Here is a 57,671-nt window from a genome sequence, read left to right on the forward strand (position 1 = left end):
CGTCGTTGGCCTTGGACCAGAGGTCGATCACCTTGTTGTACTTCTCGCCCTGGGTTACCAGGCCGGAAGCATACTGGCTTTCGATCTCTTTCACTTCGGCGGTAGCGGCATCGATGATGCGCGCCTTCTCATCCGGAATGACGAAGTCGTTCACACCAATCGATACGCCGGAGATCGTCGAGTAGGCGAAACCGGTGTACATCAGCTGGTCAGCGAAAATGACGGTGTCCTTCAGACCAACCACGCGGTAGCACTGGTTGATCAGCTTGGAGATCGCCTTCTTCTTCATCGGCTGGTTGACCACGTCATACGACAGGCCGGCCGGAACCACCTGGAACAGCAACGCACGGCCGACAGTGGTGTCGACAATACGGGTGTTCTTCACGCTATTGCCGTCACGATCGTTAACGGTTTCGTTGATACGAACCTTGATCTTGGCGTGCAGGGCAGCCTCGCCGGCGCGGAATACGCGGTCGACTTCCTGCAGATCAGCGAACACGCGGCCTTCGCCTTTGGCGTTGATCGCTTCACGGGTCATGTAGTACAGACCCAGTACCACGTCCTGCGACGGAACGATGATTGGCTCACCGCTGGCTGGCGACAGGATGTTGTTGGTCGACATCATCAACGCACGGGCTTCGAGCTGGGCTTCCAGGGTCAGCGGTACGTGAACGGCCATCTGGTCGCCGTCGAAGTCGGCGTTGTACGCAGCACAGACCAGCGGGTGCAGCTGAATAGCCTTACCTTCGATCAGTACTGGTTCAAATGCCTGGATACCCAGACGGTGAAGCGTAGGTGCACGGTTGAGCAGCACGGGGTGTTCGCGAATCACTTCGGCGAGAACGTCCCACACCTCTGGCAGCTCGCGCTCGACCATCTTCTTGGCAGCTTTGATGGTCGTGGCCAGGCCACGCATTTCCAGCTTGCCGAAGATGAACGGCTTGAACAGTTCCAGTGCCATCTTTTTCGGCAGACCGCACTGGTGCAGACGCAGGGTCGGACCTACGGTAATTACCGAACGACCGGAGTAGTCAACACGCTTACCGAGCAGGTTCTGACGGAAACGACCCTGCTTACCCTTGATCATGTCAGCCAGGGATTTCAGAGGACGCTTGTTGGAACCGGTGATTGCACGACCGCGACGACCGTTGTCGAGCAGGGCATCGACCGCTTCCTGCAGCATGCGCTTTTCGTTGCGCACGATGATGTCAGGAGCCGACAGGTCCAGCAGACGCTTCAGACGGTTGTTACGGTTGATCACGCGACGATACAGATCGTTAAGATCGGACGTCGCGAAACGGCCACCGTCCAGCGGAACCAGCGGACGCAGGTCTGGCGGCAGAACCGGCAGAACGGTCAACACCATCCACTCAGGCAGGTTGCCGGAGCCCTGGAAGGCTTCCATCAACTTCAGACGCTTGGACAGCTTCTTGATCTTGGTTTCGGAGTTGGTTTGCGGAATTTCTTCGCGCAGACGGCCAATCTCGTGCTCCAGATCAATCGCGTGCAGCAGTTCGCGGACAGCCTCGGCACCCATGCGGGCATCGAAGTCGTCACCGAACTCTTCGAGGGCTTCGAAGTACTGCTCGTCGTTCAGCAACTGACCCTTTTCCAGGGTGGTCATGCCTGGGTCGATAACGACATAGCTCTCGAAGTAGAGAACACGCTCGATATCACGGAGGGTCATGTCCATCAGCAGGCCGATACGGGACGGCAGCGACTTCAGGAACCAGATGTGGGCAACCGGCGAGGCCAGTTCGATGTGAGCCATACGCTCACGACGGACTTTGGCCAGCGCGACTTCAACGCCGCACTTCTCACAGATCACACCGCGATGCTTGAGGCGCTTGTACTTGCCGCACAGGCACTCGTAGTCCTTGACCGGGCCAAAGATCTTGGCGCAGAACAGGCCGTCACGCTCAGGTTTGAACGTACGGTAGTTGATGGTCTCCGGTTTTTTAACTTCACCGAACGACCACGAACGGATCATCTCAGGCGATGCCAAACCGATACGGATGGCGTCGAACTCTTCGACTTGACCCTGGTTTTTCAACAGATTCAGTAGGTCTTTCAAGGCCTTTCCTCCTGGCGGAGCAAGGAGCAGGCAGTAGCGCCCTGCTCCCATTCACGTCACGTGTTATTCGGTTTCCAGATCGATATCGATACCGAGAGAACGGATCTCTTTGATCAACACGTTGAAGGACTCGGGCATGCCCGGCTCCATACGGTGATCGCCGTCCACGATGTTCTTGTACATCTTGGTCCGACCGTTCACGTCGTCCGACTTCACTGTGAGCATTTCTTGCAGAGTGTAAGCGGCGCCGTATGCTTCCAGCGCCCAGACTTCCATCTCCCCGAAACGCTGACCACCGAACTGCGCCTTACCACCCAGCGGCTGCTGGGTAACCAGGCTGTAGGAACCCGTGGAACGCGCGTGCATCTTGTCGTCCACCAGGTGGTTCAGTTTCAGCATGTACATGTAGCCAACGGTTACAGCGCGCTCGAACTTGTTGCCGGTACGGCCGTCGAACAGCTGCATCTGGCCGCTGTCAGGCATATCTGCCAGACGCAGCATCGCCTTGATCTCACGCTCTTTGGCCCCGTCAAACACCGGAGTCGCCATAGGCACGCCGTTGCGCAGGTTCTTCGCTAGGTCGAGGATTTCCTGGTCAGAGAAGCTGTCCAGGTTTTCCTGACGGCCACCGATCTCGTTGTAGATCTCGGCCAGGAACTTGCGCAGCTCGATGACTTTGCGCTGCTCTTCGAGCATACGGTTGATCTTCTCACCCAGACCCTTGGCTGCGAGGCCCAGGTGGGTTTCAAGGATCTGACCGACGTTCATACGCGAAGGTACACCCAACGGGTTCAGGACGATATCGACCGGAGTACCGTTGGCGTCGTGCGGCATGTCTTCGACTGGCATGATCACCGAGACAACACCCTTGTTACCGTGACGACCGGCCATCTTGTCACCCGGCTGGATGCGACGGCGGATAGCCAGGTAAACCTTGACGATCTTCAGTACGCCTGGAGCCAGGTCATCGCCTTGCTGCAGCTTGCGTTTCTTGTCTTCGAACTTGTCGTCCAGCAGACGACGACGATCAACGATGTAAGCCTGAGCTTTTTCGAGCTGCTCGTTCAGAGCATCTTCGGTCATGCGCAGCTTGAACCACTGGCCGTGCTCAAGACCGTTGAGGATCTCGTCGGTGATCTCCTGGCCTTTCTTCAGGCCAGCGCCGCCTTCCACAGTCTTGCCAACCAGAGCCGAACGCAGACGTTCGAAGGTTGCACCTTCAACGATGCGGAACTCTTCATTGAGGTCCTTGCGGATCTCGTCCAGCTGGGATTTCTCGATCGACAGGGCACGGGAGTCGCGCTCGACGCCATCACGAGTGAAGACCTGTACGTCGATGACAGTACCCTTGGTGCCGGTTGGCACGCGCAGGGAGGTGTCTTTGACGTCGCTGGCCTTCTCACCGAAGATTGCACGCAGCAGCTTCTCTTCCGGGGTCAGCTGGGTTTCGCCCTTCGGCGTGACCTTGCCCACCAGGATGTCGCCAGCAGCCACTTCGGCGCCGACGTAAACGATACCGGCTTCGTCCAGTTTGTTCAGTGCAGCTTCACCCACGTTCGGGATGTCTGCAGTGATTTCCTCTGGGCCCAGCTTGGTATCACGCGCCACACAGGTCAGTTCCTGGATGTGGATCGTGGTGAAGCGGTCTTCCTGAACCACACGCTCGGACAGGCAGATGGAGTCTTCGAAGTTGAAGCCGTTCCATGCCATGAACGCGATGCGCATGTTTTGACCGAGCGCCAGTTCACCCATGTCGGTGGACGGACCGTCGGCCATGATGTCACCACGACTGACCACATCACCACGGCTCACCAGCGGACGCTGGTTGATGCAGGTGTTCTGGTTGGAACGGGTGTACTTGGTCAGGTTGTAGATATCCACACCCGCTTCGCCGGTTTCGACTTCATCGTCGGCAACCCGGACCACGATACGGCTGGCATCCACGGAGTCGATCACGCCGCCACGACGAGCCACGACGCAAACGCCGGAGTCGCGAGCCACGTTACGCTCCATACCGGTACCGACCAGCGGCTTGTCGGCACGCAGGGTTGGGACCGCTTGACGCTGCATGTTCGAGCCCATCAACGCACGGTTGGCGTCGTCGTGCTCAAGGAACGGAATCAGCGAGGCTGCAACCGAGACTACCTGCTTGGGCGATACGTCCATCAGGGTTACGTCGGCAGGTGCCTTGACGGTGAACTCGTTCAGGTGACGAACGGCTACCAGCTCGTCGATCAGTTCCTGCTTGTCGTTCATCGCGGCCGAAGCCTGGGCGATGACATGGTCAGCTTCTTCGATTGCCGACAGGAACACGATGTCGTTGCTGACAACGCCGTCTTTCACTACACGGTACGGGCTTTCCAGGAAGCCGTACTGGTTGGTACGGGCATAGGCCGCCAGAGAGTTGATCAGGCCGATGTTCGGACCTTCAGGCGTCTCGATCGGGCACACACGGCCGTAGTGAGTCGGGTGTACGTCACGAACTTCGAAGCCTGCGCGCTCACGAGTCAGACCGCCAGGGCCGAGTGCGGAAACACGGCGCTTGTGGGTGATCTCGGACAGCGGGTTGTTCTGGTCCATGAACTGCGACAGCTGGCTGGAACCGAAGAACTCTTTCACCGCCGCCGCAACCGGCTTGGCGTTGATCAGGTCCTGCGGCATCAAGCCTTCGCTTTCTGCCATCGACAGACGTTCCTTGACCGCACGCTCAACGCGCACCAGGCCAACACGGAACTGGTTCTCGGCCATTTCACCAACGCAACGAACGCGACGGTTACCCAGGTGGTCGATGTCATCGACGATACCTTTGCCGTTACGGATATCGACCAGGGTCTTGAGAACCTCGACGATATCTTCCTTGCACAGCACGCCCGAACCTTCGATCTCGGTACGACCGATACGACGGTTGAACTTCATGCGACCCACTGCCGACAAGTCGTAGCGCTCAGCACTGAAGAACAGGTTGTTGAACAGGGTCTCGGCGGCATCCTTGGTTGGCGGCTCGCCAGGACGCATCATGCGGTAGATCTCGACCAGAGCTTCCAACTGGTTGCTGGTGGAGTCGATCTTCAGCGTGTCGGAGATGAACGGACCGCAGTCGATGTCGTTGGTGTACAACGTTTCGATGCGCACGACCTGACCTTTAGCGATCTTGGCCAGCAGGTCGGTGGTCAGTTCGGTGTTGCACTCGGCGATGATCTCGCCAGTCGCCGGATGCACGATAACCTTGGCGGTGGTGCGACCCAGGAGATATTCCAGAGGCACTTCCAGCTCTTTGATACCGGCTTTTTCCAGCTGGTTGATGTGACGGGCAGTGATACGGCGACCCTGCTCGACAATAACCTTGCCGCTGTCGTCCTTGATATCAAGAACGGCGATTTCACCACGTAGACGCTGCGGTACCAGCTCCAGGTTCAGGCTCTGGTCGCGGATATGGAAAACGTTGGTGGTGTAGAAGGCATCCAGCACCTGTTCGGTGGTGTAGCCCAGCGCGCGCAGCAGTACGGACGCCGGCAGTTTGCGGCGACGGTCGATACGCACGAATACGCAGTCTTTCGGGTCGAACTCGAAGTCCAGCCAGGAACCGCGGTATGGAATGATGCGAGCGGAATACAGCAGCTTGCCGGAGCTGTGAGTCTTGCCACGGTCGTGGTCGAAGAACACACCAGGCGAACGGTGCAGCTGGGACACGATGACGCGCTCGGTACCGTTGATTACGAAGGTACCGTTTTCAGTCATCAGGGGGATTTCACCCATGTAGACTTCTTGCTCTTTGATGTCCTTGATCGCTTTGTTCGACGATTCTTTGTCGAAAATGATCAGACGAACCTTGACCCGCAGAGGTACTGCGTAAGTCACGCCACGCAGCACGCACTCCTTGACATCAAATGCCGGTTCGCCCAAGCGATAACCTACATACTCCAGGGCAGCATTGCCGGAGTAGCTGATGATCGGGAAAACGGATTTGAAGGCTGCATGCAGACCGACGTCGCGGAACTGATCTTTGGTCGCTCCCGCCTGCAGGAATTCACGATACGAATCCAGCTGGATTGCCAGGAGATACGGCACATCCATTACGTCCGGCAACTTGCTAAAGTCCTTGCGGATACGTTTTTTCTCAGTGTATGAGTAAGCCATCAGCGTTCCCCAGCTTGGTCACCTGCCTGTTTGGCTCCTTCGACGGAAGCAGCCAGAAAATCGTGCAAACCCTCTTGGTTTGCGCCACCGTCTCGGTGGTATTGCACGTTGTAGAACGTTGGCCTAGCCACACGTCTATAACGGAAAAAGGCCGGTGGCATAAGCCACCAGCCATCAGCCTTCTGCTTGACGCTTGGGCTGGACGCTCAAGGTCGATGCTTATTTCAGCTCGACTTTAGCGCCTGCTTCTTCCAGAGTAGCCTTGGCTTTCTCAGCCGACGCCTTGTCAACGCCTTCCAGAACGGTAGCTGGAGCGCCGTCAACGGCAGCTTTAGCTTCTTTCAGGCCCAGACCGGTCAGCTCACGAACAGCCTTGATCACGTTAACTTTCTTCTCGCCAGCTTCGGCCAGGATAACGTTGAACTCGGTTTGCTCTTCAACAACGGCAGCAGCGCCACCGGCAGCTGGGCCAGCCGAAGCGGCAGCAGCAGTAACACCGAACTTCTCTTCGAAGGCTTTGATCAGTTCTACGACTTGCAGAACGGACATCTCGGCAACGGCGTTAAGGATATCTTCTTGAGAGATGGACATGACTCAATTTCCTGAATTGGGGGACGGCCTGTGCGACCATCGAAATAAACAAAAACGCGTTAGAAGGGCTCAGCCTCAGGCTGCAGCAGCTTCTTTCTGGTCGCGAACAGCCGCCAGAGTACGAGCCAGCTTGCTGGTAGCGCCTTGGATCACGCTCATCAGCTGCGAAATGGCTTCGTCGCGGGTCGGCAAGCTTGCCAGTACGTCGATCTGATTAGCTGCGAGGAACTTGCCCTCGAACGCAGCTGCCTTGATCTCGAACTTGTCCTGACCTTTGGCAAACTCTTTGAACAGACGAGCAGCAGCGCCCGGGTGTTCGTTGGAGAAAGCGATCAAGGTCGGGCCGGTGAACACATCGTTGAGGACACTGTATTCAGTGTCAGCAACGGCGCGCTTGAGCAGGGTGTTACGTACGACACGTACATAAACGCCAGCTTCACGAGCCTCTTTACGGAGTCCGGTCATAGCGCCTACAGTCACACCACGGGCATCAGCCACGACAGCGGACAGGGCAACTTTGGCAGCCTCGTTGACTTCAGCGACGATGGCCTTCTTGTCTTCGAGTTTAATTGCCACGGGTTTAACTCCTGCTTGTTACCGTTTCATCCAGCCGGAGCCGGATGTCGTTTTGGTGTCTGATTCGGTAAGGAACCGGGAGCACCATCTGCGTAGGCTTGTGGTTTAAGACTTGCGTCGCCTACGGTCTTGGACAGCCCCCGCCAGGCAGGGACCCCAATTTTTGAGTGGCGCGGCATGCCGCGCCACTGCACATTACGCGTCCAGCGAGCTCTGATCGATAACCAGACCTGGGCCCATGGTGGTGCTCAGGGTTACGCGCTTGACGTAGATACCTTTCGAGGAAGCTGGCTTGATACGCTTCAGATCAGCGATCAGGGCTTCAACGTTTTCCTTCAGCTTGACGGCATCGAAGCCGATCTTGCCAACGGAAGTGTGGATGATGCCGTTTTTGTCGGTGCGGTAACGAACCTGACCAGCCTTGGCGTTTTTCACGGCGTTGGCTACGTCTGGAGTTACAGTACCGACTTTCGGGTTAGGCATCAGGCCGCGAGGACCCAGAACCTGACCCAACTGACCGACAACGCGCATGGCATCCGGAGAAGCGATGACTACGTCGTAGTTCAGGTCGCCGGCTTTCATTTCGGCAGCCAGATCGTCCATACCTACACGGTCAGCGCCGGCAGCCAGAGCGGCTTCAGCAGCTGGACCCTGGGTGAACACGGCAACACGAACAGTCTTACCGGTGCCGTGCGGCAGAACGGTAGCGCTACGAACGACCTGGTCGGATTTACGAGGATCGACGCCCAGGTTAACAGCAACGTCGAACGACTCGCTGAACTTGACGGTCGACAGCTCGGCCAGCAGGCTTGCTGCGTCCACGAAGTTGTAGACTTTGCCAGCTTCGAGCTTGCTGGCGATTGCCTTTTGACGCTTGGTCAACTTAGCCATTACACACCCTCCACGTTAAGGCCCATGCTGCGAGCAGAACCGGCGATGGTACGCACGGCTGCATCGAGGTCAGCGGCTGTCAGATCAGCGCTCTTGGTTTTAGCGATCTCTTCCAGCTGAGCACGGGTAACAGTGCCAACCTTAACAGTGTTAGGACGAGCAGAACCGCTGGCCAGGCCTGCTGCTTTTTTCAGCAGAACCGAAGCCGGGGTGCTCTTGGTTTCGAAAGTGAAGCTACGGTCGCTGTAGACGGTGATGATCACAGGAGTCGGCAGACCAGCTTCCAGGCCCTGAGTACGGGCGTTGAACGCTTTGCAGAATTCCATGATGTTCACACCGTGCTGACCCAGAGCAGGACCAACGGGTGGGCTTGGGTTAGCCTGACCGGCTTTCACTTGCAACTTGATGTACGCGTTAATCTTCTTGGCCATGAGGCACTCCAGTTACGGGTTCTAGCGCCAGTTAAGGCTCCCCGATGCATTGCACATATATCCCGGTGACGAAAAAACCCCACAGCCTTTGGCTGCGGGGTTGGGATTTCAGCTCGCTCAGACCTTCTCGACCTGGCTGAACTCCAGCTCTACCGGAGTAGAGCGACCGAAAATGAGCACAGCCACCTGAATGCGGCTCTTTTCGTAGTTAACTTCTTCAACCGAACCATTGAAGTCCGCGAATGGACCGTCAATAACACGGACAACCTCGCCCGGCTCGAACAAGGTCTTCGGCTTGGGCTTATCGCTGCCATCAGCAACGCGACGCAGAATTGCCTCTGCTTCTTTATCAGTAATCGGCGCAGGCTTGTCGGCAGTACCGCCGATGAAGCCCATCACACGCGGGGTATCCTTGACCAAGTGCCAGGTACCCTCGTTCATTTCCATCTGCACCAGCACATAGCCAGGGAAGAATTTACGCTCACTCTTGCGCTTCTGGCCGTTACGCATTTCCACTACTTCTTCAGTAGGGACCAGAATCTCGCCGAAGCCATCTTCCATACCTGCCAGCTTCACACGCTCGATCAGCGAGCGCATGACATGCTTCTCGTAACCCGAGTAAGCATGCACTACATACCAACGCTTAGCCACGAGACACCCTTAGCCAACTATCAAGGAAACAAGCCAACCGAGCAGGGAATCAAGCCCCCACAACAGCAGCGCCATAACCAGAACCACCGCCACGACGATCAGCGTAGTCTGGCCGGTCTCTTGACGAGTCGGCCATACGACCTTACGAATCTCTGCACGCGCTTCTTTGGCAAGCGTAAAGAAAGCTTTGCCCTTGCCGGTCTGCAGCGCAACGAACGCGGCAGCAGCTGCAATCACAAGGAGAACGAGAACGCGATACAGGATCGGCTGGGCCGAGTAATACTGATTACCGACAACACCCACGACCACCAGAACGACTACCAGGAGCCACTTCAGCAGGTCAAAGCGGGAGTCTGATGCTTCAGCCTTGAGATTCATCTACGGAGATCCTGTGAAAAGAAAGCCAGATATCGAAAGAATCTGGCAGGTCAGGAGGGAATCGAACCCCCAACCTACGGTTTTGGAGACCGTCGCTCTGCCAATTGAGCTACTGACCTAAAAACAAAATCAGGCCGACCATTATGCTGACCCGACTAGATTTTATCAACACCTCTTTTCATTCACCCAAAAGCAGAAGATACCAATGAGCCATGAAAAGAATTCAAGCGAAGGCCGAGACCGACACACCGGCTTAAAACAAAGGCAGATATTTGCATATCTGCCTTTGATAATGGAGCTCTTGAGCGGATTTGAACCGCTGACCTCACCCTTACCAAGGGTGTGCTCTACCAACTGAGCTACAAGAGCGAAACCTTACGCACAAACTGCAAAATCTGGAGCGGGTAGCGGGAATCGAACCCGCATCATCAGCTTGGAAGGCTGAGGTTCTACCACTAAACTATACCCGCAGAACTTGCAATTCTTGCTAAATATGGTGGAGGGGGAAGGATTCGAACCTTCGAAGTCGTAGACGTCAGATTTACAGTCTGATCCCTTTGGCCGCTCGGGAACCCCTCCTGAGCTGGGCGGCATTATCAACCTCTGCCACCCTCTTGTCAACCACTTTCTTCAATTAAATCTTGGAGTTACGTGAGTTGATCAATCTTGCTCCTTAACTTGGCCTTCAGCCTCGCTGTGGAGCGGGCGCCATTCTATGCAAACTAATTAAGGTCTGCAACCCCTTCACATAAAATAATCCGATTTTTTAACTGCGGAAAATCCTGAGTGAGTTGAGCCACCAACTCTTCACCGACCAGCCGACGACTCTCAGGCATGACGGCAAGCCAATAACGATTGGCGCCCGCCACTTGCTGCACATGATACTGCGTACGAATATCGAGACTCTTCAGACGCTGCTCTACCGCTTTCACATCGTCAGCCTTGGCAAACCCACCCAGGTATTGGCATTCAGGCCTGCTCTCACGCCCCTCCCCTACACCCGACTCACTGAGCAGCCGGATATCCTGCTGAGCAGAACGGTTAAGCGATAGCGGAATCACTTCCTTGGCACGCAGGGGAGCTTCCTGCTGATGCCAGAGGTAGTAGAAGACGTTCAGCATCAAGAGCAAAAGAAAAAGCCAACGCATGAAAACCTCAGCGAAGTGGACAGGCCAGGGCAAGGCCGATGAAAACCAGATCAGGAACAACTCGAGCGCCAGGAATCACATCCTCGACCAACCCCGCGTCGCCGCCAGTGATAAACACATCGAAATGCTCACCCCAGTATGACCTCGCCATCTCCAACTGAGCCTGAACAAAACCGCGCAGCATTAGAGAGCAACCGCGCTCGACAGCCTCTGCGGTAGAGTGCCCCGGCCCCAAACCGACAAGCGCTCTTTCAGCGGCCGCATCATCATAACGAATACGCCTGGTGTGAGTGCGCAGCTGGTTGCGCATCAGCGGGATACCAGGGCAAATGAAGCCCCCCAGATGCAAACCTGTCAAATCGACGAAATCAGAAGTGACAGCAGTGCCAAGATCGATGACCAGACACGCTCTGCGGGCTAAATGGTAGCCCGCCACCAAGGCCAACCAGCGATCAAGCCCCAGGCGCTCATACTCATCATAACCATTCGATACCCCCGCCAGAGTCCGGGCAGGCTCGACACACACCGGCCTCATACCGTAACAACTGCGCAGCATCTCCATCAGCTTGTGGGTCTCGTCCGGGGTGCGCACACTCACCAGGCGGCAGTGAGCAAGTTCCAGCCCCGGCAAGAGCCCCAACTGTTCCACCAGCGCACTGTCGGAATCCACGACACCACCAGCCCTGATCGAGTCATCGCCCTTCTCTGTGACGCGCCACTTGATAAAGCTATTGCCACAATCGAGTTCAAGAATCATCGCGCAACCTCAGGCTGAGCTCACCGCCACTAAAGCTTTTTTCTATACCACCGACATCCAGTCGCAACGCGCCAAGCTCATCGATACCAAGAACGACGCCCTCCGTTCTGTCCGCCCCCGACAAGAGCGTCACTTCACGACCTTGCCACAGGTGATTACGCTCCCACTCAGCCTGAAACACTGAAAAGCCTTCCTGCTGGTGCCGCTGCAAGAGCTCCTGCAGCCGGCCGGCCAGGCGAGCAGCCAGATGATTACGATCGCACAACGCTCCAGCCTCCAGGCGCACAGAAGTCCAGGACTGATCCACCTCCGAGCAAGCCTGCATATTCACGTTGATACCAATACCTATCACCACGTGACACACATCAGCCGGATCCCCCATCAGCTCCAGCAGGATCCCCGCCAGCTTGCGGCGCCCCGACAGCACATCATTTGGCCACTTGAGACCGGCCTCTTTAACGCCAAATTCCCGTAGAACCTCGACGACAGCCAGGCCCACCATCAAGCTCAGCCCCTCAATCTGGCGCATACCGCCTTCAATCCGGAGCAACAGGCTGAAATACAGGTTTTCGGCAAAGGGGCTAACCCATTTGCGACCTCGTCGCCCCCGACCTGCAGTCTGCCGCTCCGCCACCACTACGGCTGGCATGGTAGCGCCCAGAGCAATCAGTCGAGCAGCCTCGGCATTTGTAGAGTCAAGGCTCTCATGGACAATTACAGACCAGCCTTGGGGCAGCCCCGAATTCTTGATCGCCTGCTCATCATGCAGCGAAAGCGCACTGGCGAGCCTGTAGCCGCGGCCACGAACTTTGTGCAGCTCAACCCCAAGCTCCGCCTGCAACTGCTGTAACTGCTTCCAGACAGCGCTACGACTGATCCCCAACTCATCACCCAGGACCTGACCGGAGTGAAACGCGCCATCGGCAAGAAGTCTTAGCAACGTGAGCATGAAATTAACGCCTTTTAAAGAGGCACGCATAATAGCCATGCAGACCACGGGTGCATAGGTACATGAGATAAGCATCAACGGCTGAACTTTTCCGCACGCAAAGCAAAACCCCCGATCGCAGAGCGATCAGGGGTTCTGTGTTTGAATCTTGACGATGACCTACTCTCACATGGGGAAGCCCCACACTACCATCGGCGATGTATCGTTTCACTACTGAGTTCGGGATGGGATCAGGTGGTTCCAACACTCTATGGTCGTCAAGAAATTCGGTAGCCAGTGCGTTTTCACACGCTGGCAAATTCGGTTATGTGAACATTTTTCGGCGTTTGCTGATCAGCTTTCGGCTGTATCGTCTTCACACACCGCCACTGCTGTGCAGATGGCTTGGGTGTTATATGGTCAAGCCTCACGGGCAATTAGTATGGGTTAGCTCAACGCCTCACAGCGCTTACACACCCCACCTATCAACGTCGTAGTCTTCGACGGCCCTTTAGGGGATTCAAGATCCCAGTGAGATCTCATCTTGAGGCAAGTTTCCCGCTTAGATGCTTTCAGCGGTTATCTTTTCCGAACATAGCTACCCGGCAATGCCACTGGCGTGACAACCGGAACACCAGAGGTTCGTCCACTCCGGTCCTCTCGTACTAGGAGCAGCCCCTCTCAAATCTCAAACGTCCACGGCAGATAGGGACCGAACTGTCTCACGACGTTCTAAACCCAGCTCGCGTACCACTTTAAATGGCGAACAGCCATACCCTTGGGACCGGCTTCAGCCCCAGGATGTGATGAGCCGACATCGAGGTGCCAAACACCGCCGTCGATATGAACTCTTGGGCGGTATCAGCCTGTTATCCCCGGAGTACCTTTTATCCGTTGAGCGATGGCCCTTCCATACAGAACCACCGGATCACTAAGACCTACTTTCGTACCTGCTCGACGTGTGGGTCTCGCAGTCAAGCGCGCTTTTGCCTTTATACTCTACGACCGATTTCCGACCGGTCTGAGCGCACCTTCGTACTCCTCCGTTACTCTTTGGGAGGAGACCGCCCCAGTCAAACTACCCACCATACACTGTCCTCGATCCGGATAACGGACCTGAGTTAGAACCTCAAAGTTGCCAGGGTGGTATTTCAAGGATGGCTCCACGCAGACTGGCGTCCACGCTTCATAGCCTCCCACCTATCCTACACAAGCAAATTCAAAGTCCAGTGCAAAGCTATAGTAAAGGTTCACGGGGTCTTTCCGTCTAGCCGCGGATACACTGCATCTTCACAGCGATTTCAATTTCACTGAGTCTCGGGTGGAGACAGCGCCGCCATCGTTACGCCATTCGTGCAGGTCGGAACTTACCCGACAAGGAATTTCGCTACCTTAGGACCGTTATAGTTACGGCCGCCGTTTACCGGGGCTTCGATCAAGAGCTTCGCTTGCGCTAACCCCATCAATTAACCTTCCGGCACCGGGCAGGCGTCACACCCTATACGTCCACTTTCGTGTTTGCAGAGTGCTGTGTTTTTAATAAACAGTCGCAGCGGCCTGGTATCTTCGACCGGCATGGGCTTACGGAGCAAGTCCTTCACCCTCACCGGCGCACCTTCTCCCGAAGTTACGGTGCCATTTTGCCTAGTTCCTTCACCCGAGTTCTCTCAAGCGCCTTGGTATTCTCTACCTAACCACCTGTGTCGGTTTGGGGTACGGTTCCCGATTATCTGAAGCTTAGGAGCTTTTCCTGGAAGCATGGCATCAACCACTTCATGTTCTAAAGAACACTCGTCATCAGCTCTCGGCCTTGGGATCCCGGATTTGCCTAAGATCCCAGCCTACCACCTTAAACCTGGACAACCAACGCCAGGCTGGCCTAGCCTTCTCCGTCCCTCCATCGCAATAACCGGAAGTACAGGAATATTAACCTGTTTTCCATCGACTACGCTTTTCAGCCTCGCCTTAGGGACCGACTAACCCTGCGTCGATTAACGTTGCGCAGGAAACCTTGGTCTTTCGGCGTGGGAGTTTTTCACTCCCATTGTCGTTACTCATGTCAGCATTCGCACTTCTGATACCTCCAGCAAGCTTCTCAACTCACCTTCACAGGCTTACAGAACGCTCCTCTACCGCATCACCAAAAGGTGATACCCGTAGCTTCGGTGCATGGTTTGAGCCCCGTTACATCTTCCGCGCAGGCCGACTCGACTAGTGAGCTATTACGCTTTCTTTAAAGGGTGGCTGCTTCTAAGCCAACCTCCTAGCTGTCTAAGCCTTCCCACATCGTTTCCCACTTAACCATGACTTTGGGACCTTAGCTGACGGTCTGGGTTGTTTCCCTTTTCACGACGGACGTTAGCACCCGCCGTGTGTCTCCCATGCTCGGCACTTGTAGGTATTCGGAGTTTGCATCGGTTTGGTAAGTCGGGATGACCCCCTAGCCGAAACAGTGCTCTACCCCCTACAGTGATACATGAGGCGCTACCTAAATAGCTTTCGAGGAGAACCAGCTATCTCCGAGCTTGATTAGCCTTTCACTCCGATCCACAGGTCATCCGCTAACTTTTCAACGGTAGTCGGTTCGGTCCTCCAGTCAGTGTTACCTAACCTTCAACCTGCCCATGGATAGATCGCCCGGTTTCGGGTCTATACCCAGCGACTAAACGCCCTATTAAGACTCGCTTTCGCTACGCCTCCCCTATACGGTTAAGCTTGCCACTGAATATAAGTCGCTGACCCATTATACAAAAGGTACGCAGTCACCTAACAAGTAGGCTCCCACTGCTTGTACGCATACGGTTTCAGGTTCTATTTCACTCCGCTCTCCGCGGTTCTTTTCGCCTTTCCCTCACGGTACTGGTTCACTATCGGTCAGTCAGTAGTATTTAGCCTTGGAGGATGGTCCCCCCATATTCAGACAAGGTTTCTCGTGCCCCGTCCTACTCGATTTCATGACAAGGAGATTTTCGCGTACAGGGCTATCACCCACTATGGCCGCACTTTCCAGAGCGTTCCGCTAATCTCCAAGCCACTTAAGGGCTGGTCCCCGTTCGCTCGCCACTACTAAGGGAATCTCGGTTGATTTCTATTCCTCAGGGTACTTAGATGTTTCAGTTCCCCTGGTTCGCCTCTTGCACCTATGTATTCAGTGCAAGATACTCAGCTTGTGCTGAGTGGGTTCCCCCATTCAGAGATCTCCGGATCAAAGTCTGTTTGCCGACTCCCCGAAGCTTATCGCAGGCTACCACGTCTTTCATCGCCTCTGACTGCCAAGGCATCCACCGTATGCGCTTCTTCACTTGACCATATAACCCCAAGCTATCTGGTTATACTGTGAAGACGACATTCGCCGAAAGCTTGATTCAACAAACTTTCTTTGCCTTAGCCTGCACCCCACCAGTGAAAGTGGTGCACAGTCTAAAATGTTTCACATATCCGAATTTTTAAAGAACGATCTGGTAAAAACCAGAAATCAACATTCGCACCGCGAATATTCATTTCTATTTTCTAACCAAGGAAGCAGTTAATGGTGGAGCCAAGCGGGATCGAACCGCTGACCTCCTGCGTGCAAGGCAGGCGCTCTCCCAGCTGAGCTATGGCCCCAGGGAACTGGTAGGTCTGGGCAGATTTGAACTGCCGACCTCACCCTTATCAGGGGTGCGCTCTAACCAACTGAGCTACAGACCTAGATCTTGATGCCTACAACAATCAAGCCTGAAGCTTGCAGCTTAAAGCTTGGAGCTACTTCTATCGTCTTCTTCAATGAATCAAGCAATTCGTGTGGGAACTTACGACGCAGCTGGGTCGTCGATTAAGGAGGTGATCCAGCCGCAGGTTCCCCTACGGCTACCTTGTTACGACTTCACCCCAGTCATGAATCACACCGTGGTAACCGTCCTCCCGAAGGTTAGACTAGCTACTTCTGGTGCAACCCACTCCCATGGTGTGACGGGCGGTGTGTACAAGGCCCGGGAACGTATTCACCGCGACATTCTGATTCGCGATTACTAGCGATTCCGACTTCACGCAGTCGAGTTGCAGACTGCGATCCGGACTACGATCGGTTTTGTGAGATTAGCTCCACCTCGCGGTTTGGCAACCCTCTGTACCGACCATTGTAGCACGTGTGTAGCCCAGGCCGTAAGGGCCATGATGACTTGACGTCATCCCCACCTTCCTCCGGTTTGTCACCGGCAGTCTCCTTAGAGTGCCCACCATAACGTGCTGGTAACTAAGGACAAGGGTTGCGCTCGTTACGGGACTTAACCCAACATCTCACGACACGAGCTGACGACAGCCATGCAGCACCTGTCTCAATGTTCCCGAAGGCACCAATCCATCTCTGGAAAGTTCATTGGATGTCAAGGCCTGGTAAGGTTCTTCGCGTTGCTTCGAATTAAACCACATGCTCCACCGCTTGTGCGGGCCCCCGTCAATTCATTTGAGTTTTAACCTTGCGGCCGTACTCCCCAGGCGGTCAACTTAATGCGTTAGCTGCGCCACTAAAATCTCAAGGATTCCAACGGCTAGTTGACATCGTTTACGGCGTGGACTACCAGGGTATCTAATCCTGTTTGCTCCCCACGCTTTCGCACCTCAGTGTCAGTATGAGCCCAGGTGGTCGCCTTCGCCACTGGTGTTCCTTCCTATATCTACGCATTTCACCGCTACACAGGAAATTCCACCACCCTCTGCCCTACTCTAGCTTGCCAGTTTTGGATGCAGTTCCCAGGTTGAGCCCGGGGATTTCACATCCAACTTAACAAACCACCTACGCGCGCTTTACGCCCAGTAATTCCGATTAACGCTTGCACCCTCTGTATTACCGCGGCTGCTGGCACAGAGTTAGCCGGTGCTTATTCTGTCGGTAACGTCAAAATCGTCACGTATTAGGTAACGACCCTTCCTCCCAACTTAAAGTGCTTTACAATCCGAAGACCTTCTTCACACACGCGGCATGGCTGGATCAGGCTTTCGCCCATTGTCCAATATTCCCCACTGCTGCCTCCCGTAGGAGTCTGGACCGTGTCTCAGTTCCAGTGTGACTGATCATCCTCTCAGACCAGTTACGGATCGTCGCCTTGGTGAGCCTTTACCCCACCAACTAGCTAATCCGACCTAGGCTCATCTGATAGCGTGAGGTCCGAAGAGCCCCCACTTTCTCCCGTAGGACGTATGCGGTATTAGCGTCCGTTTCCGGACGTTATCCCCCACTATCAGGCAGATTCCTAGGCATTACTCACCCGTCCGCCGCTCTCAAGAGAAGCAAGCTTCTCTCTACCGCTCGACTTGCATGTGTTAGGCCTGCCGCCAGCGTTCAATCTGAGCCATGATCAAACTCTTCAGTTCAATACTGCTTGGGTTTTGAGAAAACCCTAAACTTGGCTCAGCAATCTCAAATGACTATGTGATTTCTCGCATGGCCACTTACGTTGCTGATAATCTGTTGACTCTCAGTCTGACAGCGCAAGCACCCACACGAATTGCTTGATTCAATTGTTAAAGAGCGGTTGGTTGAGCCTTTCGCTTCAACCGAGGCGCGCATTCTACGCTAACCTCTTGCTCTGTCAAGCATTTATTTTCAGAAGTTTCAAACTCATTCAAAACTTCGAAACGCTAGAACCGAACAGCGTGCCGAGCATCTTTCGACTAACTCGTCAGCGGGAGGCGAATCTTACAGCATCCTAAGTTGCTGTCAACTGCCTTTTTCACCGCCGGAGCCAGGAGGCTCGCACCGCCTCCAACCCTTTCTGAACTTCTAACTCGTTGATTACCAAGGAGTTTCTCGTTCATTCCGCGTTGGAAGTGGTGCGCATTATAAGGACATCTGAAACCCCGTCAACACTTATTTCAAAATCATTCGCGATTCAGGGAAATACGCGCAAAAGCCTTCTTGCCCGCTTGGCAAACATGAGTAGCACCAAGCTTGAATATAAAGCCGCGATCAACCACCTCACCATCGACCTTCACGCTGCCGGCCGCCAGCAGATCACGTGCACCGGCAGCATTCTTCACCAGCCCTGCTTTATTAAGGACGGCAGAAATCGGCAGATCCTCATTGGAAGTAACGATGACCTCTGGCAAATCTTCAGGCAGCTCGCCATCTTTCATGCGGTTGCCTGCAGAACGATGCGCAGTGGCGGCAGCTTCCTCGCCATGGAACCGCGCAACAATCTCTTCAGCCAGCTTGATCTTGATGTCACGCGGGTTGGCGCCCGCCTCGACTTCAGCCTTGAACGCATTGATCTCTTCCATCGAACGGAAGCTCAGCAGCTCGAAGTAGCGCCACATCAGCGCATCCGGAATAGACACAAGCTTGTTATAGATGACGCCCGGCGCCTCCTGGATCCCTACATAGTTACCCAAGGATTTGGACATCTTCTTCACGCCATCCAGACCTTCGAGCAACGGCATGGTCAGAATGCACTGAGCCTCCTGACCATAGGAACGCTGCAGCTCACGCCCCATCAACAGGTTGAATTTCTGATCGGTACCGCCCAGCTCGACGTCAGCGCGCAGGGCAACCGAGTCATAGCCTTGAACCAGCGGATACAGAAACTCATGAATGGCGATCGGCTGGTTGCCGGTATAGCGCTTGTCGAAGTCATCGCGCTCAAGCATCCGCGCAACGGTGTAGTTCGACGCAAGACGAATGAAATCAGCCGGGCTGAGCTTATCCATCCAGGTGGAGTTGAAGGCCACTTCAGTCTTGGCCGGATCGAGGATCTTGAATACCTGCGCCTTATAGGTCTCGGCGTAATCCAGCACCTGCTCACGAGTCAGCGGTGGACGGGTCGCACTCTTGCCACTCGGATCACCGATCATGCCGGTGAAGTCACCGATCAGGAAGATCACCTGATGCCCCAGGTCCTGGAACTGACGCAGCTTATTAATAAGCACCGTATGCCCCAGATGCAGATCCGGGGCAGTAGGGTCGAAACCGGCCTTGATCCGCAGTGGCTGGCCACGCTTGAGCTTTTCTACCAGCTCCGCCTCGACCAGAAGCTCATCCGCGCCGCGCTTGATCAGCGCCAACTGCTCTTCAACCGATTTCATATCACCCCCAATTCAGAAGGGAACCAACCTTACAAGATCAGCGCCCAATTACAAGTTTTTGCCCGGCACACGGGCGCTCCACCCGACCGTCTCTCGGTCAGGGTTGCTTCGCGCCGGATTTGGTTATATTTTATACAGTTATTTCATCTTCATCATGTCATTCATCTTTTCCATTTCACCTTTTTCAAAGTCAAATAGCCCATGAACGACACTCCGCCTAAAGCGCCGCCGCTTTACCCGAAGAGCCACCTACTGGCTGCAAGCGGTATCGCAGCCCTCCTCAGCCTGGCGCTGCTGGTTTTTCCATCCAGCGAAGTCGAAGCAAAACGCACCAATCTCAGTCTTGATCTGGAAATGCCTGCCGAACAGCATGCACAGCATGAAGACGCTACAAACAGCGCCGAAGCCACACCTCAGGGCGCAGATTCACCATTCGCCCAGATCGAATCGGCTGACAGCGAAAACGAAACAGCAACCGTCATTCCGGAAGGCCAGTCCGAGCAAGGCCAGCTGGCAACCGCTCCGGCCCTGAAAGATCCCAATCACCGTGAAGTGGTCGTAGCCAAGGGCGATACCCTGTCGACCCTGTTCGAGAAGGTCGGGTTGCCGGCCACTGCGGTCCACGAACTGCTGGCCAGCGACAAACAGGCCAAGCAATTCAGCAAACTGCAAAACGGTCAGATCCTGCAATTCGAACTGTCTGCGGACGGTCAGCTCAACAAGCTGCACAGCAAGCTCAGCGAACTGGAATCCATCAGCCTGTCCAAAAGCGCCAACGGCTATACGTTCGATCGTGAAGTCAGCAAGCCGGATGTGCGTAACGCCTATGCCCACGGCGTGATCAACAGCTCGCTTTCGCAATCGGCGCAACGTGCCGGCCTGTCCCACGCCATGACCATGGAAATGGCCGAAGTCTTCGGCTACGACATCGACTTCGCCCAGGATCTGCGCAAAGGCGACGAGTTCGATGTGGTCTACGAGCAGAAGGTCATCAACGGCAAGAGCATCGGTAACGGCAACATTCTCGCCGCCCGGTTCACCAACCGGGGCAAGACCTACACCGCAGTGCGCTACGTCAACAAACAAGGTAACGCGAACTACTACACCGCCGAAGGCAACAGCATGCGCAAGGCCTTCATCCGCACGCCGGTTGATTTCGCGCGCATCAGCTCGGTGTTCTCGGCTGGCCGCAAGCACCCGATCCTGAACAAGATCCGTGCCCACAAGGGTGTTGACTACGCCGCACCTCGGGGCACTCCGATCAAAGCTACCGGCGACGGCAAAGTGTTGCTTGCAGGGCGTCGTGGTGGCTACGGCAATACCGTGATCATTCAGCATGGTGACACCTACCGCACCCTGTACGGTCACATGCAGGGCTTTGCCAAAGGCGTCCAGACCGGCGGCAGCGTCAAGCAAGGCCAGGTCATCGGCTATATTGGAACCACCGGCCTGTCGACCGGCCCGCACCTGCACTACGAGTTTCAGGTCAACGGCGTACACGTCGATCCGCTGGGTCAGAAACTGCCAATGGCAGAACCTATCGCCAAGGCCGAAAAGCAGCGTTTCCTGCAGATGAGTCAGCCGCTAATGGCGCGTATGGATCAGGATAAAGCCAGCAAACTGGCGCTGAACAAAAGGTAAACCATGGCCCACTTCTATATCGGCGTCATGTCGGGCACCAGCCTCGACGGAATCGATATCGCTCTGCTTGAGCAGGATCAGCGTCCCAAGCTATTGGCGACGCATTACATCCCCATGCCGGAGGATCTTCGCGCCGAACTGCTCGGCCTTTGCTCCCCCGGCGATGACGAGCTGGCACGAGCAGCGATCGTCGAACAGAAGTGGGTAAGGCTGGTAGCCCAAGGCGTACAGGCTCTGTTGAACGAGCAGAAACTGGTGGCCGGGCAGATTCGTGCCATCGGCAGCCATGGCCAGACCATTCGCCATGAGCCGGCGCGCGGCTTCAGCATCCAGATAGGCAACGCGGCCTTGCTGGCCGAACTCACCGAAATCACCGTGGTGACCGACTTCCGCCGTCGCGATGTCGCTGCCGGAGGCCAAGGCGCGCCCTTGGTGCCGGCGTTCCACGAAGCGCTGTTCGACGATAACAAGGATCGTCGTGCAGTACTTAACGTAGGCGGCTTTACCAACCTGACCCTGATCGAGTCCGATCGTCCGGTGTCCGGTTTTGACTGCGGGCCGGGTAATGTCTTGCTTGATGCCTGGATTCAGGCTCAGCGCAATCTGCCTTACGACCGCAATGGCGAGTGGTCTGCGAGTGGCGAAGTCCATCAGCCACTGTTACAGGCACTGCTCAGCGATCCGTTCTTCCTTACTCAAGGCCCGAAAAGCACGGGCCGTGAAGTCTTCAACCTGGGCTGGCTGAAGCGGCATTTGCAGGCTTTTGCAGAACTGCCCGCACACGATGTCCAGGCTACCCTGCTGGAGCTCACAGCACGCAGCATCACCCAGTCGCTACAGGGCGCCCAGTCGGGAACCATCGAGCTGTTGGTGTGTGGTGGTGGTGCGCACAATCAGGCGCTGATGGACCGACTCGCCAGCCTGCTGCCCAATACACGGGTCAGCAGTACCGCTCAATTCGGGGTCGATCCAGACTGGGTCGAAGCCATGGCGTTTGCCTGGCTGGCGCATTGCTGTCTGGAAAGCGTGCCGGCCAATCGGCCGACGGTGACCGGTGCCCGCGGGCTGCGTGTCCTGGGCGCGATTTACCCGGCCTGACCAAACGCCCACAAAAAAGCCGCGCATCAGCACGGCTTTTTGTTATGGGCGATCAGATCGAGAAAGACGAACCACAGCCGCAGGTTGTCGTGGCGTTAGGGTTCTTGATCACGAAACGCGAACCTTCCAGGCCTTCCTGATAGTCCACTTCAGCGCCAGCCAGATACTGGAAGCTCATGGGGTCGACCACCAGGCTTACGCCCTCACGCTCGACGATAGTGTCATCGTCGGCAACGTCTTCATCGAAGGTAAAGCCGTACTGGAAGCCCGAGCAGCCGCCGCCGGTCACGAAAACCCGCAGTTTCAGGCGATCATTGCCTTCCTCATCAACCAGGGTTTTCACCTTGTGCGCGGCACCAGGGGTGAATTCCAGGGCCACTGGAGTGAAGCTTTCCACGCTCATGTCAGATCTCTCCCGGCTAAAGCCGTCGTAATGCGTAATGAGCACATTATCCGCTTGTCCTAGAAAACAGGTCAACTATAGCAACAGCAGTGACCCGCCCAGAGCATGCCCGATCGTCGCGCTGACGCGGGCCAGCGATTCACCCCATGCGACAACTGACAACGTGACGTAAGGCCACACGCCCCCTACTATTCGGCCACCGTGAACCTGGAGAACCACTAACATGCTCTATTTATGGATCAAAGCGCTGCACATTGTCGCCATTGTCTGCTGGTTTGCCGGCCTGTTTTACCTGCCGCGCCTGTTCGTTTACCACGCCATGAGCGAAGACAGCACCAGTCGCGAGCGTTTCATTGTCATGGAGCGCAAGCTGTACCGAGGTATCATGGGGCCAGCAATGATCGTCGCGCTGCTGCTCGGCGCCTGGCTGGTCTGGCTCAACCCCGGCTGGCTTAGCCAAGGCTGGCTGCATGCCAAACTGACCCTGGTGTTCCTGCTGGTCGGCTATCACCATGTGTGTGGTGCCCAGATCAAACGCTTTGCCCGCGGTGAAAACGGCCGCAGCCATGTTTTTTACCGCTGGTTCAATGAAATTCCTGTATTGCTGCTGTTGGCTATCGTCATTCTGGTGGTCGTCAAACCTTTCTAGACCAGCGTCGATATAGCTCATAGACCAAGCGCCACCTGTGCCATCGTTTGGTCACCGCAATCTTTTGATATTCGATAAGGAAGCCTTGCATGGCCGCCCCCCACTACCGAATCGTGTTCGACGGACAATTGCGCGAGGGCGTACAGCTCGAAACCGCGAAACTCAATCTCGCTCAGTTGTTCAAGACTGAGGTGGCGGCCGTCGCCTCCCTGTTCAGTGGCCAGCCCGTTGCGTTGAAGCAAGGACTGGCGCTGGCGGATGCCGAGCGTTATCTGCTGGCACTGCAAGAGGCCGGCGTCCAGGCACGTATAGAGCCCGAGCCCGATATCAGCCTGAGCCTGGACAAGGTTGAGCCGGTTCCGCAAACCCGCCCAGCGATCGACGCCGATACGCTCTCGCCCTATGCGCCACCCAAAGCCCAGGTCGATACCCCGTCGGCCTATGCTGAACTCAAAGTCTTCAGCCTGAGCGGGCGCATCGGCCGCCTGCGTTATCTGGCCTGGTCGCTGCTGGTGCTGGTGATCACCAGCCCGCTGTCTTTGTTGGCCGGGTTGATGATGAGCGCCTCTGATGGCGCCGGCAGTGTCGCGATGCTGCTGGTCGGTGTCGGCATCGCAGCGGCATTGATTCCCATGGGTGTCCAGCGGCTGCATGACATCGGCTGGTCGGGCTGGTGCATGTTGCTTAATCTGGTGCCTGTCGTCGGCAGTTTCTTCCCGCTGGTGATGTGCCTGATGCCAGGCAGCAAGGGCGTCAACGCCTATGGCCCGCCGCCGCCCGCCAACAGCACCACGGTCAAAGTGATCACCGGTCTGTGGCTGGCAACCCTTGCTTTGCTGTTTGTGGTTGTCCTGTTCACCGGGGCCGGGATGTTCAAGTCGCTCAAAGAGCATATGGAAGTGACCTCCAGTCATTCTGCGCAGTCGATATCAGTCAGCCCGCAGAGCTCAAGACAAAGCCTGTAAGCCGCAGACAAGCCGACGCACGATGTTCGATGGAGACCTGCATGACCCGTTACGCCCTGATCACTGGCGCCACCAGCGGCATAGGCCTGGCCATGGCCGAGGCTCTGGCACGCCGGGGTCACAACCTGATTCTGGTGGCCCGTCGGCGTGACCTGCTGGAAAGCATCGCCCTGGAGCTCACCCAGCGTTTCGGTATCGAAGTCCTGTTCCGGGCTTGCGATCTGGGCGAACCATTGCGTCTATCCGGATTCCTGCTGGAACTCGAAGACAGCCCTCATCAGATCGATCTGCTGGTCAACAGCGCCGGGATCGGCACATGTGGGCCGTTTCTGGGTCAGGAGTGGGCCGCCGAACAGGACCTGATCGACCTGAATATCCTTGCCCTGACCCGTCTGTGCCACACCGTGGGTAATCTGATGGCCTTGCATGGCGGCGGGCAGATTCTCAACATCGCCGCCATGGCAGGTTTTCAGCCAGGCCCGTGGATGAGCACCTATGCTGCCAGCAAAGCGTATGTACTGCATTTTTCCGAAGCCTTGCGCGAAGAGGGCCACAAAAACGGAGTCAAGGTCTCGGTACTCTGTCCCAGCCCGACCCGTACGGCCTTCTGGCGCACCGCCCAGGTTCGCGCCGACGACCGCAAGATGATGACCCCGGAAGAGTTGGCGCTGTATACCGTGCGCGCGCTGGAGCGCAATTGCGCAATCATCGTGCCCGGCTGGCGTAACAAGCTGCGCACATTCGGGCCACGGCTGGCCTCACGCTGGCTGACCCGCCGGATCAGCGGTTTGCTCAACAGAAAGCGCTGCCTGAATTACTGACGAAGCAATAACGCCTCAGTACACTGCGGCAAGGCCCACCCACCCTCAAGGAGTTCATGGCTGTGGAGACAATCTTTACCAAGATCATCAATCGGGAAATCCCGGCGAAGATCATCTACGAAGATGATCAGGTCCTGGCCTTCCACGACATCGCCCCGCAAGCGCCAGTGCATTTTCTGGTCATCCCGAAAAAACCGATCCGCACCCTCAATGATCTGGCTGAAGAAGATAAAGCCCTGGCCGGGCACATTCTGTTCACCGCACAGCGGCTGGCCAAAGAGCTGGGCTGCGAAGACGGCTTTCGCGTCGTGATGAACTGCAATGAACTCGGCGGCCAGACCGTCTATCACATTCATATGCACGTACTGGGTCAACGTCAGATGAACTGGCCTCCGGGCTGAGTGCGCGACCAGCGGCTGCATCCTGTCGCCAATCAGTCACATCGCGGCAGGATGATCCGCCTCAAGCCTCAGGGGCAGGATTGCAGTAGACTGGGGCCAATCGATATCTTCGGAGGTGCCCATGGCAACCGAACGCCACTACTCTGTGCTCGACAAACTGCTGCTGCAGGCAGACAGCGCCATGCGCACCCTGCTTCCTTCAAGCGGTCACTCTTCGCGCCCATCGCCGGCCATCGTGAGGCCGGAGCACAAGATGGACGAGACCGAAACCCGGCACATCGCCGGCCTGATGCGTATCAACCACACTGGCGAAGTCTGCGCCCAGGCGCTGTACCAGGGTCAGGCCCTGACCGCCAAGCTGCCCGAAGTACGCAAGGCCATGGAGCATGCCGCCGAAGAAGAGATTGACCATCTGGTTTGGTGCGAGCAACGCATTCACCAGTTGGGCAGCCATACCAGCGTGCTTAACCCGTTGTTCTACGGCCTGTCATTCAGCATTGGCGCCGCTGCCGGGCTAATCAGCGACCGGATGAGCCTCGGCTTCGTCGCCGCGACCGAAGATCAGGTCTGCAAGCACCTGGACGAGCATCTCGAACAGATTCCCAACGAAGACGAAAAGTCCCGGGCCATCCTCGAACAGATGCGCATCGATGAAGCCCATCATGCTGAAACGGCACTCGATGCAGGCGGTTTTCGCTTCCCGACGCCGGTCAAGTTCGGCATGAGTCTGGTGGCCAAGGTCATGACCAAGACCACTTACCGGATCTGACATGACAAACAGAAAAAAGGCGCTTCGAAAGCGCCTTTTTCATGGAAGTCAGCCCAACTCGACGATCTCGTAGTCGTGGGTAATTTTCACCCCGGCATTGCCCAGCATGATCGAGGCCGAGCAGTACTTCTCTGCCGACAGTTCGATGGCACGCTTGACCTGGGCTTCTTTCAAACCTCGGCCCTTGACCACAAAGTGCAGATGAATGCGGGTGAAGACCTTCGGATCTTCCGAAGCGCGCTCGGCTTCCAGAAACGCCTCGCAGCTTTCGACCGGCTGGCGGGACTTCTTGAGAATACTCACCACGTCGAAATTGCTGCAACCACCCAGCCCGATCAGCACCATCTCCATCGGCCGTACCCCAAGGTTACGGCCTCCGGCCTCCGGCGGGCCGTCCATCACCACCACATGACCACTGCCCGACTCGCCGAGGAACATGGCTTCGCCAGCCCATTGAATGCGTGCTTTCATCGCCAGACTCCACTGCTGGAAAAAAGGGTCGCCAGATTAGGGGCTGTTGCGCGTTGAGTGCAAGCCGGGTGTTTACTCCCGCCCGCCTATATAAGTCATGACTTTAAAGGTAGATGTGTAGGAAACTTCGGAAATAATGCCAAAGTGCTCTCATCGTGCTGGGGAGAATGACGATTTGGCCGATAATCAATAACAAGCAATCTGGCGCAAGACTTTTTCGGGAAATACGCATGGCCGTCATCGCCCTCAATCCAAAACTCAAGAGCATCGACAAGCTCCTGACGCACGCCCAACGCCGCCGCTGCCCGGCCAGAAGCCACATTATCTGCGCAGGCGACCCTTCGGAGTCGCTGTTCTTCATCGTTAAAGGGTCGGTGACGATTCTGATCGAAGACAGCGAAGGCCGGGAAATGATCGTCGCCTACCTCAACAGCGGCGACTTCTTCGGTGAGCTGGGTCTGTTCGAGCCTCTTGGCCATGCGTCGCCGCGTAGCGCGTGGGTGCGGGCCAAGACCGAGTGCGAGATCGCCGAGATCAGCTACGCCAGATTCCGCGAGCTGAGCCAGCAAGAGCCGGAGATTCTCTACACCATGGGCGCCCAGATGGCCGAACGCCTGCGCAATACCACGCGCAAGGTCGGAGACCTGGCGTTTCTGGATGTCACCGGACGGGTGGCACGCACCCTGTTGGACCTGTGCAAGCAACCCGATGCCATGACTCACCCGGACGGCATGCAAATCAAGATCACCCGCCAGGAAATCGGCCGTATCGTGGGTTGTTCGCGAGAAATGGTCGGGCGCGTACTCAAGTCACTGGAAGAACAACGCCTGGTTCACGTCAAGGGCAAGACCATGGTGGTGTTCGGCACCCGCTGAGGCAGGTTACAACCCGGCGAGCAATTGCCGATAGGCTGCGGCCAGGTGCTCAAGCAACCGGTCATCGCTAAAGACTTCACGCAGCGCAATATGACTGCTGGCTTGCACTCGCGGCGCCAGTCCGCAGCTTTGGTAGAACAGATTGACCGCTGCCACCATCTCGTCACGCTGGTTGTCCAGCAGCAGTGCGCCGTGCACCAACACCACCGGACGTGCTCCACCCTGGGCCTGGCGCCAGCGCTGGGCAGTGCCCACCAGCTTGCGGCCATTGAGATTGACGTTGTAACGCCCGTCACAAAATGCGCCTTCAACCTCGCCCAACGATGACTGGCCGCCGAACGCCGCAAGCACCTTCAGCATTGGCTGGCATAACCGCAGGTAAGCCGTCTCGATACGGTCGCGATCCACATCCGTCGCAGGCTGGGCATAGACCAGCGCAATGTTCACCGTGGCCGGTGATTGCGGCACCGGCTCACCACCGGTCTCACGCAGCAAGACCGGCCAGCCGCTTTCGGCCAGAACCTTACAAGCCTCGTCGAACCCGGCCAGCCGGCTCATGCGCCGGGGCATGACCAAGGCCTGCCGGTCAGGACGCCAGAACAGCAGGCCATGCTCGGCCTCACCGGCGCACACCGCGCCAAGCAGGTCCAGCTCAGCCTGCAGACCTTGCTCTACACCTGCCTCGACGATCATGCCGGCCACCGGGTCAGTCAATCACCGGCCCGATAGCGCTGGGCGCTGCACCGCGCTCGGGGAAGAACAGACGCTGCAACTCGGTGCCCGGCTGCTCGGCACGCATGAATGCCTCGCCGACCAGGAACGAATACACGTCGTTGATTTCCATCAGCTCGACATCGGCGCGATTGAGAATCCCGCTTTCAGTGATCACCAGACGGTCACGCGGAATGCGCGGCAGCAGGTCCAGCGTGGTTTCCAGGCTAACGTCGAAGGTGTGCAGGTTACGGTTGTTGATGCCCACCAGCGGGGTATCCAGAGTCTTGAGTGCGCGCTCCAGCTCCTCACCGTCATGGACCTCGACCAAGACATCAAGACCAACGCCCTTGGCGGTTGCGGCCAATTCAGCCATGCGCCCATCATCCAGGGCCGAAACGATCAGCAGGATGCAATCGGCGCCCAGCGCACGGGCCTCGACCACCTGATACGGGTCGATCATGAAATCCTTGCGGATCACTGGCAGCTTGCACGCCGCACGGGCTTGCTGCAGATACGCATCAGCGCCCTGAAAGAAGTCGATGTCAGTCAGAACCGACAGGCAGGTCGCCCCGCCCTGCTCATAACTGACGGCGATTTCGGCAGGCTTGAAATCTTCGCGGATCACGCCTTTGCTCGGTGAGGCCTTTTTGATCTCGGCAATCACTGCCGGCTGCTTGCGCCTGGCCTGTTCTATCAATGCATTAGCAAAGCCACGCGGTGCATCACCCCTGGCAATCTGTTGTTCCAGTTCGGCCAGGCTGACCCGGGCACGACAGGCAATGACTTCTTCAGCCTTGCGGGCCAGGATTTTTTCCAGAACCGTCGGCACGCTCATCCTTCATTCTCCAGCTTGAATACGGCGGTAAAAGCGCCCAGCTCTTCGAGTTTTTCCCGGGCCAGACCAGTGTGCAACGCATCGTGAGCCAACTCCACGCCTTCTTTGAGGCTGTAGGCATGATCAGCGGCGTAAAGTGCAGCGCCAGCGTTGAGCACGATCATTTCGGCAGCCTTTTGCCCGCTCTCGGTCTTGCGTCGTCCCAGCGCATCACGAATCAGTTCCAGCGAGGCTTGCGGGCTGTCGACTACCAGGCCATATAGGCTCTGGCTCTTGATCCCCAGGTCCTCGGGCTGGACCCAGTACTCAGTGATCTGATCGTTGTTCAATTCAGCGACAAAGGTTGGCGCTGCCAGGCTGAATTCGTCCAGACCATCCTGAGAGTGCACCACCAGTACGTGCTTGCTACCCAAGCGCTGCAACACCTCGGCCAGCGGCCGGCACAAAGCCTGGGTAAACACGCCCACCACCTGATGACGCACACCGGCCGGGTTGGTCAGCGGGCCAAGCATGTTGAACAGGGTGCGCAGCCCCAGGTCTCGCCGGGGGCCGGCGGCGTACTTCATGGCACCATGGTGCATTTGCGCGAACATGAAGCCGATGCCCACACTGTCGATGCAACGAGCGACCTGCACCGGGCTCAGGTTCAGATAGACACCGGCAGCCTCAAGCAGGTCGGCACTGCCGCTTTTGCCCGACACCGCACGGTTGCCATGCTTGGCCACGGTGCAGCCAGCAGCGGAGATCACCAGCGAGGCGGCGGTGGATACGTTGAAGATATTCGCGCCATCACCACCGGTGCCGACAATGTCGACCACCCGCTCCAGCGTCTGCAACTGCACCTGGCCTGCCAGCTCACGCATCACCGAGACAGCGCCGACGATTTCATCGATGCTCTCGCTTTTCATGCGCATGCCCATCATGAACGCGCCGATCTGCGCCTCGGTGCACTGACCGGTCATGATGTCGCGCATCACCTGGCTCATTTCTTCAGTGCTCAGGTCCAGATGATTGACCACCCGGTCCAGGGCAGTCTTGATATTGATTGTGCTGCTCATGGGAGTTCCTTATGCCTGACGACTGCCGCCGGTCTGTTTGAGAAAGTTGGCGAACAGCTCATGACCCTGCTCGGTGAGGATCGACTCGGGGTGAAACTGCACACCCTCGATATTCAGAGTCTTGTGCCGCAGGCCCATGATCTCGTCCACTGAACCATCGGCATGCGCCGTCCAGGCAGTGACTTCCAGGCAGTCGGGCAACGTCTCGCGCTTGACCACCAGCGAGTGATAACGGGTCACCACCAGCGGCTGGTTCAGCCCATTGAACACGCCCAGGTCTTCATGGGCCACCGGGCTGGTCTTGCCGTGCATCACCTGGCGGGCGCGCACCACATCACCACCAAACGCCTGACCGATCGATTGATGGCCCAGGCAGACACCGAGAATCGGCAGCTTGCCGGCAAAGTGACGGATCACTTCAAGCGACACGCCAGCCTCGTTAGGCGTGCAAGGCCCTGGCGATACCACGATACGCTCAGGGTTGAGCGCCTCGATCTGGGCAATGGTCAATTCGTCGTTGCGGATCACTTTGACATCGGCACCCAGCTCACCCAGGTACTGCACGACGTTGTAGGTAAAGGAGTCGTAGTTATCGATCATCAGCAGCATGTAGCTCACCTCTTGAATTCGCTGACTTTGAAACCGCCCCGCGCAGGTCGTCGCTCACAGGTCACCATCACCAGGATGATCAGGCATCCGGGGCGCACCAGCAGACAGATTACGAGGGCACATTGTTACGAGTCCGGCGTGGCCGGAAGGAGAATAGTCAGGCGCGCCAACGCCAACGGGCGTGAGCCTTGATAACGCGCATCAAGAGTTTGCTGACAGTCGTCACGGAAGGAGTCTCTTCTAAACGTTTCGGGACATTAGCGTACCGGGTCACACCGCGCAATCATTGTACGCAAGAAAACCGACGCAATATCCCATCAGAAACCGACAGTTAAAGCGCATCAGCCCACAAGCACATCATTTGCCCAGACAGACATCGCGTATTACGCCCAATGCTGCGCGTAACCGGCCATCGGCCTGGCAACTGTGCCAATGCTTGCTAGGGTGTCTGGGGCCGGTAAAAACAACAACACGGATGGCTACCATGCGCTCACTCGTCTCGCCGTTTTCCTCGTTGCGCAAGCCGCTGCTGGCTTGCCTGCTATCACTGGGCTGCCTGCCGACGCCGGGCACCGCAGCGCCTTACTCGACCCTGTTCGTCTTCGGCGACAGCCTGGCCGATGCCGGGCAATTCCCGGATCTCGCCGGCCCCAGCGGCGCGAGCCTGCGGTTTACCAACCGCACTGGTCCGACCTACGGCAGCGGTGAAATGACCGGCTACAGCTCTTCGACCCTGCTGGGCATGATGCTCGGCATTGCGCCTGCCGATCTGAATGCCTCGACTTCACCGCTCAACGCCGCCCTGGGTCTGCCCGACGGCAACAATTGGGCGGTCGGCGGGTATCGCACTGACCAGATCCTGGCGGCCATCACCTCGCAGTCCAGCGTGGTCGACCCCAACTCGGGAACCACCTTGCGCACCCGGCCGGGTTACCTGCCCGGCAATAACTTTCGCGCTGATCCCGATGCCTTGTATTACCTGACTGGCGGCGGCAACGACTTCCTCCAGGGCCGGGTACTGAGTGCCAGCGATGCGCGGGCCGCCGGTGGCCGCCTGGCCGACAGCGCCCAAGCACTGCAGCAGGCCGGTGCACGCTACATCATGGTCTGGCTGCTGCCGGACATCGGCCAGACTCCGGCCTTCAGCGGCAATCCGGCACAACCTTTGGTGTCTCAACTCAGTGCCGCCTTCAACAGCCAACTGGTCGCGCAACTGGCGCAGATCGATGCGCAGATCATCCCGTTGAACATTCCGCTGTTCATCAGCGAAACCCTGGCCGACCCGGCCCGTTACGGCTTTGCAGCCAATACCAATCTGATCGGCACTTGCTTCAGCGGCGACAGCTGCACAGCCAATCCGGTCTACGGCCTGAACGGCAGCAGCCCGGACCCGAGCAAGCTGTTTTTCAATGACCGCGTACACCCCACCACCGCAGCACAACAACTGCTCGCCGATTACGGCTGGTCGATCCTCTCTGCACCTTGGGAACTGACCCTGCTGCCGGAAATGGGTCACAGCACCTTGCGTAGCCAACAGGATGAACTGCGCGCGCAATGGCTGACGGACTTCGGTGCATGGCAGCCGATTGGCCAATGGCGCAGCCTGGTCGCCGCCGGCGGTCAGCATCTGGATATCGACGCCCAAAGCAGCGGCGCCCAAGCCGATGGCCGCGGCTACAACCTGACCCTCGGCGGCAGCTACCGGTTTGCCGAGCACTGGCGCAGCGGTCTGGTTGCCGGAGCCTATCGCCAGAGTTTGAAAGCAGGAGCGCTTGATTCGCACTACCGCCTCAACGGTTATATCGCCAGCGCTTTCCTGCAGTACCAGGCCAACAACCTGTGGGGCGACCTGGCCGCGTCCGGCGGGCGTCTCGACTATGATCGGGCCGAGCGCAAATTCGCCCTGGGCGTCGCCGAAGCCCAGCAAAAAGGTGACACCGACGGTCACCTGTGGGCGTTGAGTGCACGACTGGGCTATGACCTGGCCGGCGCCAACCGCCCCTGGCACCTGTCGCCGTTCATCAGCGCCGACTATGCCCGGGTGAACGTGGATGGCTATCGCGAGCGCGGCAATGGCTCGACCGCCCTGACCATCGACGATCAAGAGCGCACCTCAAAGCGCGGCGGGGTCGGCCTGCTGGGCAAATGGCAATTGAGCAATGCCACCCAAGTGTTCGGCGAAATCGCCCACGAGCGCGAGTTCGAAACCGACCCGCAACAACTGCGCATGGCCCTGACCAGCCTGTCGTCGATCAACTTCGAGCTACAAGGCTATGAGCCTCAGCGCAACCTCAACCGCGCCAGCCTTGGGGTGGCACATAAAATCAGTCGCGACCTGAGCCTGCGCGCCAATTACAACTGGCGCAAGAACGACGAACTGACCCAGCAAGGGGTCAGTGTCGGAGTGAGTCTGGATTTCTGAAGCGAGCGGGAGCTGTAGGACCGGCTTTAGCCGCAATACTGTTCAAATAAGCACCGCATGCCTTTGTGGGAGCGACCTTGGTCGCGAAAGGGCCGGTAAAGTCACAGCATCTACTGCGAATGTGCCGCCGTCTTCGCCAGCAAGCGGGCTACCACCGGTCTAACAGAACAGTATTGGGGCTTACTCCAATACTGTTCACTTAAGCAAAAATGGGTACTTGACTACATGGCCGATTGAGGGGCTGTCCTCGTCGTCGGACGGGATAGCCGCTCATCTTGCGCTTAACGCCTCGCGGATTGGCCTTGCCTCGACTGCTGATGCACTTGCCGCGCAAGATCTCTTTCAAAACCGATTCACGCCAAAGTTCGACGTGCTCAGGGGGGAAAAGCTGCCGCTTGCGGCAGCTTCCTTCTGACTACCCACACGGCGTTCGTAAAACCCAGCCTGTCCGGGTCGATCGCTGCCTTATCAGCCGCCTGGATCATCAACTGGCGGATTGCAAAATGTGCCAGTAGAAAACCCCACATCTCTTGCTTGACCAGTTCGGGCTTCTTGCTGCGCAGTACCGTGCTGGCTCCGCGCAAATGGGTTTTGAGTTCATCGAAGACGTTTTCGACCTCCCAGCGCTCGTGATACAAGGCGGCCAACTCTGCTGCAGGAGCTTCCTCAGGCACTAGCAGGTTGGTCACCAGTCGGTAGCGCTCACCCAGTTGCCCCTCCTCATCCACCAGAGTGAACTCCACGACCCGTACGCGATGGCTGTTTTTTCGGTTTCGGCCATGGAGTTCGTACGTCGTACTCAAATACGAGCCATCACTGAGGCATTCTTCGACTGGCAGCTTGACGGTACTTTTGACTCGCCAAAGCAATTTACCTCCACACTGAGTCGCCAAACTCCAAAGCTTGAAGCTGTAGAAGCCCCGGTCGGCCATCAGTAACTCGTCAGATCGAAGATGTTCGGGCAACAATCGCTCTGCCAGGGTTTGCTCGCTCTGGCGGCAATTCCCAAGCTGGGCCGCCGTGATGACATGGGTTCCGCACTCGACCAGGTTGACGAGCCGCAGTTGTGGAAACGCACTGCTACCTCTCGATGAAGGCGGGTAGCCAAAGTAGTCGGCGTTGGCTTGCTCGTCAGCCACGTCGAGGACGGTGCCATCAAGGCCCATCAAGCGCCAACCACGATACCAGGCACCTCGGGTCTCGGGCGTGGCCAGCGGGCGTAGCACCCGTTGTGCGAGACCCTGCATGACTTTGGCACCTAGCCGGTTGCGGGCGGCCGAAATCGCCGATTTGGTGGGTAGTTGGAGGTTGTGAGGATGAGCTCCGGCGCCAATATTGAGCCAGTTCGCGCCCTCACAGACGATCCGTAAAACCTCTTCGAGCGGAGCGTCACGCCAAAGCGCCATGGCCATTACGTAATAGACAACGGTGGGGGCAGTTAACAGACGTTCACGTTGGCTGCCGCGTCCTGTTTGTTTGAGAACTTCGTCGATCAAGGTACGAGGACAGCTGTTTATCAACACACCTGCACTGATCAAATGAGCCAGATCGAGGGAGTCTGGAAGGCATTTGCGTGTCCGAGCCACAGGCGTGTCCTCCTGAGCCATTTACAGGAGGATAGCTCGGCCAGCATTCACTTCGTCTAACTGAACAGTATTGGGGCTTACTCCAATACTGTTCAAATAAGCGCCGCATGCCTTTGTAGGAGCGACCTTGGTCGCGAAGAGGGCGGCACATTCGCAGCAGATGTAGTGTTTTTACTGGCCTCTTCGCGAGCAGAGCTCGCTTGTGTCTTTGATCAAGGTAAAGTCTGGGGTGAGAGGGGTGGATGGCAAGCTGACAAATCGCGGTGCCTAGAGCACGTGTGGGAGCCAAGCTGCCATCCACTCTTCCCGCTTTGGCTCAAAGCTCGAACAGTTGACTGAGTCCGACCTCGAACAACAAGCGTGAGTCAGGCCAAAGCGCCTCTCACTCTTTATCCTAGAGGTTTTACTCATGTCCGCCTATGCCGGTATTGATGTTTCCAAGGCCACGCTGCAGGTTGCGCTGTTTCCCAAAGCCGATGAGCTGTGTGTGCCTAATACTGAAGAAGGTCTCGCCAGCATCGCTGAGTACCTCAGCGCCCATCAGGTTGAACGAGTTCTTGTTGAAGCCACCGGTGGTTACGAGAAACTGTCGGTAAAGCTTCTGGCTAATGCCGGGTTCAAGATCCAGCGTATTAACCCTGTTCGTTCACGTCAGTTCGCTCTGGCCATGGGCAAGCGTGCCAAGACCGATCCAATCGACGCGCAAATGCTGGCCATGTTCGCCTCCAGCCTGGAGGCAAAGGGCTTCGCAAAGCCTGACGAGGAGCGCGAAGTCCTGCTTGAGCTGGTCAACTTGCGCAACAATCTGCTTCAACAACGTGACGACAACCGGCGCCGTATCAAACAGACCATAGTGCCCAGCGTGGTGGACATCTACCTCGCGTTGGAAGCCAGCCTCAAAGTGCAGATCAAAGCGGTAGATCAACTTGTCGATGCACAAGCGCGCAAGGTCGACTCAGAACTGCTGCAGCGGCTGCATGCCGTAAAGGGCGTAGGCCCAGTGACAATCGCCAGCCTGTTCTGCTACCTGCCAGAGCTGGGTGATCTGAGTCGTGGACAAATCGCAGCGTTGGCCGGTGTGGCACCGTATAACAACGACAGCGGTAGCAAGGCCGGCAAGCGGCAGATCTACGGTGGGAGGACGAAACTGCGCCGTGCGACCTACATGTGTGCGCTGGTGATGGTGCGCTACAACGCCGATTTCAAGGAGCGCTATGCGAGGCTGCGTGCCAAAGGCAAGTGCGCGAAAGTGGCCCTGGTGGCCTGCATGCGGGTGCTGCTGATACGTCTGAACGCCATGGTGCGCGACGGAACACCATGGCGTGATCACGTGGTTTGAATGGGGGGCGGGCTTTGCCCGCCATCGCGGAATCTATCCGCGATGGCATTATAAAATGCCCATTCATCGGGGGATGATGAAAGACAGTTGGCTCCCACTGTGGGCATACAGTGCTTAAGTGACCAGTATTGGCTTTAGCCGGGAATCGTTAACCGTTTCTTCCCGGCTAAAGCCGGTCCTACAAGCGGAGCGCCACCCGGCCCCTGCTACTGCTGCTCAGCCAAAGCAACGGCGCGGAACATGGCGCGGCGTTTGTTGATGGTTTCTTCCCATTCAAGCGCCGGCACCGAGTCGGCCACGATGCCGCCACCAGCCTGCACGTGCAGCTCGCCATCCTTGATCACTGCGGTGCGGATAGCGATGGCGGTGTCCATGTTGCCGTTCCACGCCAGGTAACCCACCGCACCGCCGTAGACGCCGCGCTTGACCGGCTCCAGTTCGTCGATGATTTCCATGGCACGGATCTTCGGCGCCCCTGACAGGGTGCCGGCCGGCAGGATCGCCCGCAATGCATCCATGGCCGTCAGGCCACTCTTGAGCTGGCCTGTGACGTTGGAGACGATGTGCATCACGTTGGAATAACGCTCGATGACCATCTTCTCGGTCAGTTTCACGGTGCCGATTTCAGAAACCCGCCCCGTGTCGTTACGCCCCAGATCGATGAGCATCAGGTGTTCGGCAATTTCCTTGTCGTCGGACAGCAAGTCTTCTTCCAGCGCCCGGTCGGCTTCTTCGTTCGCGCCACGCGGACGGGTCCCGGCAATCGGTCGCACGGTGACCAGGTTGTCCTCGACCCGCACCAGCACTTCCGGTGAGCTGCCCACCACATGGAAGTCGCCAAAGTTGAAGAAGTACATGTACGGCGTCGGGTTGAAGCAACGCAGCGCCCGATACAGATCGATAGGCGCAGCCTTGAAGTCGATGGACATCCGCTGCGACGGCACCACCTGCATCACATCGCCTGCCAGGATGTACTGCTTGATGGTGTCTACGGCCCGCTCATAGTCGCTCTGGGTGTAACTTGAGCGGAACGCAGGTTCGGCGGCCGGCGGACGCGACAGGTCCAGCCCACGACGCGGGGTGATCGGCTGGCGGAGCTTTTCCATCAACGCATCAAGCTGGGCCAGACCGTTTTCATAAGCATCGGACTGCGCCGGGTCGACCAGCACGATGGCGTGCATCTTGCCGGCCAGATTGTCGAATACCACTACCGCATCGGAAACCATCAGCAGGATATCGGGCACGCCCAGCGGGTCCGGGTTCGGGCAGGTGGCCAGACGTTTTTCGACATAGCGCACACAGTCATAACCGAAGTAACCGACCAGCCCCCCATTGAAACGCGGCAACCCCGGCAGGGTCGGCACGTTATAGCGGGCCTTGAAGGTCTCAACGAACGCCAGCGGATCTTCAACCTCCAGGCTCTCGATCTCGACGCCATCGCGGGTCACGCTGACCTTGTGGCCATAGACGCGCAATACCGTGCGGCACGGCAGGCCGATAATCGAGTAACGCCCCCACTTCTCGCCGCCCTGCACCGACTCCAGCAAATAGGAGTTGGGCTGGTCAGCCAGTTTGAGATAGATCGACAAGGGAGTATCGAAATCGGCCAGTGTATCGAGGGCCAACGGGATACGGTTGTAGCCTTCAGTGGCCAGACGCAGGAATTCTTCGCGGTTCATGAAACGCCTCGTGGTATGAGGATAAACAGTCCGTCGGGCAAGTTGCCCATGGCAAACGTGCCGCATGCGCGGCCAGGAACAAGTCAGGCGCGCCAGCGCCAGCGGGCCAGGGCCTTGATGACTTTCATCCAGAGTTTGCGAGTGACCACCACGATGGAATCTCTTTGCGAGGGATGTTCAATGTCGGGCAACAGTATCTCAGCGCCCATGTCCAGGCAACCGGGAATCAGCTTGCGCAGATCATCAATCACCAGCGACGGCGACTCCTCGGCAATCGGTCGCCCATGGTTGTAACCATAGGTCAGGCCGACACTGGCAACCCCGGCCGCCTTGGCCGCCTGCACATCACTGCGCGAATCGCCCACGAACAGTGCTTGGGAGGCGTCTACCCCGGCCATTTTCATGACCTGAAACAACGCCGCCGGGTCGGGTTTTTTCTGTGGCAGGGTATCGCCGCCGATGATCCAGCGGAAAAACCGCCCCAGTTTCATCTCATCAAGCAGCGGCGCGACGAACTGCTCCGGCTTGTTGGTGATCAGGGCCATTTCCACGCCCTTCTTCTGCAGCCACTTCAGGGTTTCGCGCACACCGGGGTACACCACGGTATGTTCATGCTTCTCGGCATAGGCCTGCATGAACAGTTCAAGCCCCTGTTCGGCCAACCCGGCATCGACGCTCGCATGCTCGATATCCCCGGCCAGGGCACGGCGCACCAGCACCGGTGCGCCATTGCCAACCCAGGCCCGTACAGCCTCCAGCCCCGCCGCCGGACGCCCAAGCCCCAGCAGCATCTTGTCGACTGCCACGGCCAGGTCGGGCACCGAGTCGACCAGGGTGCCGTCCAGATCGAACATGATCAGTTTCGGCAACTGGCCTGGAAAAAGCTGTTCGAAGCCGCTCATGGGCGGGCCGCTGCCAGCTCGCTGCGCATTTTGTCGATGACTTGCTTGTAGTCCGGGGCATTGAAAATCGCAGAGCCGGCCACGAAGGTATCGGCCCCGGCGGCAGCAATCTCGCGGATGTTCTGCACGTTCACACCGCCGTCGATTTCCAGACGAATGTCACGGCCCGATGCGTCGATCAGCGCACGTGCCTGACGCAGCTTGTCCAGCGTACCGGGAATGAACTTCTGCCCGCCGAAGCCTGGGTTGACGCTCATCAGCAGGATCATGTCGACCTTGTCCATCACGTACTCCAGCACGCTCAATGGCGTGGCCGGGTTGAACACCAGGCCCGACTTGCAGCCACCGTCACGGATCAGTTGCAGGGACCGATCAACATGCTGGCTGGCTTCGGGGTGGAAAGTGATGTAACTGGCACCGGCCTCGATGAAGTCGCCGATGATGCGATCGACCGGGCTGACCATCAGATGCACATCGATCGGCGCGGTGACGCCATACTTGCGCAAAGCGCTGCATACCATCGGGCCGATGGTCAGATTCGGCACGTAATGGTTGTCCATTACATCGAAGTGCACGAAGTCGGCTCCAGCGGCCAGGACACTGTCGACATCCTGCCCGAGGCGGGCGAAGTCGGCGGAAAGAATCGATGGAGCAATAACGAAGGGCTGCATGGCGCACCTGTTGGACTGAATCACGGTGGCGCGCATTGTACCCCAGTAGCAGCTTCAAGCCGCAAGCTGCAAGCCATAAGCAAGAGCAGCCTTCACCACGGACCGCTCTTGCTTGCCGCTTGAAGCTCGCAGCTTGTGGCTGCTTTATTCCGCCTGGGTGCGCAGTTTCTCGCTGCGCCCGCGCAACCATTCCAGCACCAGCAACAGGGCCACGGAGAAGCCGATCAGCAAGGTCGCGGCAGCGGCGATGGTCGGGCTAAGGTTCTCGCGGATGCCGCTGAACATCTGCCGGGGCAGGGTCGCTTGCTCGGGGCCGGCGAGGAACAGGGTCACCACCACCTCGTCGAACGAGGTGGCGAAGGCGAACAGCGCGCCACTGATCACGCCAGGGGCGATCAGCGGCAGGGTCACGCGGCGAAACGCTGTCAGCGGCGAAGCGCCCAGGCTGGCGGCGGCACGCACCAGGTTATGGTTAAAGCCCTGCAAAGTGGCCGACACAGTAATGATCACGAACGGCACACCCAGTACCGCATGCACCAGGATCAGCGCGGTGTAGCTGTTGCCCAGCCCCAATGGCGCGAAGAACAGGTAGCTGGCAACACCCACGATCACCACCGGCACGACCATGGGCGAAATCACCAGGGCCATGACCAGCGGCTTGCCGGGGAAATCGCCACGGGTCAGGCCGATCGAAGCCAGGGTGCCGAACACCATGGCCAGGAAGGTCGCTGCCGGGGCGACGATCAGGCTGTTTTTCAGGGCGCGCATCCACTCGGCTGACTCGAAGAAGTTTTCATACCACTGCAGCGAGAACCCTTGCAGCGGGTAGACCAGAAAGCTTCCGGAGTTGAACGACAGCGGCACGATCACCAGCACCGGCAGCACCAGAAACAGCAGAATCAGCGCGCAGAGGATGCGCAGGCTGTAGTACCAGATGCGCTCGACGGGCGAAGTGTAAGGGGTCAGCATGGCGATTCTCCTCAGCTCAGACGCAGGCGGCTGGCGCCGACCAACCAGCTATAGATCAGGTACAGCAAGATGGTCGCCAGCAGCAGCAGGCCGCCCAGCGCTGTCGCCATACCCCAGTTGATGCTGGTGTTGGTGTAGAAGGCAACGAAGTAGCTGACCATCTGATCGTTCGGGCTGCCCAGCAACGCCGGAGTAATGTAGTAGCCAATCGACAGGATGAACACCAACAGGCAACCAGCACCGATCCCGGCGTAGGTCTGCGGGAAGTACACCCGCCAGAAACTGGCGAACGGGTGGCAACCCAGCGAAATCGCCGCACGCATGTAGCTCGGCGAGATGTTTTTCATCACGCTGTAGATCGGCAGGATCATGAACGGCAGCATGATATGCACCATGGCGATGTACACCCCGACCCGGTTGAACACCAGCTCCAGCGGTTTATCGATAATGCCCATGGCCATTAGCGCACTGTTGATCAAGCCACTCGATTGCAACAGCACGATCCACGCCGCCACCCGCACCAGGATCGAGGTCCAGAACGGCAACAGCACCAGAATCATCAGCAAGTTGCTCTGCCGCGACGGCAGGCTGGCCAGCAGGTAAGCCAGCGGGTAGGCCAGCACCAGACAGATGGCGGTGATCACCAGCCCCATCCAGAAGGTGCGGGCAAAAATATCCAGGTAGATGGCCTGATCCGGTGAGGCCGGGGCCACTTCGCCAACATCGTCGATACGGTGATCGAGCGCTGCCAGCAGGTAATATGGGGTGACGCTACTGGTGTTACGACGAATCGCCTGCCAATAGGCCGGGTCGCCCCAACGCTCGTCCAGCGCTTCGAGTGCTTCTTTGTACGACACCGGTTCAGTCGCGAACGGCAGCGCACGGGAGGTCTTGCTCAACAGACTGCGATAACCGGCCAGTTCCTGGTTCAGGCGCTTGGACAGCTCACCTACAGTCGAATTCTTGCGGGCGTCAGCAAGGTCCAGGCTCAACGCCTTGTACGCCGCTTCCGGCGGCAGGCCTTTGCCATCCCACTTGTCCACCTCAACGATGGTGGTAGGCAGTGCTTCAACGACCTCTGGGTTACCCACGCTCTTGTAAAGCAGCGCAGCAATCGGCACCAGAAACACCAACAGCAGAAATATAACCAGCGGCGCGATCAATGCCTGAGCCTTGAAACGGTTGACCCGTTCGGCACGAGCCAGACGTTGCTTGAGGTTGGGACTGGCGCCTTCAGACAGGGGCACGGCGGTGGCCATAGCGAACTCCGAAATCTTTTAACGAGGGGGGCATTCCCCTGACAGGAAATACCCCCGGTCTTACGCAGGGGCAGACGCTTACTTGGCAGCCCAGGCAGTGAAGCGCTGCTCCAGGGTTTCGCCGTTGTCGTTCCAGAACGTAACGTTCATCTGCACCTGGTCTTTGATGTTTTCTTCGGTGGTCGGCATGTCAGCCAGAATGGTCTTGTCCAGCAGCTTCACAGCGTCGGTGTTGGCCGGGCCGTAAGCGATGTTTTCCGAATAAGTCTTCTGCTGTTCGGCGCCCAACGTGTAGGCAATGAACTTCTTGGCCGCCTCGGCATTTTTCGAACCCTTCGGAATGGCCCATGCGTCGAAGTCATACACGCCGCCGTTCCACACCACTTTCAGGTTGCTTTCTTTCTGCACCGCAGCAATACGACCGTTGTAGGCCGAACTCATGACAACGTCACCCGAGGCCAGGTATTGCGGCGGCTGGGCACCGGCTTCCCACCACTGAATATTTGCCTTGAGCTCGTCGAGTTTCTTGAAGGCGCGGTCTTGGCCGTCTTTGCTGGCCAGTACGGTGTAGACATCTTTCGGTGCCACACCATCGGCCATCAGGGCGAATTCCAGGGTGTACTTGGCGCCTTTGCGCAGGCCGCGCTTGCCCGGGAATTTCTTGGTGTCCCAGAAATCAACCCAACTGGTCGGTGCGGTGCTGACTTTATCGGCATTGTAGGCAAGGACCGTGGACCAGACGAAGAAGCCTGCGCCACAGGTGGTAATCGCGCCTTTGACGTATTTGCCAGCATCACCCAGCAGCTTCGGATCCAGCTCTTCGAACATGTCTTCGTCGCAACCGCGTGCCAGCTCCGGCGACTCGACCTCTACCAGGTCCCAGGACACGCTCTTGGTGTCGACCATGGTCTTGATCTTGGCCATTTCACCGTTGTACTCACCTGCAATGATCTTGCCGTTGCCAGCCTTCTCCCACGGGGCATAGAAGGCTTTTTCCTGGGCGGCCTTGTTGGCGCCGCCGAAGGAAATAACGGTCAGATCGGTTGCCATGGCGTGCGCTGCACACATCATTCCCAGCGTAATAGCGGTGAACTTCAATGGTTTGAGCATTTATTCTTCTCTCCACGGGCAGTGTTGGTTAAGCAATGAGTGAGGACGATGGATCGTCTCTGTTCAGGGTTTTAGTGCACTTGCTGCAGCGGATCGAGCGCACGGGCGTGCTCGGTCTGCCAACCGATCGGCACGACATCGCCCACGCGCATGGCAGGGTCGAGTTCGGCAATTGGCTGTTTGACGAAGAAGTCGGTTTTACCGGCGACCTCCATACGCACCCGGACGTGGTCGCCCAGGTAGATGAACTCGGCCACCCGGCCAGAGAAACGGTTGGCGCAACTCTCGCTGCGGCCATTGAGGCTGATGCGCTCAGGGCGGATCGACAGCGTCACCGGGTCGCCGCTCTGGCCGACGTTCACCGCCAGCGCCTGAACCTTCTCGCCACGGCTGAGTTCCACCACACAACGCTCACCTTCCTGGCTGACCAGACGGCCATTGAGGCGGTTGTTCTCGCCAATGAAGTTGGCTACAAAAGTATTTTTTGGCGCTTCATAGAGCGTGCGCGGGGCGTCGATCTGCTGGATTTCGCCTTGATGGAATACCGCCACGCGGTCGGACATGGTCAGCGCCTCGCCCTGGTCGTGGGTCACGTAGACCACGGTCACGCCAAGACGCTGGTGCAGGTGCTTGATCTCCATCTGCATGTGTTCACGCAACTGCTTGTCGAGGGCCCCCAGCGGTTCGTCCATCAGCACCAGTTGCGGCTCGAACACCAGCGCACGGGCCAGCGCCACACGCTGCTGCTGACCACCGGACATCTGGGTCGGGTAACGATGCGCGAAGGCGTCGAGCTGGACCATGCCCAAGGCACGTTTGACCTTCTCGCCGATGTCGGTCTTGCTCAGGCCGCGCACCGAGAGCGGGAATGCCAGGTTCTCGGCCACCGTCATGTGCGGGAACAACGCATAGTTCTGGAACACCATGCCAATGTCGCGCTTGTGTGGTGGCACGTTGTTGATGGCCCGACCGTTAAGCAGGATCTGCCCGGCGGTCGGCGTCTCGAAGCCGGCCAGCATCATCAGGCTGGTGGTCTTGCCCGAGCCGGACGGCCCGAGCAGGGTCAGGAACTCGCCTTTGCGAATATCCAGGTTCAGGTCTTTGACGATCAGTGATTCGCCATCGTAGCTCTTCTGCACACCACGAAAGCTGACCAGAACATCATTGGCCCCAGCACTTGAATCGACGTCGCTCATTACCCACACCTTTGTTATGACTATGACTGCGTGAGTTCAAGATTAGTGCAGGCCATAGGCCACGCAAATCGGCAGCGCGGAGAGAATGAGCTAAGCGCGATGGAAGGTGATTTGTAGGGATCGCCCTACACGGATGACGCTATTGAATATGCAAAATTGCCTTGAACCTCGCAGGAGCGGCTTTAGCCGCGAACCGTCGCGATTATTCGCGGCTGAAGCCGCTCCTACCCAGTCGGTTACAGATAAGTGCAGGGTTAAAGCAGCTTGTGCTCCAGCGCATATTTGACCAGTTCGGCCACCGAATTGACGTTGAGTTTCTGCATCAGCCGCGCCTTGTGGGTACTGATGGTCTTGCTACTGAGGGCCAACTGATGGGCAATGTCGTTGACGTTGGCGCCCTGAGCCAAACGCTCGAACACCGAAAACTCGCGTTCGGACAGTAACGAGTGCAGTGGCCGGCTGTCAGTCAGACCGACCTCAAACACCATGCGGTCGGCCAGTTCCGGGTCGATGTAGCGCCCACCGGCCGCCACCCGGCGAATCGCGGTCAGCAGCAATGCCGGATCGCTGTCCTTGGTCGCGTACCCCGCCGCACCGAACTTCAGTGCCCGGGCGGCCATTTGCGCTTCATCATGCATTGACAGCATCAGGATTGCCGGTGGGTTGTTCAGCGCGCGAATCCGTGGAATGGCTTCCAGACCGTTGACGCCGGGCATGGAGATGTCCAGCAACACCACCTCGCAAGGCACCTGACGTAAAGTCTCCAGCAACTGTTCGCCGTTGCTGGCTTCGCCAACCACTTGCATGTCCTTGGCCAGACCGATGAGCTGCTTGATGCCTTCGCGCACGATGGTGTGGTCTTCGGCTACCAGTACACGAATCACAGTGCTCACTCCTGCTGCGGGATGGGGATATAGATATGCAAGGTTGTGCCCTCGCCCGGTTCGCTGTCCAGCTCCAGACTGCCGCCCAGCATCAGCACCCGCTCACGCATGCCGACCAGACCGAAAGACGCCGGCCGCTCGGTCTGCGGATCGAAGCCTTTACCGTCATCAGCGATGCTCAGGCATAACAGGTTATCGGCCAGGGTCAGGCTGATCTGAACCGAGTGCGCAGCGGCATGACGCATGACATTGGTCAACGCCTCCTGAAGGATACGAAACAGACCGACGGCACGCGCATCGCTGAGCGCCGGCAGGTTATCCGGCACCTGCACCAGGCACGGGATCTGGGTGCGCTCTTCGAAACGCCGCGCCTGCCACTCGATGGCCGAGGCGATTCCGGCATCCAGAATCGGCGGGCGCAGCGCCGTGGCGACATCGCGCACCAGCTGAAACAACTGGGCGATCAGCCGTTTCATGCTGTTAAGGCGCTCGCCCAGCCCTGGGTCCAGATCCGCATAGGCCAGCTCGCACATGGAGGTTTCCAGTTTAAGCACGGTGAGCATCTGCCCCAGTTCGTCATGCACCTCACGGGCAATCCGCGCTTTCTCCTCCTCACGCACGCTTTCCAGGTGCGCTGACAACTCGCGTAGCTGCTCGTGGGCACGGCGTCGCTCGCTGACATCGCTAAGAAACACCACCAGGTACTCGGCCTCGCGAAAGCGCAGGAAGCTCAGCGACACGTCGGTTGGCAACACGCTGCCATCGGCGCGAATGCAGTTGGTTTCGAACACCTGCGGGCTGTCTTCACTGGAGCGCGCGTTACGCCACAGGTTCAGCCAGCGATCCATGTGCAGGCCAGGCTCAAAATCGATCAAAGGCCGGTCGACCACTTTACCGGCGGCATAACCCAGCATGGTTTCGGCAGCATGATTGGCGTAGCGCACCCGGCTGTCCCAATTGACCCAGAGAATCCCTACGGTGCTCTGGTCGATGGAGAACTGCGCCAGGCGCAACGCCTCCTCACTGGCCAGGCGCCGGGTAATGTCTTCCCGGGCATCGAGCAACTGCCGCTCCAGGCTCTGCTGCATGCGCCGCTGCCACACGACAATCGCCGCACTGGCCAGCAACAGCGCCAACAGCAGCAGACACAGGTTCTTCCACAAGCCCGTGGACTCGGTGAACCGCGATGAGGTCAGCGGCATCCAGCGGGTATGCAACTGGTCCAGCTCCTTGGCCGGAATCGCCAGCAGCGCTTCGCTGACGATTGCCGCCAGCTCCGGCGAGTCACGCCGCGAGCCGATGCGCAACAACTGCGGCAAGCCGATATCGCCGACAATCGCCAGGCCGGCGAACTCCGGCTCACGAAACAGACGGCTGAGTTGCGCTTCGTCCACCACCGCGTAACGCGCCTGCTGACTGAGCAGCAGTTGCAGCGCCTGACGCTCCAGCGGCACGCCTTGCAGGTTCAGATGAGCAAAGTTGCTGCGCAGATAATCCGCCGTAGCACCGGGCATGCGCACCGCCACCCGCGAACGCTCATCCAGAGTTTCAAGGTCCACCGTCCCGCCACCGTCGCGCTCCCCCACCAGCAGTTGCGAAACCCGCAGGTAAGGATCAGAGAACAGCCAGTGGCGCAGCCCGGCCGGGGTCTGCATCAAACCTGGGGCCAGATCCAGCTCGCCATCCTTCAGGGCCTTTTCCATGGCCGCCTGATCCGGGTAGGTCCGCCACACCAGCTCCACCCGCAGAGCGCTGGCCACCGACTTCATCAGGTCGACGTTGGCCCCGGACAACTGCTGCAGCCGCTGATCAAACTGCGCGTAAGGTGCACGCAGCAATAAACCAACGCGCAGCGGGCCATGCTGGTCAAGCCAGGCACGCTGTTCGCGGGTCAGGGGCGCCCAGAACGAAGGCTCAGGCTCATCCGCTCGCACTGGCAGCGTGGCCAGCATCAAGAGCAGCGTCAGGCTGCCGATAAAAAAACCACGCACAACCGCTATCATCTAGGCTTCATTCTCGTCTGTTCCCATACCCGGACAGGCAAACCCACCTGTACGCTGCTGCCTTGTCAGGTTGCCAGCATTTGATACTGGCCTGGAATATTCAATGCCCTACCTCCTTCGCGCAATGTTTCCTGCGCTGTTGCTGTCACTGAACCTGACGCACATCATGCCCGCGATGGCTGCCGACCCTGCGCCAGCCAGCGAAACCGCGCCGGCCGAGACGGCTGCCGAGCGGCCGGCCCCGCTGCCGCGCGAGCAAGAAGAAGCCCAAGCCCTGGAGCGTCAGTTGCCGCGTCAGGACCTGCAACAACTGCAGGCCGGCGATACCACCTTTCTGGCCCTGTGGAAGCCGGCCAATAGCGACGACCCGCAAGGTATGGTGATCATCGTCCCGGGCGCCGACGAGTCGCCGGACTGGCCGGATGTGATCGGCCCCATGCGGCGCAAATTCCCCGATGTCGGCTGGGCCAGCCTGAGCCTGGCGATGCCTGACATCCAGGACCCGGCCTTGCAGGCCCGCGAGCCACAAGCGGCCGACGCCGCGCAACCGGGATCTGCTGAACCGGCCAAAGAGGCTGCCAAGCAACCGGCCAAGGAAGCTGCCCAGCCAGCAACCGAAGCCGACAGTGAGCAGGCACGCCAACAGGCGCAAGACGCACTGGCTGCAGCGGCAAAAGCGCTCGCGGAGGCTGAAGCCGAACGCGTGCTGGCACGCATCGACAGCGCAATTGCCTTCGCCCAGCAACACCAGGCCCGCCAGATTATCCTGCTCGGCCACGGCAGCGGCGCCTACTGGGCCGCTCGCTTCGTCAACGAGCGCTCCACCGCGCAAGTGCACAAACTGGTCATGATCGCCGCCCGGGAGCCTGTCAATGCAACGCTCTCGTTGCCGGAAATCATCCCGACCCTGAAGGTCAAAACCGCCGATTTCGTCTACAAGAACCAGCCCTCGCGCGCCGCCGAAGAGCGCCTGCAAGTCAGCAAGCGCAGCAAGGGGCCAGGCTTTACTCAGATTAATCTGGTCAATATGGCGGGTATTTCCGAGGCCGAACAGGAACAGGTGTTCCGCCGGGTCCGCGGCTGGGTGCAGGCCGAGTAACCGGCCCCGCTGATGAACGCGGCGCGACCCTAACGGAAACCGCGCCGTGTCTTGATCAAGGCATAGGCGCTGTGCAATTCGCGGGTCTTTTCCGTGGCTTCCCGGACCCTCATGGAACTGGCCCCGGCGCCTTCAAGCTTGTCCGGATGATGGCGGCTGAGCAGACGTCGATAAGCTCGTTTGACGCTTTTCTGGTCAGCATCAGCATCTACCCCCAGTAACGTCAGCGCCTGCTGATACTCGTCACTGGCACTGACCCGGTTACGCTTCATCGGGTCGTACTCGGCCGCCAGGCTCTGCATCCGTACCGGTGACCAGCCCAGCCATTGCCCCCAGGCCGCGATCATTTCCTGCTCGATGCGCGCCACCTTGCCGTCCGCCCAGGCCATGCGCCAACAGGCGCGCAACAACGCCTCGCCGGTTTCCGGCTCGCTGCGCAGGCTACGCAGATAACCGCGCAACCCTTCCTTGCCATCGCGGCCCCGATTGAAGGCCTCAATGGCTCGCAAGCGCTCGGCCTCGTTGAAGCGCAGCCGGTCCATCTCATTGCGTGCCTGATGGATATGGCTGGGCACCACCCGGCCCTCGCTCTTGGCCAGGCGACCCAGCAGTACGAACAGCAAGTCAGCGTCGTGAATCGCCGCCCGGCCACCCAGCCGCTCACGCAAATACGCCCAGTTGCGCAGCTTCAGGCGCCGATCAATGACCTGACCCAGCAACGCGCCCAACAAGGCGCCCGGAATGTTGGCCAGCGCATAGCCCGCGCCCGCACCGATAATTGTGCCCGGCCACAGCATCAGGCGTTGCCTGCCAGCAGTTGCTCGACTTCTGCCAGCCGCTCAAGGGTGCCGACATCCACCCAGCGCCCCTGGAAATGCTCGCCAGTCACCCGACCGGCACGCATCGCCTCGCGAAGCAGCGGGGCAAGTTTGAAGGCACCCGCCTGACAACCGGCAAACAGCGCCGGGTCAATAATAGAGATACCGCTGTAGGTCAGGCGCCGGGCATCGGTGCGCTCATCACCTGAATGCTCTTCAGCCAACCGGTCACCCAGCAAGGAAAAGTCGCCATCAGGGTGGTGCGGCGGATTGTCGATCATCACCAGATGCGCCAGGCCATCGATCTTGCGGCGCAATTGGCTGAAGTCGTAATCGGTCCAGACATCACCATTGACCACCACGAAAGGCTCATTGCCCAGCAACGGCAAGGCCCGGAAGATTCCACCTCCGGTTTCCAGCGGCTCGCCTTCCGGGGAGTAGCCAATGCTCAAGCCATAACGCTGGCCGTCGCCCAGGTAATCCTCGATCTGCTGCCCCAACCAGGCATGGTTGATCACCACCTCACGGATGCCCGCTGCATGCAGCGCCTTCAAGTGATACTCAATCAACGGCACCCCGGCAGCACGCACCAGCGGCTTGGGGGTGGTCAGTGTCAATGGACGCATTCGCTCGCCTTTACCGGCGGCGAGAATCATCGCTTTCATCAGGCCCTCTTCAATGATCAGCCAGAAATGCTCAGGCCGGCGCTTCGCCAGGTTGACGCAGCTCAGCCAGTAGTTGCCCCAGTTCGCTCAGCTCCGGCCGTCTGGCCAGCACCGCCTCTATATAAGAGAAGAAGCGCGCAACGTCGCTCAGGTAACGCGGTTTGCCATCGCGATGGCAGATTCGGGCAAAAATACCGATGACCTTCAGGTGCCGCTGCACGCCCATCAGGTCGCTGGCGCGCTGAAACTCGGCAAATTCGGACTGCACTGCAATACCCGCTTCACGAGCCTTGTCCCAATACTGCTGCAACCAGCCAGCCACACGCTCCTCAGGCCAGCTCAGGAAGGCATCCTTGAACAGACAGGTGACGTCATAAGTCACCGGGCCGTAGACCGCATCCTGAAAGTCCAGCACGCCGGGGTTAGGCGCGCTGAGCATCAGGTTACGCGGCATGAAATCACGATGCACCAGGACCTTGGGCTGGGCCAGCGCGCTGTCAATCAACAGGGTACTGACGCGTTGCCAGGCTGCCTGCTGCGCCGTGCTGAACTCGATACCCAGATGGTGCTTTACATACCACTCCGGGAACAGCTCCAGCTCGCGGCGCAACAGCGCCACATCATAGCTGGGCAGCGGCGCGTCCATCGGCAGTTGCTGGAAGGCGAGCAAGGCAGCGATGGCGTCATCGAACAGCTCATCGGCGTTGTGTTCGTTGATCACATCCAGGTAGGTCTGCCGGCCCAGATCGTTGAGCAACAGAAACCCCTGCTCCAGATCCTGGGCATGGATAACCGGCACGTTGATACCGGAAGTTGCCAACAGTTGCGCGATATCAACGAACGGCCGACAGTTTTCCTGCGGCGGCGGCGCGTCCATCACGATCAGCGTGCGGTCGCCAGCCTGCCAGCGGAAATAACGGCGAAAACTGGCGTCACTGCTGGCTGCGGTCAGGCTCGCCGCAGGAACATCGCCCCAACCATGACGCTGAAACAGCAGCGGTAACTGTTCATCGAGCCAAACTTTGAGCTTTTGCAGACGTATATCTTGATCTGGCATTACAAGGGTCTCCGACGGCGCTAGCCGTCAAGCGGGTCATGCTTTATCATCCGGGATCTTTTTCAGCCCATCGAAAGGCGTGCGGCCCCACGCGGGCAGATGGCGCGCAGGAAGCCCGGACTAATAAGATGGCATTGAAATCCCCCGCGTTTCGTAAAAAATTTCCGTTGCTGGTAACCGGCAGTCTGCTGGCGATGCAACCTCTGGTTTCCACCTCCGTGGTTGCCGCCGACCAGTATGACTGTTCGGTGTCCGCTTCGGGAGCCTGGAACTGCGCGCCGAAATCCAGCGCTGCGCCATTGCCGCCCCGTCCTGCACACACCGCCACGGCCGTCAGCGCCGGCAGCGGCACCGTTGTGTCCGACAGCGCCTCGACAGCAGAGCCCGCCGCCCAACAGGTTACCCAAGCCAAAGGCAAAGGCCTGAAGTCGCGCAGTGCCGACTACAGCCACCTTGACTGGGTACCGCGCGAGAAGCTGACACCTGCGCAGCTGGCCGAAACCGCGCCTTATTGTGCCGGTGCCTATGTCGAGCCGCTGCGCCCGGGCATGGACGACACCACGCCAAAGAACGAGGCGCCGACCTTCATCGGTGCCAAGGCTTCGCGCTACCAGCAGCAAGAGCAGATCGCCTCGCTGGCCGGTGACGTGGTCATGCGCCAGGGCAGCATGCAGATCGAGGCCCAGGAGGCCGCTCTGCACCAGGCTGAAAACCGTGGCGAGCTGACCGGCAACGTACGCCTGCGCGACAAAGGCGCGCTGATCGTCGGTGACCGTGCCGAGTTGCAACTCGACACCGGTGAAGCCCAGGTCGACAACGCCGAATACGTCCTGCACGACTCGCACATCCGCGGTAATGCGCAGTACGCCAAGCGCTCCGAGAACGCCATCATTCGCCTCAAGGACGGTACCTATACCTCCTGCGAACCGGGCAGCAATGCCTGGACGCTCAAAGGCAATAACATCACGCTGAACCCGGCCACCGGTTTCGGCACCGCGACCAACGTCACCCTGCGGGTAAAAGACATACCGGTCCTCTACACACCGTATATCTACTTCCCGATTGACGATCGTCGCCAGTCCGGTTTCCTGCCGCCGACCATCGGCACCGGCAGCGACACCGGCTTCATGCTGGTTACGCCGTACTACTTCAACCTGGCGCCAAACTACGACGCCACGTTGTACCCACGCTACATGAGCAAGCGTGGCCTGTTGATGGAAGGCGAATTCCGTTACCTGACCAAGAGCAGCGAAGGTCAGTTCGGCGGTGCCTGGCTCAACGACGAAGAAGACGAGCGCAAGCTGCAGACCGACTACGACAAGACCCGCTGGATGATCAACTGGCAGCACAAGGGGGGTCTGGATTCGCGCTGGATGACCAAGGTCGACTACACCGACATCAGCGATCCGTACTACTTCCAGGACCTGCAGACCGATCAGATTGGCGTGTCGAAAACCGACTACATCAACCAGCAAGGCGTGTTGACCTACCGCGGCGACAGCTACACCGCGCAACTCAACGCACAGGCCTACAAGCTGGCCACCGTGGCCAACATCACGCCTTACAACCGTCTGCCACAGCTGACCCTGAACGGCACCCTGCCGTACAACCCGGGCGGCCTGCAGTTCGACTATCAAACCGAGCTGGTACGCTTCGAGCGTGACCTGCGCAACGGCAGCTTCATCGACGAGAACGGCAATGCCAGCCCGCGCCTGGACAACAACGTCACAGGCCTGGCGCGCGCCAACGGCGACCGTCTGAACCTGGCACCATCGGTCAGCCTGCCGCTGAACTGGACCTGGGGCTTCGTCACGCCCAAGCTCAAGTACGTCTACACCCAGTACGACCTGGACCTCGACAACCGTGGCCAGAACAGCCTGCTGGCCGACGAGCAGTACAGCAGCAGCCAGAACCGCAGCGTTCCGGTGTTCAGCGTCGACAGCGGCCTGTACTTCGACCGCGACACCCAGCTGTTCGGCAAGGACTACCGTCAGACCCTCGAACCTCGCCTGTTCTATCTCTACGTACCGGAGAAGGACCAGACCGACATTCCGGTGTTCGACACGGCTGAAACCACCTTCAACTACAGCTCGCTGTTCCGCGATAACCGCTTCGTCGGCGCCGACCGCATCGGTGACGAGAACAAGCTGTCGCTGGGCGTGACCAACCGCTGGATCGAAGACAACGGCTTCGAGCGCCAACGCTTCAGCATCGGCCAGGCCTTGTATTTCCGCGACCGCAAGGTGCAACTGCCAGGCGTGGTGTTCGCCGACCGCGACGACGCCCAGGCCAACGTTTCGCCTTATGCCCTGGAATACGAGTTCCGCTTCAACCGCGACTGGCGCTTCTCGTCCGACTTCAACTGGGACCCAGACAGCCGCAGCACCCGTTCGGGCAGCGCGATGTTCCATTACCAGCCTGAAGACAACCCGGGCAAGATCATCAACGCCGGCTACCGATACCGTAATGACCTGGTGCGCTACGACCAGACCACCGGTCGCTGGAGCGTGGGCGGCGGTGACTATGGCACACCGGGCACCCCTGGCTATGTGAAGGACTACTACAAGATCCAGCAGCACGATTTCTCGGTCATCTGGCCAATCGTGCCGCAGTGGAGCCTGATCAGCCGCTGGCAGTATGACTACAACCGTGACCGCACCCTGGAAGCCTTCGGCGGCTTCGAATATGACAGCTGCTGCTGGAAGCTGCGCCTGGTCAGCCGCTACTGGGTCGACTACGACGAATACAGCCAGGAAGCCCCTCAGAACGAGAAAGGCGACCGCGGCGTGTTCCTGCAAATTGTGTTGAAGGGCCTCGGTGGCGTCACAGGCGCCAAGGTCGAGAGCTTCCTGAACAACGGCATTCAAGGTTATCGTGAACGTGAAGACAAAGCTCTGTAACTGCCTGCGCCCGCTGATGCTGGGCGCCCTGCTGCTGAGCGGCGCGGCCCATGCGGCCGTCCAACCGCTCGACAGCGTAGTGGCCATCGTCGATAACGACGTCATCATGAAAAGCCAGCTCGACCAGCGCGTGCGCGAAGTCCAGCAAACCATCGCCAAGCGCGGTGGTGGCACACCGCCTGCCGAAGCGCTGCAGCCACAGGCCCTCGACCGTCTGATTCTGGAAAACCTGCAACTGCAGATGGGTGATCGCGCCGGCATTCGCATCAGCGACGAAGAACTCAACTCGGCAGTCGAGACCATCGCCCAGCGCAACGGCATGAGCATCGAGCAGTTCCGTGCTGCGCTGGCCCACGATGGCCTGTCGTACAATGATGCCCGGGAACAGATCCGCCGCGAGATGATCATCAGCCGCGTGCGTCAGCGCCGGGTCGCCGAGCGTATCCAGGTCTCGGAACAGGAAGTGAAGAACTTCCTCGCCTCGGACCTGGGCAAGGCGCAAATGTCTGAAGACCTGCATCTGGCCAATATCCTGATCGCCACCTCTGACAGTGCTTCCTCTGCCGATATCCAGGCAGCGGCCCGGCAGGCCCAGGACATCTACGCACAACTGCAGAAAGGCGCAGACTTCGCCCAGTTGGCCATTGCTCGCTCGGCAACCGAAAACGCCCTGGACGGCGGTGACATGGGCTGGCGTAAAGCTGCTCAATTGCCGCCGCCGTTCGGCGACATGCTCAGCTCGATGAAACCCGGCGAGATCACGCCGCCTGCGCGGACCCCCGGCGGCTTCATCATCCTCAAGCTGCTCGACAAGCGTGGCGGTGAAGGCCAGGTGCAACTGCGTGACGAAGTCCGCGTTCGCCACATCCTGATCAAGCCAAGCGAAATCCGCAGCGAAGCCGAAACCCGTCGTCTGGCCGGCAAGCTGTATGACCGTATCGAGGCCGGTGAAGACTTCGCAGAGCTGGCAAAAAGCTTCTCGGAAGACCCTGGCTCGGCGCTCAACGGCGGCGACCTGAACTGGGTCGACCCCAACTCGCTGGTTCCAGAGTTCCGCCAGGTCATGAACGAGACGCCGCAAGGCGTGCTGTCCAAACCGTTCAAGACCGCCTATGGCTGGCACGTACTGGAAGTGCTGGGACGTCGCTCGACTGACGCCACCAGCCAGGCCCGCGAGCAGCAGGCACTCAATGCCCTGCGCAACCGCAAGTACGATGAAGAGCTGCAAACCTGGCTGCGTCAGATCCGCGACGAAGCCTACGTGGAAATCAAACTTCCTGGCGCTGCCCAGGCCACTCAGTGAAGCCACGCCGCTTCGCCCTGACGCCCGGCGAGCCGGCCGGCATTGGTCCTGACCTTTGCCTGCTGATCGCCGCGCAGCCCCAGCCACACCCTGTGATCGCCATCACCAGCCGCGACCTGCTCCTTGAGCGGGCCGCGCAACTGGGGCTGGCCGTTGAGCTGCTGCCGGTCAGCGCTGACGCCTTTCCTGACACGCCCGCGCCTGCTGGCAGCCTGTATGTCTGGGACACACCACTGGCGGCACCGGTGCGCACCGGCCAGCTCGACAAGGCCAATGCCGCGTTCGTCCTGCAGACCCTGACCCGTGCCGCGCAAGGCTGCCTCGACGGCCATTTCGCCGGCATGATCACCGCCCCCGTGCACAAGGGCGTGATCAACGAAGGCGGTATCGCCTTTTCCGGGCACACCGAGTTTCTTGCAGAACTGACCCACACCGAACAAGTGGTGATGATGCTGGCGACCGGCGATCTGCGTGTCGCGCTGGTCACCACACACCTGCCTCTGCGCGAGGTGGCCGACGCCATCACGGCAGAGCGCCTGGAGCGCGTGACCCGCATCCTGCACAACGATCTGGTCGGCAAGTTCGGCATCAGCACACCGCGCATCCTGGTCTGCGGCCTCAACCCCCACGCTGGCGAGGGCGGGCACCTGGGGCGCGAAGAAATCGACATCATTGAACCTACGCTGGAGCGCCTGCGCAACGAGGGCTTCGACCTGCGCGGCCCGCTTCCGGCCGATACCCTGTTTACCCCCAAATATCTGGAGCACTGCGACGCGGTGCTGGCGATGTATCACGATCAGGGCTTGCCGGTCCTCAAGTACAAAGGCTTCGGCGCTGCGGTCAACGTGACCCTGGGCCTGCCGATCGTCCGCACCTCGGTCGATCACGGCACCGCACTGGATCTGGCCGGCACCGGCCGGATCGACACCGGCAGCCTGTTCGTGGCTCTGCAAACCGCCTACCAGATGGCCGAGACCCATTCATGACCGAGCAATACCAACACCGGGCGCGCAAGCGCTTTGGCCAGAACTTCCTGCACGACGCCGGAGTTATCGACCGTATCCTGCGCGCCATCCGTGCCCGCCCTGAAGACCGCCTGCTGGAAATCGGCCCTGGCCAGGGCGCATTGACCGAAGGCCTGCTGGGCAGCGGGGCACAGCTTGACGTGATTGAGCTGGACAAGGACCTGATCCCGATCCTCAATCACCAGTTCGCCGGCAAGACCAACTTCAACCTGCATCAGGGCGATGCACTGAAGTTCGACTTCAACAGCCTGGGCGCGACGCCGCACAGCCTGCGAGTGGTCGGCAACCTGCCATACAACATCTCGACACCGCTGATTTTCCACCTGCTGGACAATTCGGCGCTGATCCGCGACATGCACTTCATGTTGCAGAAAGAAGTCGTCGAGCGTCTGGCCGCCGGCCCTGGCGGTGGTGATTGGGGTCGCCTGTCGATCATGGTCCAGTACCATTGCCGCGTCGAACACCTGTTTAACGTCGGACCCGGCGCGTTCAACCCGCCGCCCAAGGTCGACTCGGCCATCGTACGGCTGGTCCCGCACGAAACCCTGCCGCACCCTGCCAAGGATCACCGCCTGCTCGAACGCATCGTCCGCGAAGCCTTCAACCAGCGCCGCAAGACCCTGCGCAACACCCTCAAACTGCTGCTCAGCAGCGAAGACATCGAGGCCGCAGGCGTAGACGGCAGCCTGCGTCCCGAGCAGCTCGACCTGGCGGCGTTCGTCCGTCTGGCTGATCAGCTCAGCGAAAAAAGCCAGGCGCACTGACCCCAAAGACCGGTACGGGGAGCATCGCTGCCGATGACTTTCTCCGTACATGGCGTAGGGTCTGTTGCCGTTTCAGCGCAGGCCGCGTTGCAGCGCCAAATCGTGTCAGGCGAGGCGAAGGACGCAGGAAATGGTCGCTCCCTTTTCAAGTCCTTCGACGAAGCATGGCGCGATTTGGCGCGCAACCCGTAGGTCCGTGGCTGTTTTGTTACACGCACTCCAACAGAGTGGCGCCTATACTGGCCAACAAAACAGGCCTCGGCGCGGTTGTGATGGGATGGCAACAGACCCTAAACTGAGCCAGTGCTTGAGTTTTCCGCCCTTTGCATTCAAGGCCCACTGCATGTCCGACCCTCGCTACCAGATTGATGTAAGCGTCGTAACCCGCTACCTCGCTGAACAATCGAATCCCGAGCAGAGCCGCTTCGCCTTTGCCTACACCATCACCGTCCACAACAATGGCCTGCTGCCAGCCAAGCTGCTGTCACGCCACTGGATCATTACCGATGGTGACGGCAATGTCGAAGAAGTACGCGGCGACGGCGTGGTCGGTCAGCAACCACTGATCCAGCCCGGACAGAGCCACACCTACAGCAGCGGCACCGTGATGCCGGCCAAGGTGGGCAACATGCAGGGCAGTTACCAGATGCTCGCCGAGGACGGCAAGCGCTTCGATGCCGTGATCGTCCCGTTCCGCCTGGCCGTGCCGGGCGCCCTGCACTGATGGCGGTGTATGCTGTCGGCGACCTGCAAGGTTGCCTTGAGCCGCTCAAGTGCCTGCTTGAAGAAGTCCGCTTCACGCCTGGCCAGGACAATCTCTGGCTGGTCGGCGACCTGGTCAACCGCGGCCCGCAGTCACTGGAAACCCTGCGCTACCTGTACGCCATGCGCGACTCAGTGACCTGCGTGCTGGGCAATCACGACTTGCACCTGCTGGCCGTGTCGCGCAGGACCGAACGCCTGAAAAAGTCCGATACCCTGAGCGAAATTCTCGACGCACCCGACGGCCAGATGCTGCTCGACTGGCTGCGCCGCCAGAAGCTGCTGCACTATGACGCCGAGCGTAATATCGCCATGGCCCATGCCGGCA

At 58.7% G+C, this 57,671-nt stretch carries 47 protein-coding genes, 6 tRNA genes, 3 rRNA genes and 2 pseudogenes (2 of these 58 cut by a window edge); 18 read left to right on the forward strand and 40 right to left on the reverse strand.

What is annotated here, in order from left to right; translation table 11 throughout:
- The 21 genes from rpoC to tyrS form a co-directional block, all read right to left on the reverse strand.
- On the reverse strand, window positions 1-2,074 hold the beginning of the coding sequence (rpoC, locus tag NJC40_RS03515) for a DNA-directed RNA polymerase subunit beta' (RefSeq protein ID WP_045484156.1). 2,126 nt of this gene lie to the left of the window's left edge; the window shows 2,074 of its 4,200 coding nt (coding positions 1-2,074); its start codon is at window positions 2,072-2,074; its stop codon lies off the left edge, out of view.
- A 63-nt stretch (window positions 2,075-2,137) separates the two neighbouring features.
- Window positions 2,138-6,211: a DNA-directed RNA polymerase subunit beta gene (gene rpoB / locus NJC40_RS03520; RefSeq protein WP_045484159.1), complete on the reverse strand. Its 4,074-nt coding sequence runs from the start codon at window positions 6,209-6,211 to the stop codon at window positions 2,138-2,140.
- 219 nt (window positions 6,212-6,430) lie between these two features.
- Window positions 6,431-6,802 carry a 50S ribosomal protein L7/L12 gene (gene rplL, locus NJC40_RS03525; protein WP_253141546.1) on the reverse strand — a complete coding sequence of 124 codons (372 nt, stop codon included), beginning with the start codon at window positions 6,800-6,802 and terminating at the stop codon, window positions 6,431-6,433.
- A 75-nt stretch (window positions 6,803-6,877) separates the two neighbouring features.
- The gene (rplJ, locus tag NJC40_RS03530; RefSeq protein ID WP_045484170.1) at window positions 6,878-7,378 is read right to left on the reverse strand and encodes a 50S ribosomal protein L10; all 501 of its coding nucleotides are present in this window, start codon (window positions 7,376-7,378) and stop codon (window positions 6,878-6,880) included.
- A 195-nt stretch (window positions 7,379-7,573) separates the two neighbouring features.
- On the reverse strand, window positions 7,574-8,269 hold the full coding sequence (rplA, locus tag NJC40_RS03535) for a 50S ribosomal protein L1 (RefSeq protein WP_045484173.1): 696 nt from the start codon (window positions 8,267-8,269) through the stop codon (window positions 7,574-7,576).
- A complete protein-coding gene (gene rplK / locus NJC40_RS03540) occupies window positions 8,269-8,700 on the reverse strand; it encodes a 50S ribosomal protein L11 (RefSeq protein ID WP_045484176.1) in 432 nt (143 codons plus the stop codon). Before rplK ends, rplA begins: the two co-directional genes overlap by 1 nt.
- A 117-nt stretch (window positions 8,701-8,817) precedes the next feature.
- Complete coding sequence (nusG, locus tag NJC40_RS03545; RefSeq protein ID WP_045484179.1) at window positions 8,818-9,351, reverse strand: transcription termination/antitermination protein NusG; 534 nt, start codon at window positions 9,349-9,351, stop codon at window positions 8,818-8,820.
- A 9-nt stretch (window positions 9,352-9,360) separates the two neighbouring features.
- Window positions 9,361-9,729, reverse strand: coding sequence for a preprotein translocase subunit SecE (gene secE / locus NJC40_RS03550; protein WP_045484182.1), 369 nt, complete (start codon window positions 9,727-9,729; stop codon window positions 9,361-9,363).
- A 43-nt stretch (window positions 9,730-9,772) separates the two neighbouring features.
- Window positions 9,773-9,848 (reverse strand) — tRNA-Trp (locus NJC40_RS03555).
- A gap of 174 nt (window positions 9,849-10,022) precedes the next feature.
- Window positions 10,023-10,098: transfer RNA gene (locus NJC40_RS03560), tRNA-Thr, on the reverse strand.
- A 27-nt stretch (window positions 10,099-10,125) separates the two neighbouring features.
- Window positions 10,126-10,199, reverse strand: a tRNA-Gly gene (locus NJC40_RS03565).
- A 24-nt stretch (window positions 10,200-10,223) separates the two neighbouring features.
- Window positions 10,224-10,308: transfer RNA gene (locus NJC40_RS03570), tRNA-Tyr, on the reverse strand.
- A 143-nt stretch (window positions 10,309-10,451) separates the two neighbouring features.
- A complete protein-coding gene (locus NJC40_RS03575; protein ID WP_045484185.1) occupies window positions 10,452-10,877 on the reverse strand; it encodes a hypothetical protein in 426 nt (141 codons plus the stop codon).
- Window positions 10,878-10,884: 7 nt separating this feature from the next.
- Window positions 10,885-11,634 carry a pantothenate kinase gene (locus NJC40_RS03580; protein ID WP_253141544.1) on the reverse strand — a complete coding sequence of 250 codons (750 nt, stop codon included), beginning with the start codon at window positions 11,632-11,634 and terminating at the stop codon, window positions 10,885-10,887.
- Window positions 11,624-12,583, reverse strand: coding sequence for a bifunctional biotin--[acetyl-CoA-carboxylase] ligase/biotin operon repressor BirA (birA, locus tag NJC40_RS03585; protein ID WP_253141542.1), 960 nt, complete (start codon window positions 12,581-12,583; stop codon window positions 11,624-11,626). Before birA ends, NJC40_RS03580 begins: the two co-directional genes overlap by 11 nt.
- A 146-nt stretch (window positions 12,584-12,729) precedes the next feature.
- Window positions 12,730-12,845: ribosomal RNA gene (gene rrf / locus NJC40_RS03590) — 5S ribosomal RNA — on the reverse strand.
- Between the two features lie 133 nt (window positions 12,846-12,978).
- Window positions 12,979-15,870: ribosomal RNA gene (locus NJC40_RS03595) — 23S ribosomal RNA — on the reverse strand.
- 222 nt (window positions 15,871-16,092) lie between these two features.
- Window positions 16,093-16,168, reverse strand: a tRNA-Ala gene (locus tag NJC40_RS03600).
- A 7-nt stretch (window positions 16,169-16,175) separates the two neighbouring features.
- A tRNA-Ile gene (locus NJC40_RS03605) sits at window positions 16,176-16,252 on the reverse strand.
- 125 nt (window positions 16,253-16,377) lie between these two features.
- A 16S ribosomal RNA gene (locus NJC40_RS03610) occupies window positions 16,378-17,914 on the reverse strand.
- The 16S, 23S and 5S rRNA genes sit together here with 2 tRNA genes alongside, the layout of an rRNA operon.
- A 507-nt stretch (window positions 17,915-18,421) precedes the next feature.
- On the reverse strand, window positions 18,422-19,621 hold the full coding sequence (gene tyrS / locus NJC40_RS03615; protein ID WP_045484193.1) for a tyrosine--tRNA ligase: 1,200 nt from the start codon (window positions 19,619-19,621) through the stop codon (window positions 18,422-18,424).
- Window positions 19,622-19,822: 201 nt separating this feature from the next.
- On the opposite strand from tyrS, the pseudogene NJC40_RS03620 reads away from it, so the two are divergent.
- From NJC40_RS03620 to NJC40_RS03630, 3 genes and pseudogenes are all read left to right on the forward strand, one after another.
- Window positions 19,823-20,078: pseudogene (locus NJC40_RS03620) on the forward strand (peptidase M23); the annotation flags it as partial.
- A 68-nt stretch (window positions 20,079-20,146) separates the two neighbouring features.
- A pseudogene (locus NJC40_RS03625) lies at window positions 20,147-21,262 on the forward strand (peptidoglycan DD-metalloendopeptidase family protein); the annotation flags it as partial.
- A 3-nt stretch (window positions 21,263-21,265) separates the two neighbouring features.
- Complete coding sequence (locus NJC40_RS03630) at window positions 21,266-22,360, forward strand: anhydro-N-acetylmuramic acid kinase (RefSeq protein WP_253116943.1); 1,095 nt, start codon at window positions 21,266-21,268, stop codon at window positions 22,358-22,360.
- A 52-nt stretch (window positions 22,361-22,412) separates the two neighbouring features.
- Here NJC40_RS03630 and erpA read toward each other — a convergent pair whose 3' ends face one another.
- Window positions 22,413-22,763 (reverse strand): iron-sulfur cluster insertion protein ErpA, encoded by a 351-nt coding sequence (gene erpA, locus NJC40_RS03635; RefSeq protein WP_045484197.1) that lies wholly within the window; start codon window positions 22,761-22,763, stop codon window positions 22,413-22,415.
- Between the two features lie 223 nt (window positions 22,764-22,986).
- Between erpA and hemJ the strand changes: the two genes are divergently transcribed.
- From hemJ to coq7, 5 genes are all read left to right on the forward strand, one after another.
- A complete protein-coding gene (gene hemJ / locus NJC40_RS03640; RefSeq protein ID WP_253143019.1) occupies window positions 22,987-23,412 on the forward strand; it encodes a protoporphyrinogen oxidase HemJ in 426 nt (141 codons plus the stop codon).
- Window positions 23,413-23,501: 89 nt separating this feature from the next.
- Entirely contained in the window at window positions 23,502-24,377 is an 876-nt protein-coding gene (locus NJC40_RS03645; RefSeq protein WP_253143018.1) for a DUF805 domain-containing protein, read from the forward strand.
- Between the two features lie 41 nt (window positions 24,378-24,418).
- Window positions 24,419-25,198 (forward strand): SDR family NAD(P)-dependent oxidoreductase, encoded by a 780-nt coding sequence (locus NJC40_RS03650; protein WP_045484204.1) that lies wholly within the window; start codon window positions 24,419-24,421, stop codon window positions 25,196-25,198.
- Between the two features lie 56 nt (window positions 25,199-25,254).
- Complete coding sequence (locus NJC40_RS03655) at window positions 25,255-25,599, forward strand: histidine triad nucleotide-binding protein (RefSeq protein ID WP_290447337.1); 345 nt, start codon at window positions 25,255-25,257, stop codon at window positions 25,597-25,599.
- A 121-nt stretch (window positions 25,600-25,720) separates the two neighbouring features.
- Window positions 25,721-26,368: a 2-polyprenyl-3-methyl-6-methoxy-1,4-benzoquinone monooxygenase gene (gene coq7 / locus NJC40_RS03660; protein ID WP_045484207.1), complete on the forward strand. Its 648-nt coding sequence runs from the start codon at window positions 25,721-25,723 to the stop codon at window positions 26,366-26,368.
- 48 nt (window positions 26,369-26,416) lie between these two features.
- Here coq7 and NJC40_RS03665 read toward each other — a convergent pair whose 3' ends face one another.
- Complete coding sequence (locus NJC40_RS03665) at window positions 26,417-26,839, reverse strand: OsmC family protein (protein WP_045484210.1); 423 nt, start codon at window positions 26,837-26,839, stop codon at window positions 26,417-26,419.
- 230 nt (window positions 26,840-27,069) lie between these two features.
- Here NJC40_RS03665 and crp point away from each other — a divergent pair, with 230 nt between their 5' ends.
- Window positions 27,070-27,714 (forward strand): cAMP-activated global transcriptional regulator CRP, encoded by a 645-nt coding sequence (crp, locus tag NJC40_RS03670; RefSeq protein WP_045484213.1) that lies wholly within the window; start codon window positions 27,070-27,072, stop codon window positions 27,712-27,714.
- Between the two features lie 6 nt (window positions 27,715-27,720).
- On the opposite strand, the gene NJC40_RS03675 is transcribed toward crp, so the two are convergent.
- The 4 genes from NJC40_RS03675 to NJC40_RS03690 are packed head-to-tail and all read right to left on the reverse strand — an operon-like array spanning window position 27,721 to window position 30,930.
- The gene (locus NJC40_RS03675; RefSeq protein WP_045493897.1) at window positions 27,721-28,407 is read right to left on the reverse strand and encodes a lipoate--protein ligase family protein; all 687 of its coding nucleotides are present in this window, start codon (window positions 28,405-28,407) and stop codon (window positions 27,721-27,723) included.
- Between the two features lie 13 nt (window positions 28,408-28,420).
- Entirely contained in the window at window positions 28,421-29,263 is an 843-nt protein-coding gene (gene trpC, locus NJC40_RS03680; protein ID WP_045484216.1) for an indole-3-glycerol phosphate synthase TrpC, read from the reverse strand.
- Entirely contained in the window at window positions 29,260-30,309 is a 1,050-nt protein-coding gene (trpD, locus tag NJC40_RS03685; protein ID WP_045493900.1) for an anthranilate phosphoribosyltransferase, read from the reverse strand. Before trpD ends, trpC begins: the two co-directional genes overlap by 4 nt.
- A gap of 21 nt (window positions 30,310-30,330) precedes the next feature.
- Window positions 30,331-30,930 carry an aminodeoxychorismate/anthranilate synthase component II gene (locus NJC40_RS03690; protein ID WP_045484218.1) on the reverse strand — a complete coding sequence of 200 codons (600 nt, stop codon included), beginning with the start codon at window positions 30,928-30,930 and terminating at the stop codon, window positions 30,331-30,333.
- Between the two features lie 484 nt (window positions 30,931-31,414).
- On the opposite strand from NJC40_RS03690, the gene estP reads away from it, so the two are divergent.
- Window positions 31,415-33,352: an esterase EstP gene (gene estP / locus NJC40_RS03695; protein ID WP_253143017.1), complete on the forward strand. Its 1,938-nt coding sequence runs from the start codon at window positions 31,415-31,417 to the stop codon at window positions 33,350-33,352.
- A gap of 374 nt (window positions 33,353-33,726) precedes the next feature.
- Here estP and NJC40_RS03700 read toward each other — a convergent pair whose 3' ends face one another.
- Window positions 33,727-34,959, reverse strand: coding sequence for an IS4 family transposase (locus tag NJC40_RS03700; RefSeq protein WP_253143067.1), 1,233 nt, complete (start codon window positions 34,957-34,959; stop codon window positions 33,727-33,729).
- Between the two features lie 388 nt (window positions 34,960-35,347).
- Between NJC40_RS03700 and NJC40_RS03705 the strand changes: the two genes are divergently transcribed.
- Entirely contained in the window at window positions 35,348-36,277 is a 930-nt protein-coding gene (locus tag NJC40_RS03705) for an IS110 family transposase (RefSeq protein WP_253143071.1), read from the forward strand.
- Between the two features lie 206 nt (window positions 36,278-36,483).
- Here NJC40_RS03705 and trpE read toward each other — a convergent pair whose 3' ends face one another.
- From trpE to NJC40_RS03750, 9 genes are all read right to left on the reverse strand, one after another.
- On the reverse strand, window positions 36,484-37,956 hold the full coding sequence (gene trpE / locus NJC40_RS03710; RefSeq protein WP_045484226.1) for an anthranilate synthase component I: 1,473 nt from the start codon (window positions 37,954-37,956) through the stop codon (window positions 36,484-36,486).
- An 83-nt stretch (window positions 37,957-38,039) separates the two neighbouring features.
- Window positions 38,040-38,858, reverse strand: a complete 819-nt coding sequence (locus NJC40_RS03715) for a phosphoglycolate phosphatase (RefSeq protein WP_045484229.1) — start codon at window positions 38,856-38,858, stop codon at window positions 38,040-38,042.
- Window positions 38,855-39,529, reverse strand: coding sequence for a ribulose-phosphate 3-epimerase (rpe, locus tag NJC40_RS03720; protein WP_045493903.1), 675 nt, complete (start codon window positions 39,527-39,529; stop codon window positions 38,855-38,857). The genes NJC40_RS03715 and rpe overlap by 4 nt, the downstream gene beginning before the upstream one ends.
- Window positions 39,530-39,673: 144 nt before the next feature.
- Window positions 39,674-40,498 (reverse strand): ABC transporter permease, encoded by an 825-nt coding sequence (locus NJC40_RS03725; protein ID WP_045484232.1) that lies wholly within the window; start codon window positions 40,496-40,498, stop codon window positions 39,674-39,676.
- A gap of 11 nt (window positions 40,499-40,509) precedes the next feature.
- Window positions 40,510-41,757 (reverse strand): ABC transporter permease, encoded by a 1,248-nt coding sequence (locus tag NJC40_RS03730; RefSeq protein ID WP_253142407.1) that lies wholly within the window; start codon window positions 41,755-41,757, stop codon window positions 40,510-40,512.
- 78 nt (window positions 41,758-41,835) lie between these two features.
- Window positions 41,836-42,867 carry a polyamine ABC transporter substrate-binding protein gene (locus NJC40_RS03735; protein WP_045484238.1) on the reverse strand — a complete coding sequence of 344 codons (1,032 nt, stop codon included), beginning with the start codon at window positions 42,865-42,867 and terminating at the stop codon, window positions 41,836-41,838.
- Between the two features lie 71 nt (window positions 42,868-42,938).
- On the reverse strand, window positions 42,939-44,063 hold the full coding sequence (locus tag NJC40_RS03740; protein ID WP_253142406.1) for an ABC transporter ATP-binding protein: 1,125 nt from the start codon (window positions 44,061-44,063) through the stop codon (window positions 42,939-42,941).
- Window positions 44,064-44,317: 254 nt separating this feature from the next.
- Window positions 44,318-44,947, reverse strand: coding sequence for a response regulator (locus tag NJC40_RS03745; protein ID WP_045484244.1), 630 nt, complete (start codon window positions 44,945-44,947; stop codon window positions 44,318-44,320).
- A 5-nt stretch (window positions 44,948-44,952) separates the two neighbouring features.
- The gene (locus NJC40_RS03750; protein WP_045484247.1) at window positions 44,953-46,950 is read right to left on the reverse strand and encodes a PAS domain-containing sensor histidine kinase; all 1,998 of its coding nucleotides are present in this window, start codon (window positions 46,948-46,950) and stop codon (window positions 44,953-44,955) included.
- A gap of 103 nt (window positions 46,951-47,053) precedes the next feature.
- On the opposite strand from NJC40_RS03750, the gene NJC40_RS03755 reads away from it, so the two are divergent.
- A complete protein-coding gene (locus NJC40_RS03755; RefSeq protein WP_253142405.1) occupies window positions 47,054-48,049 on the forward strand; it encodes an alpha/beta hydrolase family protein in 996 nt (331 codons plus the stop codon).
- Window positions 48,050-48,078: 29 nt separating this feature from the next.
- Here NJC40_RS03755 and NJC40_RS03760 read toward each other — a convergent pair whose 3' ends face one another.
- Genes NJC40_RS03760 through NJC40_RS03770 form a run of 3 tightly spaced genes read right to left on the reverse strand, consistent with a single transcriptional unit; the run spans window position 48,079 to window position 50,589 of the window.
- Complete coding sequence (locus NJC40_RS03760; protein ID WP_045484255.1) at window positions 48,079-48,846, reverse strand: TerB family tellurite resistance protein; 768 nt, start codon at window positions 48,844-48,846, stop codon at window positions 48,079-48,081.
- Window positions 48,846-49,532: an N-acetylmuramate alpha-1-phosphate uridylyltransferase MurU gene (gene murU / locus NJC40_RS03765; RefSeq protein ID WP_253142404.1), complete on the reverse strand. Its 687-nt coding sequence runs from the start codon at window positions 49,530-49,532 to the stop codon at window positions 48,846-48,848. The genes NJC40_RS03760 and murU overlap by 1 nt, the downstream gene beginning before the upstream one ends.
- A gap of 31 nt (window positions 49,533-49,563) precedes the next feature.
- Window positions 49,564-50,589 (reverse strand): aminoglycoside phosphotransferase family protein, encoded by a 1,026-nt coding sequence (locus tag NJC40_RS03770; RefSeq protein ID WP_253142403.1) that lies wholly within the window; start codon window positions 50,587-50,589, stop codon window positions 49,564-49,566.
- Between the two features lie 128 nt (window positions 50,590-50,717).
- On the opposite strand from NJC40_RS03770, the gene NJC40_RS03775 reads away from it, so the two are divergent.
- From NJC40_RS03775 to NJC40_RS03800, 6 genes are all read left to right on the forward strand, one after another.
- The gene (locus NJC40_RS03775) at window positions 50,718-53,489 is read left to right on the forward strand and encodes an LPS-assembly protein LptD (protein WP_253142402.1); all 2,772 of its coding nucleotides are present in this window, start codon (window positions 50,718-50,720) and stop codon (window positions 53,487-53,489) included.
- Window positions 53,470-54,792: a peptidylprolyl isomerase gene (locus NJC40_RS03780; protein ID WP_045484269.1), complete on the forward strand. Its 1,323-nt coding sequence runs from the start codon at window positions 53,470-53,472 to the stop codon at window positions 54,790-54,792. The genes NJC40_RS03775 and NJC40_RS03780 overlap by 20 nt, the downstream gene beginning before the upstream one ends.
- Entirely contained in the window at window positions 54,789-55,778 is a 990-nt protein-coding gene (gene pdxA / locus NJC40_RS03785; protein ID WP_253116956.1) for a 4-hydroxythreonine-4-phosphate dehydrogenase PdxA, read from the forward strand. Before NJC40_RS03780 ends, pdxA begins: the two co-directional genes overlap by 4 nt.
- Window positions 55,775-56,581 (forward strand): 16S rRNA (adenine(1518)-N(6)/adenine(1519)-N(6))-dimethyltransferase RsmA, encoded by an 807-nt coding sequence (rsmA, locus tag NJC40_RS03790; RefSeq protein ID WP_045484275.1) that lies wholly within the window; start codon window positions 55,775-55,777, stop codon window positions 56,579-56,581. The genes pdxA and rsmA overlap by 4 nt, the downstream gene beginning before the upstream one ends.
- A 343-nt stretch (window positions 56,582-56,924) precedes the next feature.
- Window positions 56,925-57,305, forward strand: a complete 381-nt coding sequence (gene apaG, locus NJC40_RS03795; RefSeq protein WP_045484278.1) for a Co2+/Mg2+ efflux facilitator ApaG/CorD — start codon at window positions 56,925-56,927, stop codon at window positions 57,303-57,305.
- A protein-coding gene (locus NJC40_RS03800; RefSeq protein ID WP_045484280.1) for a symmetrical bis(5'-nucleosyl)-tetraphosphatase crosses the window boundary here: on the forward strand, window positions 57,305-57,671 show its 5' end (the start). 524 nt of this gene lie beyond the right edge of the window; the window shows 367 of its 891 coding nt (coding positions 1-367); its start codon is at window positions 57,305-57,307; the stop codon falls past the right edge of the window. The genes apaG and NJC40_RS03800 overlap by 1 nt, the downstream gene beginning before the upstream one ends.

The organism is Pseudomonas sp. 21LCFQ02, from assembly GCF_024129895.2.
Taxonomy (GTDB): Bacteria; Pseudomonadota; Gammaproteobacteria; order Pseudomonadales; family Pseudomonadaceae; genus Aquipseudomonas.

Excerpts from the sequence above, each read along its gene's own strand:
- rpoB (WP_045484159.1), bottom strand. The coding sequence starts at position 6,211 with ATGGCTTACTCATACACTGAGAAAAAACGTATCCGCAAGGACTTTAGC.
- rplL (WP_253141546.1), bottom strand. The coding sequence starts at position 6,802 with ATGTCCATCTCTCAAGAAGATATCCTTAACGCCGTTGCCGAGATGTCC.
- rplA (WP_045484173.1), bottom strand. The coding sequence starts at position 8,269 with ATGGCTAAGTTGACCAAGCGTCAAAAGGCAATCGCCAGCAAGCTCGAA.
- rplK (WP_045484176.1), bottom strand. The coding sequence starts at position 8,700 with ATGGCCAAGAAGATTAACGCGTACATCAAGTTGCAAGTGAAAGCCGGT.
- secE (WP_045484182.1), bottom strand. The coding sequence starts at position 9,729 with ATGAATCTCAAGGCTGAAGCATCAGACTCCCGCTTTGACCTGCTGAAG.
- NJC40_RS03575 (WP_045484185.1), bottom strand. The coding sequence starts at position 10,877 with ATGCGTTGGCTTTTTCTTTTGCTCTTGATGCTGAACGTCTTCTACTAC.
- NJC40_RS03580 (WP_253141544.1), bottom strand. The coding sequence starts at position 11,634 with ATGATTCTTGAACTCGATTGTGGCAATAGCTTTATCAAGTGGCGCGTC.
- birA (WP_253141542.1), bottom strand. The coding sequence starts at position 12,583 with ATGCTCACGTTGCTAAGACTTCTTGCCGATGGCGCGTTTCACTCCGGT.
- tyrS (WP_045484193.1), bottom strand. The coding sequence starts at position 19,621 with ATGAAATCGGTTGAAGAGCAGTTGGCGCTGATCAAGCGCGGCGCGGAT.
- NJC40_RS03630 (WP_253116943.1), top strand. The coding sequence starts at position 21,266 with ATGGCCCACTTCTATATCGGCGTCATGTCGGGCACCAGCCTCGACGGA.
- erpA (WP_045484197.1), bottom strand. The coding sequence starts at position 22,763 with ATGAGCGTGGAAAGCTTCACTCCAGTGGCCCTGGAATTCACCCCTGGT.
- hemJ (WP_253143019.1), top strand. The coding sequence starts at position 22,987 with ATGCTCTATTTATGGATCAAAGCGCTGCACATTGTCGCCATTGTCTGC.
- NJC40_RS03645 (WP_253143018.1), top strand. The coding sequence starts at position 23,502 with ATGGCCGCCCCCCACTACCGAATCGTGTTCGACGGACAATTGCGCGAG.
- NJC40_RS03650 (WP_045484204.1), top strand. The coding sequence starts at position 24,419 with ATGACCCGTTACGCCCTGATCACTGGCGCCACCAGCGGCATAGGCCTG.
- NJC40_RS03655 (WP_290447337.1), top strand. The coding sequence starts at position 25,255 with ATGGCTGTGGAGACAATCTTTACCAAGATCATCAATCGGGAAATCCCG.
- coq7 (WP_045484207.1), top strand. The coding sequence starts at position 25,721 with ATGGCAACCGAACGCCACTACTCTGTGCTCGACAAACTGCTGCTGCAG.
- NJC40_RS03665 (WP_045484210.1), bottom strand. The coding sequence starts at position 26,839 with ATGAAAGCACGCATTCAATGGGCTGGCGAAGCCATGTTCCTCGGCGAG.
- crp (WP_045484213.1), top strand. The coding sequence starts at position 27,070 with ATGGCCGTCATCGCCCTCAATCCAAAACTCAAGAGCATCGACAAGCTC.
- NJC40_RS03675 (WP_045493897.1), bottom strand. The coding sequence starts at position 28,407 with ATGATCGTCGAGGCAGGTGTAGAGCAAGGTCTGCAGGCTGAGCTGGAC.
- trpC (WP_045484216.1), bottom strand. The coding sequence starts at position 29,263 with ATGAGCGTGCCGACGGTTCTGGAAAAAATCCTGGCCCGCAAGGCTGAA.
- NJC40_RS03690 (WP_045484218.1), bottom strand. The coding sequence starts at position 30,930 with ATGCTGCTGATGATCGATAACTACGACTCCTTTACCTACAACGTCGTG.
- estP (WP_253143017.1), top strand. The coding sequence starts at position 31,415 with ATGCGCTCACTCGTCTCGCCGTTTTCCTCGTTGCGCAAGCCGCTGCTG.
- NJC40_RS03700 (WP_253143067.1), bottom strand. The coding sequence starts at position 34,959 with ATGGCTCAGGAGGACACGCCTGTGGCTCGGACACGCAAATGCCTTCCA.
- NJC40_RS03705 (WP_253143071.1), top strand. The coding sequence starts at position 35,348 with ATGTCCGCCTATGCCGGTATTGATGTTTCCAAGGCCACGCTGCAGGTT.
- trpE (WP_045484226.1), bottom strand. The coding sequence starts at position 37,956 with ATGAACCGCGAAGAATTCCTGCGTCTGGCCACTGAAGGCTACAACCGT.
- NJC40_RS03715 (WP_045484229.1), bottom strand. The coding sequence starts at position 38,858 with ATGAGCGGCTTCGAACAGCTTTTTCCAGGCCAGTTGCCGAAACTGATC.
- rpe (WP_045493903.1), bottom strand. The coding sequence starts at position 39,529 with ATGCAGCCCTTCGTTATTGCTCCATCGATTCTTTCCGCCGACTTCGCC.
- NJC40_RS03725 (WP_045484232.1), bottom strand. The coding sequence starts at position 40,498 with ATGCTGACCCCTTACACTTCGCCCGTCGAGCGCATCTGGTACTACAGC.
- NJC40_RS03730 (WP_253142407.1), bottom strand. The coding sequence starts at position 41,757 with ATGGCCACCGCCGTGCCCCTGTCTGAAGGCGCCAGTCCCAACCTCAAG.
- NJC40_RS03735 (WP_045484238.1), bottom strand. The coding sequence starts at position 42,867 with ATGCTCAAACCATTGAAGTTCACCGCTATTACGCTGGGAATGATGTGT.
- NJC40_RS03740 (WP_253142406.1), bottom strand. The coding sequence starts at position 44,063 with ATGAGCGACGTCGATTCAAGTGCTGGGGCCAATGATGTTCTGGTCAGC.
- NJC40_RS03750 (WP_045484247.1), bottom strand. The coding sequence starts at position 46,950 with ATGATAGCGGTTGTGCGTGGTTTTTTTATCGGCAGCCTGACGCTGCTC.
- NJC40_RS03755 (WP_253142405.1), top strand. The coding sequence starts at position 47,054 with ATGCCCTACCTCCTTCGCGCAATGTTTCCTGCGCTGTTGCTGTCACTG.
- NJC40_RS03760 (WP_045484255.1), bottom strand. The coding sequence starts at position 48,846 with ATGCTGTGGCCGGGCACAATTATCGGTGCGGGCGCGGGCTATGCGCTG.
- murU (WP_253142404.1), bottom strand. The coding sequence starts at position 49,532 with ATGAAAGCGATGATTCTCGCCGCCGGTAAAGGCGAGCGAATGCGTCCA.
- NJC40_RS03770 (WP_253142403.1), bottom strand. The coding sequence starts at position 50,589 with ATGCCAGATCAAGATATACGTCTGCAAAAGCTCAAAGTTTGGCTCGAT.
- NJC40_RS03775 (WP_253142402.1), top strand. The coding sequence starts at position 50,718 with ATGGCATTGAAATCCCCCGCGTTTCGTAAAAAATTTCCGTTGCTGGTA.
- rsmA (WP_045484275.1), top strand. The coding sequence starts at position 55,775 with ATGACCGAGCAATACCAACACCGGGCGCGCAAGCGCTTTGGCCAGAAC.
- apaG (WP_045484278.1), top strand. The coding sequence starts at position 56,925 with ATGTCCGACCCTCGCTACCAGATTGATGTAAGCGTCGTAACCCGCTAC.